A 51,289-nucleotide genomic window follows, 5' to 3' on the forward strand; every position below is an offset into this window, starting at 1 on the left:
TAAAAGTTTTGTTTCTATCTAGTAGAAACTTATTTTAGAATTAACGTTGACGTGTTGTCTTGTTTAGTTTTCAAAGAACAATTTAATTGGAGCGGGTGAAGAGAATCGAACTCTCATCATCAGCTTGGAAGGCTGAGGTTTTACCACTAAACTACACCCGCATATTATATAAACTGGAGAATGGTCGGGAAGACAGGATTTGAACCTGCGACCCCTTGGTCCCAAACCAAGTGCTCTACCAAGCTGAGCTACTCCCCGGTTTTTGTTTTATAAATATAATGGCGCGCCCGAAAGGAGTCGAACCCATAACCTTCTGATCCGTAGTCAGACGCTCTATCCAATTGAGCTACGGGCGCATGTTGTTTTTTTCTAAGATGTCATTTGGTGCGGCCGAGAGGACTTGAACCTCCACAGGGTTTCCCCCACTAGGCCCTCAACCTAGCGCGTCTGCCATTCCGCCACGACCGCAAAGTCGTAAGTGACAAAACTTATTATACCAGCATAACTTTTCAGTGTCAACTGTTTTTTTATTTTTTCTTGAGTGCGGGTGAAGGGACTTGAACCCCCACGCCGTAAGGCGCCAGATCCTAAGTCTGGTGCGTCTGCCAATTCCGCCACACCCGCGAATAAAAAATGGTGAGCCATGAAGGATTCGAACCTTCGACCCTCTGATTAAAAGTCAGATGCTCTACCGACTGAGCTAATGGCTCTCTAGATGGCTGGGCTAGAAGGATTCGAACCTTCGCATGACGGAATCAAAATCCGTTGCCTTACCGCTTGGCTATAGCCCATCATTTAAATGTTATATCAGTATAGCTTCGAAGAATAAAACTTAACCTCTTCCAGAAGCAACTCATTTATACTACCATATACCAATCTGCAAAAGCAAGCTTTTTTTGAAAAAGTTTTTTTAGCTGATTTCAATATATGTGATAAGTTAGAGAATGGGAAGCGACCAATCGCCTCCCATTCTCTATAGTGATGACCCGTACGGGATTCGAACCCGTGTTACCGCCGTGAAAGGGCGGTGTCTTAACCGCTTGACCAACGGGCCATATTGTCTGGCGGAGAAGGAGGGATTTGAACCCTCGCGCCGGTTACCCGACCTACACCCTTAGCAGGGGCGCCTCTTCAGCCTCTTGAGTACTTCCCCAAGACATAAAAATGGCTCCGCAGGTAGGATTCGAACCTACGACCGCTCGGTTAACAGCCGAGTGCTCTACCACTGAGCTACTGCGGAACAATAGATAAAGTTGTAAATACATTTGTAATTGTTTATTAGTTAATTACCGTATCGACTCTTCAAATTATAATTACATTTCTTCCTAATGTCAACAAGTTAGTTAAAAAAATTATATTTCCTATTTAAATCTCTTTCATCCCCTTTTGTTTAAGGGCTCCTCTGCATTTTCCGCATACATATTTAGTAAGATTTATATTTCTTTTTCTTATATATTGGGTACAACACGAAGTACATTGGAAGTAATAAATTCTCTTACTACTTCTTTTCTTCTTCTTTGATGGTAGCGGTGTACAGAATCTTGGCGCTCCTACTTTTTTTAATAGTTGCTTGAAATCAGTATCTTGATGTTTATATCCTCTGTTTTCAAGATGAAGATGGTAATGACACAATTCATGTTTAATAATTCCTACTAACTCATCTAAACCGTATTGTTCATAATAGGTATAATTGATTTCAATATTGTGGCTCCCAAGCATGTATCGTCCGCCAGTTGTACGAAGACGCTTATTAAAAAACGCTATATGCTGGAATGGCTTATGAAAGTATTTTAATGACAATTCTTCCGTCAGCCTTTGCAATTGTTCATCATTCACATCAATCCACCTCTTTCTATGAAACATGACAAACCATTATAACATACAATGATAAACACCTATGAATTTCAGGAGGTAATAGAATGCCTAGATGGTTACAAAAACAACTCCAAAAAGCTTTCTTAACTAAAGACTCCTATCAAGTACACTTACTCAATCAATGCTGGTACTTCTACAGAAAGACTAATAAGAATCTATAATCAAAAAAGGCGTCAGAGAATTGATAGTAAATCACTTCTCTGACAGCCCCTTTCTTCCATTCTATTTATTCGGTGGTAACATCGTTAAGGCTACTCGCTGTTTCTTTGCATCTACAGAGTCCACCCAAACAGTGACAACATCACCAACTGAAACGATATCTAATGGATGCTTTACAAAGTTCTTGCTCAATTTAGATATATGAACTAAGCCATCTTGCTTCACACCAATATCAACAAATGCACCAAAATCGACAACATTACGAACCGTTCCTTGCAACTCCATACCCTCTGATAAGTCTTCCATCTTCAAAACATCTTGTTTCAATAACGGTGCAGCTAACTCATCACGAGGATCTCTTCCCGGTTTCATTAATGAATCTACAATATCCTTTAATGTAATTTCACCAATATTCAATTCACTAGCTAATGTTGGATAATCAATTTTCTCTAGCTCTTCCTGCAAAGGTTTAGTTCCAATATCTTTTGTACTAAATCCTAATTTCGTCAGTAAACTTAATACATCTTCATAATTTTCCGGATGTATTGCAGTGCTGTCCAATGGTTCTGTTCCATTTGGAATACGTAAGAAACCAATACACTGTTCATATGTTTTTGCACCAAGACGTGGAATTTTCTTTAGTTGTTTTCTTGTTAGGAATGCTCCCTCTTCTTCTCTTTTCTTCACAATATTATTTGCTACAGATTTAGATAAGCCTGCAACATATTGTAATAAAGAAGAGGATGCTGTATTCACATTCACCCCTACTTGGTTAACAGCTGTTTCCACAACAAACGCTAAAGACTCATTTAATTTTTTCTGAGAAACATCATGCTGATACTGCCCAACACCTACTGACTTCGGATCAATCTTCACTAGTTCAGCTAGTGGATCTTGCAATCTTCTAGCAATAGATACAGCACTTCTTTCTTCAACGTGAAGATCAGGAAATTCCTCTCTCGCTAAATCAGAAGCAGAATATACACTCGCTCCCGCTTCATTAACGATAATATACGAAATATTCCCTTTCGTTTCTTTCAATAAATCAGCAATGAACTGTTCTGTTTCACGAGAAGCTGTTCCGTTCCCAATCGCAACTAATTCTACTTTATAGCTATCAATTATAGAAAGAACTTTCTTCTTCGCTTCCTCCTTCTTAGCCGCTGGAGGATGAGGATAGATTACAGCAATTTGCTCCATCTTTCCTGTTTCATCTACTACCGCAAGCTTACAACCAGTTCGATACGCAGGATCGACACCTAACACAACTTTACCTTTTAGCGGTGGTTGCAGGAGCAAATTCTTTAAGTTCTCTGCAAAAATATGAATTGCTCGATCTTCCGCCTTCTCCGTTAATTCATTGCGAATTTCTCTTTCTATTGATGGCTGAATAAGTCGCTTATAAGCATCTTCGATTGCTTCTTTCACAATGTTTTCAACAGCTGAGTGAGCTACCTTAATTACTTGACGCTCCATATATGTATGAATTTTTTCAGAATCAACTTTAACTGAAACGCGAAGAATCTCTTCTTTCTCACCACGATTAACAGCTAACACTCGATGCGGAACGATTTTCTGAATCGGTTCTTCATAATCATAATAGTTCTCAAAAACATTTTTCTCGTCTTTTTCTTCATCTTTACTGACAGAATGGATTGTTCCCATTTTAAATGTTGTTGTTCGAATCCATTGTCTTAAAGCGGCATCATCCGAAATACTTTCAGCTATGATATCCTTAGCACCATTAATCGCCTCTTCTACAGAAGTAACTTCCTTCTCTTCATCTATAAATGTCGCAGCCTTTTCTTCCACTGAAACATTTTTAAGGAAAGTCAGAATCCATTCCGCTAATGGCTCTAATCCTTTTTCTTTTGCAACAGTTGCTTTCGTGCGTCGTTTTTGCTTAAATGGACGGTATAAATCTTCCACTGTTTGCAACTTATCTGCCTTAGTAATAGCAGCTTGTAATTCTTCTGTTAGCTTTCCTTGCTCTTCAATAATACGAAGCACTTCTTCTTTTCTTTTATGTAAATTCTCAAGATAATTCCAACGATTCATTACATCTCGAATTTGTACTTCATCCATGCTTCCTGTCATTTCTTTACGATATCTCGCGATAAACGGCACAGTATTTCCTTCTTCTAGAAGCTGGATTACTTGTTGAACTGATTTAACGCCGACTTGTAATTCTCGAGCTATCACTGCACTTACATCCACTTTTTTCATTTCTGTAATAGTCAATGTTAATCCTCCAAATAGATAGTCTACTTTTATTTTACCAAACTGATTTATACTCTCCTAATCTCTATAACAATTTCGTTTATATACATATAAATCCCTTTATATTTTTTAAGAACATACGAGATGTTTTAATAGAAAAAAGCCTACCTCTATTGAAGTAAGCTTCCCATAATTAAAGTAACGTCATCTGATTTAGCACCATTCTGATTCCATATTTCTTCTATAATTAAAGAAAGAGCTACTTCTTTCTTCATATAAGATGTCGTTCCCTTTAACTCTAAACCATCTGAAAAAAACATAAATCTCGATAAAGGTTCGTACGAGTAAGTATGTTTATGAAATTTGTTCAGTCTCCCGCAAAGATAACCATTAGTTGGTAGTGGATAAATCAGTTTCTGGGAAATGGGTTTATACAGAAAAAAACGAATATTCCCAACGGATATGTATTGAAATTGACGTTCTTTAAAAATCACTTTAAAAATAGCAACAGCTGCTCCTCTTTTCTTAACTAGCGCCTCATTACACTTCGCTAATAAGTCTTCAATAGCAAGTTGATGATTCGATTCCACGATTTCTGTGATAGCAGTAGAAGATTCATATGCAAATTCTCCACTACCAAGCCCATCAGCTAATACGCAAATGAAATATTCTTCTGTAGTGGTATAGAAATATGCGTCACCACAATAATGATTATTTCCTTTTGCTATTTGTTTCACGATCAACTCCACTTTATCGTTCATCATTTCACAACGCATTAAACAAACTCCGATGTACTTTCAGCATGAATGGCTTCTCGCAACTTCTTAATGGCTCTTCTTTGTAATCTAGAGACATGCATTTGAGAAATATTTAACAATTCGCCAGCTTCTTTCTGACTTAAATTATCAAGATATGTATACTTAATAATCATTTTTTCTCGATCTGTTAATACATGCAGTACTTTTTCTAAAACAAGGCGTTGATTTACCTTCTCGTATCCATCGTCAACATTTCCGAAAATATCTAATAATGTAACCGTTCCGCCATCTGAATCTGCTTCTATCGTATGATCAACGGATAAAGCTTGGTAGCTTTTCCCCATCTCCATCGCTTCAAGCACTTCTTCTTCAGATACAGAAATGTAAGTAGCTATTTCATCAACACGAGGTGAGCGCCCAAGGTCTGTCGTTAACTCTTCCACAGCTTTTTTAATTTTCGGGCCTAATTCCTTTATTCTACGAGGAACATGTACACTCCATGTTTTGTCTCGTAAGAATCGTTTAATTTCTCCGATAATCGTAGGTACAGCGAAAGCTTCAAAACTTTTACCATACGTTTCATCATAACGACGTATTGCTCCTAACAAACCAATCATTCCTACTTGATATATATCTTCCTGAAACGATCTCCCTTTAGCATACTTTCGGGCTATAGTTTGGACTAAGCCTTTATAATGCATAACTAAATGCTTTTGAGCTTCCTCATCTTGGTGTAACTGATAAGCCTTAATCCAAGCATTTATTTGATTTCTCATTTCTTGATTAGGTTGAGATTGTTTCTGCATCATCCTCCACCTGCTCTCTCTCTAGAAACTTAGTCATAAATACAGTTACGCCCTGATTCTGATGAATACTAACCTTATCCATTAAAGTTTCAATCAAATATAGACCTAATCCACCCTCTCTTAAAAATTCCACTTCATGATGCTCTTCGTAAGGGCCTAGATCTTGCCTTATTTGCTCCAAATCACAACTATTCCCATGATCTGCAACCATCATTTCCAAACGGTCATGATACAAACCAAATCCAATTAGAACTTCTCCTCTGTCTGAATCAGTATAAGCATGTTGAACCGAATTTGTACAAGCTTCACTAACTGCAACCTTTAAGTCTTCAATATCCTCATACAAAAATCCCATCCTACTAGCAATTCCAGAAAGCGTTAATCGTACAATTCCAATATATTCAGGCTTAGCAGGTACTTTCATTTCAACATAATCATAGCCTTGCTTCATAATATTCCACCCTTTGTATCGCTTGTAATATCAATGATTTCAGTAAGCCCAGTTATATCAAATAAACGTTTTAATCTTGCAGATAAACCAACTAGTTTGAACTTCCCATTATTTGCACGAACTTGTTTAAAGATTCCCACAAACAATCCAAGCCCAGTGCTATCCATATAAGATACATCTGATAAATCCACTAAAATAGATACTTGTTGTCGACCCGCTACTTGTTCTAATGTTTCTTTCAGCTCTGGTGCTGTATAAGCATCAATCTCACCCTTAATGAACACTTCTACATTTTGCTTCATATCATTTACATCGATTTTAAAATTCATTCCCTAATCCACCTCATTAAATAACCTTCCTTTACCCAAACCTAAATATTGTAAACATCATAGCTATAGTAAAAAGACTGGTTATTGTACTTTTTTCAAAATTATCAAGGTAAAATCATCTCTCAATTTAAAATGCTGCAACTTTTCTAGATGTTTGTAGACATTCAGGACAATCTCATTTGGATGAAAATGAATATTTTGCTGGATTAAATTAATTAAATATTCTTTTTCAATAAAACCATTCTCATTTCGACATTCCGTTACACCATCTGACATAAGAATAATCATATCCCCAATATTCACTTGTTGTTCGTACTGCTTATATGTTGTATCCTTATTAACTCCTAAAAGCAATCCTTTCGCATAAAGCTCTTCAAAACTGTTCGTGTCCGCATGGTAGTACAATCCTGGTTCATGACCAGCCGAAGCGTAAGAGAAAATCGACGTCTTCGGATTGTACATTCCATAAAACATCGTAATAAACATGCTTGTATCCACATTTCGCTCCACAACCATATTAAGTGCTTGAAGAACATGGCTTGGTAGATGCTTTTGATCAGGAATACTATCCATGGCATATTTAATCATACTCATACATAAGGCCGCCGGTATACCTTTCCCAATTACATCCGCAATCGCAACACCAATATTACCTGTTTCATCTTGAAGAAATTGATAGAAATCACCATTCATATGTTTAGCTGGTATACTAATTGATCCAATTTCTAATTCTTCTAGCTCTGGTATCTTCGTTTCAAGTAACGTACTTTGTACATTTGCTGCAATTTCCATCTCTGAATTCAATTCTTGTTGGATATGACGTAAACTTTGTGTTTCTCGATAAGCAATTCCATATCCCATCATTACTTCTAACAAGAAATCCAGTGAATCTAATATCTCTGGCCGTGTCTCAGGAAATATATCGAGTAATGCTTTTTTATGCCAACTAATGATTTCTTCCGGAGAAATATTATGCTCAATGGTTTTTCTACTTAACAACTGCCCTTGATATAACTGCTGTTCCGTCTGTTCTTGAACATATTTCATCAATGCTTTTTTATAACCATTTTCTATTTGGCTAGAGTCATTCTCAATCATTTATTTCCCCTCCTTAGCGGAGCCATTTAGTTGCGCTAATGCTTGTACCTTTACCAGGTATAGAGTCAATATCAAAAGAATCCATTAACCTTTTAACACCCGGAAGCCCTGCTCCTAATCCCCCTGAAGTTGAATATCCATCTTCCATCACTTTTCGTATATCAAGAATACCTGGACCTTCATCACTCGCTTTTATTAATATCCCGATTTCACCATGTTCCTGTACTTTATCGATACAAATCATTCCTTGACCAGCATATAAATATATATTACGAGCAAGCTCACTGATTGCAGTTGTAATTCGAGCTTGATCTACAATTCCAAAACCCAATTCTTTAGCTACATTACGCCCTAATTGCCTGGCCGCTACAATATCCCATTCATTCATTATTTTGATATAGGATTGATCCATATATTCAATCCCCCAGTTCCAGTTGTAGTTTCTCTAAACCTTTTTCTAAATCTAATGCTGTGAATACATCATTTAATGTAATTCCTAATTCGATTAGCGTAATAGCAACAGCAGGCTGAATTCCTGTTAGTACTACTTTCGCCCCCATTAATTTAGACATACTAACAACATCTCCAAGTATTTTGGCAATAAATGAATCTATATAATCAATCGAAGTTAAATCAATTACTACACCACTTGCACTTGTTTCATGAATCTTCTTCAATAAATCTTCTTGAAACTGAAGAGCTGTTCCATCATCAAGCTCCCATTGTATAGATACTAAAAGGTAATCGTATAATTTTAATATTGGTATTCTCATACAATTCCCTCCGCATCTATATTTTCGATTTTGCGATTTGTTAGAACTAAAGCCTCTTCAATACCCCTTTTCAAGGTGTTTTTCGTAATGACTTCATTTAAATTTATTCCTAAATTAACAATCGTTTGTGCAATTTCTGGTCGAATCCCACAGAGTATACATGTTGCTCCTACTAGCCTTACTGCTTCTGCAGCTTGAATAATATGATGAGCGACCATTGTATCCACTAACGGAACACCTGTAATATCAATCAACACTACTTCTGACCGATGCTCTACAACACCATTCAACAAATTCTCCATGATTTGTCTAGCTCTTTCCGTATCAATCGTTCCAACAAGTGGCATTACAGTTATACCTTCTAACACAGGAATTAATGGAGCTGATAACTCTTGGAGTGCGATTTTTTGTAATAAAACCGTTTGTTCCCAAGATTGGGTATATGTATTAATGATTTCCGTTCCCATCGGACTCGACCATTTGTGGAAATTGTACAGAATTTCAGTTTGATTATTCTCACTAATAGCACCATCATGAATCATGCTATCAATGATAATAATATTAAATTTAGTCAAACCATCACTAACAAAGGAAAGTGGCCAACCGATTTGAATGGCTTTTTCTGTGAAACTATTTAGTTTCACCTTAAAACCTTCAGTTGTTTCTTTTTCTTTAGCGATAATCAAATCAAGAAATTCAGTACTCGTTTCCTTAAAAACTTGCTCAGAATAAAGATTTATTGATTGGAAATCTAAATCTTCACGAGCCAAATTCATCCATTTTACTAATATTTCGTCTTTATTTTCAATAATATACGTTACTACTAATTGATTCATAATACCCTCCTATTTTAACACACTTATAATTTCAAAATTATTCTGTCAAAAATTTGTTGTCGTTTTGTAACCACTAGAACATAATTTGATGTTTAAAACACATAACTTAACGATATTTAGTGGAAAATTGATGATATTGCACTAAAACTTTAGTACCTATGGTTTATTTATTGTAAAACAAAGAATTTTTCATGAACAAAATCGAAACTCTTTAATATTCCTAATCTTTTCATCAAATATGTTGCAACTACTCATCGTTTGCACACATATTCTTTTTTATTTTAGCAGAAACTTCACTATTTTTTTATTCCATAAAACGGCATTCTTGATGTTTTGCACACCTTTAAAAAAGGCATAAAAAAAAGACCTCTTCCTTAAGAAGAGACCTTTATAGTAAATATATAAGATTCAAAACTCTATTAGTCCCGTACTGATTTGCAAAGCATTATCTACTTTCTTCATCATATGCTCATCTAAATGAGTGATCTTATCAGTTAAGCGCTGCTTATCAATGGTCCGTATTTGTTCCATTAGAATGACAGAGTCTCGTTCGAATCCATACTTCTTGGCATCGATTTCGACATGCGTTGGAAGCTTAGCTTTTTGTATTTGAGCAGTAATGGCCGCTACAATCACAGTAGGGCTAAAGCGATTACCGATATCATTCTGAATAATCAACACAGGGCGGGTTCCACCTTGCTCGGAGCCTACCACAGGGGACAAGTCTGCATAGTATACGTCACCGCGCTTAACAACGATCACAGGATTACCCCCCGCTTACTAATCGTTCGACGCAGTGCTCAGCCTCGTACTCTGCTTGAAAGGCTTCAGAGGCAATGCTCAAATTAATCGTAGCCATTTCAATATAGCCACGTTTCATTTCATCACGAAGTTTTCTCTTTTTTCTTTCGTGAAGATACATTTTAGTTGCTCGATATAGAAGTTCGTTGCGATTAACGTTGTCCTCTTGCACACATCCATCGAGCTCAGTTAAGAGATTCTGTGGTAACTGAATTAATATTTCTCTAGTTACGCTGGGTTCAGACACAAGAATACACCTCCACCATCACTACACACCTAATACTATTTCACCCTTCATATTACCATTAATAAGGAAATTTGCAAAGGAATTATTGGCTTTTCCATAATATTATTATAGGCGCTACCACATCTTTTTTATGCGTGTTCACAAATATTTTTTATATTAAATCATTATGGACAGAACAGACTTGCCCAGCTTTCATGTATTTACGTGGGATTCTTCGCCCAAGAATACAAATCACTTCATAATTAATAGTTTCTAATTTTGCTGCTATTTCATCTACAGAAATGAGTTCTGTACCATCTACGCCTATAAGCGTTACTTCTGTTCCAACAGGATAAAATGAAGGCAATTTCACCATACATTGATCCATACATACACGCCCAACAATCGGCATTCGCTTACCATCAATTAACACTTCTTGCCCCTGCAACTTACGCAACCAACCATCTGCATAACCAATCGGTATTGTCGCAATCCATTCTTCTTCCTGAGCTTTATACGTCGCACCATAGCTGACTGTTTCATTCTTTTCAATTTGTTTAACATGTGAAATCTTTGTGTGTAAAGACAGAGCTTCCTTTAAAGGAAAAGGTAAGCATTCCTTTATTTCCATGGAAGGGCTTAGCCCATACATGGATATACCAAATCTAACAGCATTAAACCATGTATCTTCAAAGCGCAACGAAGCTGCACTATTCCCACTATGCACAAGTGATGGTCTTTCAGATAATGCACTAACCATCTCTGTAAACCTAGCGTATTGCTTTTGAAATAACGTATTATCCAATTCATCAGCCGTTGCAAAGTGCGTGAAAATTCCCGTTAAAGATAGTACACCTGAATTTTTAATGATTTCTTCCGCTTTTTTTACTTGCTCTGCGTTTCTAAATCCAAGTCTCCCCATTCCGGTATCACACTTAATATGGACGGATAGCTTTGCTCCTTCAGGTAGATGATTAATCGCACTCTCTAACCACTCATGTTGAAAAACCGTTACAGATATATTATGTTGTGCCGCAACCGCAGCATCAGATGATCGCACCACTCCAAGTACAAGAATCGGCGATTGGAACCCTGCTTGTCTTAACTGAATCGCTTCATCAAGTATTGCTACTACTAGAAAATCTGCACCAGCTTTCAATGCTGTTTCGGCCACCTCAATAACTCCATGACCATATCCATTCGCCTTTACAACAGCACCTAACTTAACATCATCGCGCAAGTATTGTCTCATACTATGCACATTATCATATATAGCATCGAGATTAATTTCTATCCAAGTATCTCTGTAAAATGCTGAAATCACTTATATAAACCTTCCTTCTTATCCGCATTCAAATCTATGTTCATTATTATATAGGAAAGTAGACTCTTTTTGTTTAATTAACAATGGAAAGATGAAGCAGGCCAAAATATGACCTGCTTACTTCCAAACTATTTCACTGGCGTTACTTGAACAGATTGTGCAATATCGATTAAATCTTCTTGAGATAAATTTTGAGAAGCAATTGTATAGTCCACACCTTCATATGTCCAAGAAATGCTCTTATCCGTTAAAGCACCAACTGTATAGCCTAAATCAACAGGGTTTCCAAGTATGCTTGTGGGTACAGTAGATGATTCGACCACTTCCGCTTTCTCCGCAATCAGCGTAAAGCTCTTATCACCTTCATATGTTAGAACATAACGCTTTCCATTCTCAGTGGCTACTTCCTTTTCATCAACAAGTTTAATACTTTCCGTATCAGCTGGATACTTCAGGCTAAACTCTTTACTCTTGGCATCTGCCATTACCGGAACCTCAAGCTGGGCACCTGTCATGTTCTTCTTCATATCGAAATCATCCTTATCAAAGGAAGGATTAAACGAAACCTTTGTGAATTGAACTGTTACTAATACATTTCGATCCGGATCCATCACCTTAACACTAACTGGCGCTAGATTTTTTTTGTCCAAAGTAATTTCTTGTGATGGTAACATTTTGCTGTTTTGATATCTTGTTTTCGTTTCAAACACATACTCTTTTTCATTCGCTTTAAAGCTTGAGTCTTTATCTTCTACAATATCTTTTACAATACTTTCATATAAATACGCTTGGCTGCTGTTTTTTGGCCATTCACTTTGAAAGTGAAAGCTTTTATTCAATGCAGGTGTTAAAACAAATACACCTTCTTTATTACGCAAAATCATTTGACTTTGCTCTTTCTTCTCATTTTTCAATTTCACACGATAAAAATCAGGGTTCTTATACCAAATTTCCACATCATATACCTGCGGTTCATCACCCATTTTAAGCGTCATTTTTGCATTTGCACTATAACTCTTCATCTGCTCCATTTTTTTATTTAATGATTGAACAACATCATCCTTCGACTTCTGTCCACAAGCAGATAAAGCTAGTAACAACATAATTCCCACCATGATTAGCAATAATTTTCTCATCTTTTCAACCCCTTCTTTTATTTACACAAAAAAGGGAGACAAAGAGGCTTAAATTAGGCATGGATTTATTCATATCAATATGCATTGTATAAATGTAATATAAGAACGATAAAAGTATATATTCAACAAGTAACCTTTTCCTCCAAGTTCCCTTTACCGGACCTTGTCTCACCTATAGCACTACAAGTATATGTAAGGTATCCCTTGAATATGTCCAAGTCATGACAAGCTTTTTTTGGCTAAGAGGGAGCAAAAGAATTTACGCTTCTATAATAACTTGGGCCGCAGCGAAGGCTTGGCTATGAGTAATAGATACATGTACACCTTCTGAAATCGGCTTAGTTATACAAGGTTTTCCCTTATCATCATAAGACGTTTCGATATCTAGAAAACTCAACCCTTCTCCTATACCAGTACCAACCGCTTTCGAAAACGCTTCTTTTACTGCAAAGCGACCAGCAAGGTATTCAATACGACGTCCACTTTTCAATGATTCATATCGTTTTTGTTCATCATCCGTCAAAATCCGTTTTACGAACTTTGGTTGCTTTTCTACTAATTGACGCACTCGATCTATTTCAATAATATCTAAACCAATTCCCTTAATCATGCTTTCCACCTTCTAAAAAAACTTTTTTTGAATATACTGTTAATATCATAACTGAATTGTTAATGGAGTTGAAATTATGTTCGCCCGAAGAGAAACCTTTAATCAATTTATTCAAATGTATCCTGTTATTTCTATCATCATTGCCATTAACACCCTACTTTTTTTAGCTATTCATATACCTTTCTTTCCACAGAACACAATCATAAACCAATTAATCGGTTTCAATCTATACATAAAAGAAGGACAACTATGGAGACTCGTTACACCGATTTTCCTCCATAGTGCCCTTACTCACTTTATATTTAACAATTTTGCTCTACTTATATTTGGTCCTGCTATCGAAAGTATGCTACGGCCATTCCGCTTTATCCTTTTCTATTTACTTTGTGGAATTGGCGCTAACATTGTTACGTATCTTATTAAACCGCTTAATTATTCACATCTTGGCGCAAGTGGCGTTATCTTTGGATTATTAGGTTTTTATCTTTACATCGTTTTCTTCAAAACACAGTTACTAACAAAACAAGATTCACAAATGATTAAAGCAATCTCAGCAATTGCCATAATCATGTCTTTCTTACAACCTAATGTAAATATAATCGCTCATTTCAGTGGCTGTTTAATTGGTTTCATTTTAGCGAAATTCTTCATCAAAAAAACCTATTATACTTTCCTTTGAAACCAATTTCGAATATGCAGTAAATCTTCTTCAGATATATCTAATACCCTACCTCTGCTAGGACCTAACCCAGTTTTACTGTAAACAGATAATGTTCCTAGCTTTCTTCTTTTTTGGAATAGGCTTTGTCGAGTTTTCATCGATTGTATTCTCTTCTTACGCACAATATAAGTTTGTTTTGAAAACGCTCTGTACGTTAATGTTAATTGCTGATTCTTTAAATTCCAACCAGCCTCTCTATATGATAAATAACCCCAAAGCAAACCAACAATTAGCAATACCATTGAGCCAAAACCCAAAGGTCTGAAGAAATATATAAGGATTGCTATAATTGGCACCCACCAATAACATTCTCGAATCATGTATCTTCTCAATGCTCTTTTTGGTACAGCCTTCATAGTAACATCTACGGCATAATCATCCGTGACCTTTTCTAGAAATGAAGCTAAGTGACGTTTCTTAATAAGCGGAAACAACATTACTTTAGCATTTTCACTATCAGACACTGAACCTGATGCAGTTTCAACATAGACCGTTGCATAGCCTAACGGCTGGCGTATCAGATTTTCCACCACTCGAATAGCTTGTATTTTATTAGACGAAATCGTAAATTGTCGTCGTTCAAGCAAGCCTCTTGTAATGACAATTTCATTACTTGATTTCTTTACTGTAAAGTAAGCGTATTTCAGTATAATACCAATTGTAGCGATAAGGTAAGCTAACGATAATACAATAATAACAATTAGCACAATAAATAACCACGACGCTACTGTTACCATTGCCTCAAGCTTCGAATACACTTTATCAAATTCGATAAATTGTACAAACTGACTGAACAATGCCAATGCACCCGAGAACACAATCCCCACACCACCAGATGTCGCTCCCATAACGAACAGTTCTTTAAATGACATTTGGAATAATATTTTTTCTTCTTTTACAATAGGAGTCGACTCGTCAGTTGTCACATCTGCATCTTGATTACTAACTTCTATTTTCCCTCTCTTTGCTTCATCTAATATAGACTGAAACAACTCCGCTTCATGCTTAGGTATAGCTGTTAATACCGCTTCAGCTTGTTGCTTTGCTGAACCAGCAGTATCAATTGTTACTTTCACTAAAGAAAAAAGCCTTTGCAATATCCCTTCCGTTACATCAATACTTTGTATTCTTTCTAGTCGAATATAACGTTTCTTTTTAATAAAAATACCTTGATCAATTCGAATTTCACCATCTTCAATCCGATAAGTAAACTTAAACCAAGCAAGTGTACCGTACACAATACTCCCTACTAAATAAATACCTAAAAATATCAATTCGTAGTAATCCGATGATCTGCTACCTTGAAATAATAAAACAGCTATTAAAGGTAGTATTGTATCTTTGACAATTTTTAAAGCGTTTAAAACAATAGCGATAGGATGTAAGCGTTTTGCCTCAAACATCATCTTTCACCGTTCGAATCATTTCTACGATAAATGCCCGTAGACGTTCCGCCTCATCATAATCTAAAGCTGGAATTTCATGAACTGTCGCCGCTGTTGAAATTTCTACCGAAGCCAAATTATTTTTACGCATTAACGGACCCTGCTGGGTATCAACATGCTGAACACGAACCATCGGTACTAACGTTCGCGTAATAATAAATAAGCCTTTTTGAATTTCAATCTCTTCATCTCGTACTTCATATCGCCACCATTTCCATCGTAAAGATGGAATCAAGAATACTAATAACAAGAATAGAATAACGAACATACCCCATGAACCGTACACAAGCCATAACGGTCCATCAAAAATGTAACGAATAATAGTAACAGCTATAGCGATAATAAGCATACAAGCTGATACAATTAACCCTGTTTGCCTCCATACTTTCAACGCCCTAAGTGAAATCCTATTTTGAAGTTCCATATCCTCTCTACCTTTCTCCCCACCAATATGTTTAATCTTCTATTTTATACGGATATACAAGGAAAAAGTTTCTATTCATTTTTCAACATAGCTCAAAGCTCGCTTCATTTAACCACCTAACATTCTTAGACAAGCGAATATCCTTCATAAGCTGAAACAAGGCTTCGTCTTTTAATTTTGCCTCAATCATGACGTCTATTTGAGGAACTGTCCCTTGAACAGCACTCACAAACTCCCAAAACATGTCTAAATCAATTAAATCTGCATGAGCACGAAATTCCTTGTTGCTTTTTGGAGATGAGATATGCATTTTCAATGGCAGTTTACTTTGCTGCCAAGTAGCAATAGTTCGTTGCCAATTCACTTGAAAATCATTACCTTCTTCTCGATTAGCCAAATGATGGTGATAGTCAAAGACTAATGGAATCCCTAATTTTTCACACACATATAAAGTATCGCTCCATGTAAAAGTGGTATCGTCATTTTCAAGCATAACCATCCTTTGAATATGATGTGGGACAAGTGCCCAATTATGAATAAACTGCTCTAAAGCTAATTCTTTATCTTGATAACTTCCTCCTACATGCATAACGCAACGGTGATCGATTGCAATCCCCATTCCCTTCAATAACATATAATGCATTTGCAGTGTTTTTATCGAAACCGAAAATACATCCTTATCTTTCGTGTTCAATAAGACGAAATGATCCGGATGAAAATCAATTCGCAAATCTGGATAAGTCTTTATAAACTCTTTCAACTCTGCTAAAGATGTACGAAGTGGCTTGATATAGTCCCAATCCAATAACTCTGGATGGTTCGCTAAGGGAATCAACTTAGAGCTCAATCGAAAAAAGCTAATGTGATGCGCAACGTTATGACGCAAAAGCCGCAAACAATTATGTAGATTATTTTGAGCAATCCGCTCAAGCTTTCTTATGGCAGCTTCTCTATCAGCTAACTTCGAGAACTGAGTATAGGTCATCGTTTTTGATGGAGATGCATTTTTCACATGAACACTCATTGCCACATATCCAAATCGAAATACAGTCATAAATACGACCTCCTTTTACCCCTATTGTTCTCTAACTTAACCCTTTACACACAATAAAAAAAGGTTGCCCTATTATTAGAGCAACCTTTCTTCAACCGTATATTAGTTAGAACGCTCAGAACGTTCTCTTCTTCCATTACCACCATTGCTACGACGATCGCCGTTATAGCTACGGTTACGGTCACGATCATTACGACGTTTTCCACCTTGATCTTTACGGTTATAAGCACGTCCATTACGTTGTTTAGAACCACTGTTAAATTTACGATCTTTCTTAGATGCAACCGGTGCTTCACCAGTTAATTTAATTGGTGTATTATCGGGCTCTTTCGTCATTAGTTTTAACGCTGTTGCAACTAAGCTTTGTGCATCATGCTTTTCTAATAACTCAGCAGCTGTTGATAAATAAATTGTTAAATCTTCATTTTCAAGTGTATTAACAATTTTCTCTGTTACTGCTTTTTGTTGTCCTTCAATAGCTTGTGTGATTGTTGGAACTTGAAGACGATCCATACGTTTCTTCGTTGTTTTTTCAATTAAATATAATTGATTTCTTTCTCTGTAAGTTACGAATGAAATCGCAACACCTGTTTTTCCAGCACGACCTGTACGTCCAATACGGTGAACATAGCTTTCAGGGTCTTGTGGAATATCGAAGTTGTAAACATGTGTTACACCAGAAATATCTAATCCACGAGCTGCTACGTCTGTTGCAACTAGTACATCAATACTTCCATCTTTAAATTTCTTCAATACAGAAAGACGCTTCGCTTGGCTTAAATCACCATGAATTCCTTCTGCTGTGTAACCACGTAGGTTTAAAGCAGTTGATAATTCATCAACACGACGCTTCGTACGACCGAATACAATCGCTAATTCTGGTGTTTGAATATCAAGTAAACGAGTAAGTGCATCGAACTTTTCGTTTTCTTTCAATTCAACATAATATTGTTGAATACGATCAACTGTCATTTCTTTTGCTTTTACTTTAACGTGGTGTGGATCTTCCATGAAACGTTCAGCAATTTTGCGGATTGGTTCTGGCATTGTAGCAGAGAATAGTAATGTTTGGTGTTCTTCAGGAACAGTTGAAAGAATAGACTCGATATCTTCAATAAAGCCCATGTTTAACATTTCATCCGCTTCATCAAGAACAACTGTTTCAACGTTACCTAATTTAAGAGTCTTACGGTTGATGTGGTCTAATAAACGACCTGGTGTACCTACGATGATATGTGGCTTCTTCTTAAGTGCACGAATTTGACGTTCAATATCTTGCCCGCCATATACAGCTAGTACGCGTACACGTTTACCATAACCTAATTTAAATAGTTCTTCAGATACTTGAATCGCTAACTCACGAGTTGGTGCGATTACGATACCTTGAACATGCTCAGCGCTTGTATCGATTTTTTCCATTAAAGGAATACCGAAAGCAGCTGTTTTACCAGTACCTGTTTGTGCTTGACCGATAATATCTTTACCTTCAAGTGCTACAGGAATTGTTTGTGCTTGAATTGGCGTTGCCTCTTCAAACCCCATTTTTTCTACAGAACGCATTGTGGACTTTTGCAGTCCTAATTCACTAAACAAAGTCAATTTTTCCTAACTCCTTTTTATCGAGAAATAACTTAATATATCTCAAGAAAAACCGTCACCAGTCTCACGTTCATTAAGAAAACGAAGAAAACACGCAATTAAGCGGTATGCTGAAGTGTCTTAACACTAGCACCCACAGCATAAGACGATTCTCAAGGAACTGTTAGTCCAGCAGAGAAATGACTTATATCCTTAGCGTGTTAGGTGAAAAATTAGACATAGAATATACTGGTTTTTACGCATTAACACTTAACAAAGTAATTTTTTTCGTAACTATTAAAAAAACCAAAATTGGCCTAAAATTTTCTCAAAATATACCTAAGTTTAAAACTTATTCATTATACAGTAACATAATCATTTTTATGTTAAATAATAATTATACTACTTTTATCAAAAGATGTCCTACAGAACATAATAACACCTATTGACTTTTTATGCAATGAAGCTACCATATCAACTCTAAACTATTTTTCCTTGAGTAAAAACTGTTGGATAATATGGAATAGCGTTTCATTATGAGGGCTGTGACATATTAAATGCTTCGCTTCCTCATCAATGTATACAACTTTGTAATCTGAAGCTAGTTTCCTGTAAAGAAACCCTGCCGTTTTCGGAGGCACAATACCGTCTCTTCTCCCTTGAGCAATGAATACTGGAATTGTAATATCTTTAAACACTTTAGCATTTGCTGCTACCAATGTACGAAATTGTCCTGTAGCATGAAGCGGCGTCTGCTTTATTTTCGTGGTGTATCGTTTATACAACTCATTATCTTTTATGTTTCCACGAAACGAGTCTTTTATTACATCCTTAATATCTAATGAAAGTTGCTTTGCACTGATATATTTTGCTGCTGCACTCAATAATACTAATTTTTTTACAGGGTATTTCTTTGCCAAATTACAAGCTATGATTCCCCCCATCGAAAATCCAACAACAAAGATTTCTTCACAACGTTCGAATAGCTGTTGCAATGCATCTTCCGCACACGCGATCCACTCCATATATTGGATAGAAGATAAGTCACCATTCTCTCCATGACCAGGTAATGTCGGAACAACAATTTCCCAATTAGTATGAAATCGAAAATACTCCGCTAAAGGTTCTACCTCAAAAGGTGCTCCGGTAAAACCATGTATACATAAACAACCTATCTTCTTCATATCTGATCACCGCATAATAAGAATTTGGATAAGGCGAAGCTTTGATTGGTAACTACACACCCTACCATTCATTGTACACTTTCTTAAATGATTTATTGTACTAATCAAAACTCAAAACCCAAATCAAAAAAGCCTAGAATAATTCATTCCAGGCTTACAACACGCTTTATATAATACTTATAGCTGAAAAATGTTCAATCTCACATATCTTTAAGATGGATTCTACGTGTTCATTTAAACCCATCATTTCTACTGAATATTTCTGTGATAAAGGGTGGAGCCAATTAAGTAAAGACACGACACCCGTACTATCTATAAATCGGACCTTTGATAAATCCAAACATATTCTCACCACATTAAATGGTGGTTTAAAATCTTGTAAATCGCATTCTAATTCTGGTAAGTGTTCAAAATGGATATCATTTTCTACTGTAATGAACAAAGTTGAATCTTTCAACGTTACTTGAAGCATATGTGCGTGGCTCCCTTCAAATGATTGATTGATTGATTGTATAACTTTATCAATTGCCTCCAACTTCAGCAAAATTATTCATACGAATTTATAACAGAGCCTTTATATAAAGTCGGAAAAAAAACCTTTTTAAGAAGGTTTTTATTTTGAATATCATGCGATTCTTATAATGATTTTTGTTTTTGAACTTCACTTCTTATATGCCCTTTGATTTTCTCTAAAAATGGATGTTTAAACTGACATTGGTGTTCTAAGCGGTATAACTGACTCCAAATTGAATTAAAAATTGGACGTACTTCTGTAGAAACACTTTGTGACAGTGTTCTTTGAAGATGCATTAATCGAAATTTAATATAATTTCTTTCCCCTTGAGAGTTAGAAAATTCTCCCATATCAATTCCAACTACCCTTTCATTCGCCTCATTCAAAAGAATTTCAGCCATATCAACTTCACTAATAAATTCCTGCCCCTCGTACTTCAACATTTGATTCATAGTACACCTCAGTTTACTATTATATATTTTGTTTCTAGCTTTAAGACCGCATAGTATACCTCTAGATCAAATAATAGTGAACGATAAGAATTCTAAAATGCTGATAAATGGTACTCTTTTCCGAAAATCAAGAACAACTTCTTCTAAAGGATTTATGATTTAAATTTATCCGTCAATTCATTATTAAAGAAACTTAATTGCTCTGCCATTTCAGAAATTCCATAAGAAGCTTTAGTAATCTCCTCAAAAGTTTTCTTAAAGTCATGTACGGCATTACTAAAGTTACTAATTCGTTCATCACTTGTTTTTACACTATCTACTGAATTATCCAGAATATCAATGATGTTATGGTTTATATCACGAAACTGACTTGTTTCATCCACAATGGTTTGAAAGCTTTTCTCAAATTGATCTATTGTATACTGAACAGCCGTTATTTGACTTTGAATATGGTCAAGCGCATTCTCTGTCTGATGAGCAAGTTTCCTAACTTCTTGTGCAACAATCGAGAAACCTCTTCCGTGTTCTCCTGCTCTTGCGGCTTCAATCGCTGCATTTAACGATAGGATATTCGTTTGATTGGATATTCCTCTTATCGTTTTAACCACTTGACCTATTTGAGTAGAGCTATCACTTAGCTCTTTAGTAAGCCCTTTTGTAGAATGGATTAAATCAACTACCTCATCCATCTTTGTCAAAGATGCAGCTACATTTTTCTTTCCTGATTCAACCCGTTTAATCATCTCTCTTGAGTTATCTTTAATAGATCCAATTTCCTCTAACATATGCAACACTTGAGTTTCTTTATCTGCAATAGAGGATGTCGTTTGTTGGGAAGTGGCAGCAAGTGCAGATGCTGAATCATTTAATTTGAATTGTAATTCTTCAATTTCATTAAATTTCATCATGGAAGAAGTAAAGGAGTCAATATAAGTTGAGATTGCAATTTGCATATCAAATGCACATAGTTTTCGAAATGATGTATAGGTTCTACTAACATCTTCCCAGTTTCCTAACTCTTTTGCTAAAATCTTTAATACTTCATTCTGTATAATGGTATACGCACCAATATACCATTCTGGAAAGAGGCCGATGCGGTTGTGCACATTCCCAATAATCTTTCTTCGCACAACGTACTCTTCTCCGACTTCTCCAGAAACCATATCTAATAAATATTGCGAAAGTGTTTGCTTCAGCCTTTCAACAGTGGAATGTTCCTGTATAATTTCTGTTAGCTTCGGTATTTCCAGCAACTGACTATAGAAGCTTTCTACAATATGATTAATATTTCGTGCTAAGATGGACTTAATTTGGGTCAAAGTTTGAATATCTACTTCAGTTAAATTCACAAACTTAATTAATAACTTTTGTTTACCTTGCATTAACTGCCTGAAATGCTTGCCAATTTCTTGCTGATTCTCTCCATTCTCTTTTAATACATTTGTATCTTGTATAGAAGTCTTACGAAAAAGATCGACAGCCCCTTTTTGGTTCTGAAACAGACTTCTAAATGGACAACCACTCATCCCTTATCCCCCCAACGCATTATAAAAAGCTTCGCTACTCTTATATAATGTCTTTAAACCTATAAAAAACGGACTGTTTTTCTTTCAGTATATACGAAAATAGTCTATTATTGTTTGTATTTTCTGACATTTTTATGAAAATAATAGTAAATTTTTCTTATATTTCCACAATCAAAAAAGCCTGAAAGGAGATTCTTTCAGGACTTTATATCGAATTATTATTTTTGTAGCTCTTGAACTACTTCTTCTAATTTCATACCTCTAGATGCCTTAACAAGCACTAAATCATTTTTCTGTGTACGTTGTTTCAACTCTTGAATTAATGCCTGTTTATCAAGAAAAGCGTGTACACAATCTTCTCCTAAAACCGTCTTAGCCCCCTCAGCTATATACTTAGCAAGAGTCCCAAATGTAAATAGCTGATCAATTGTACCTTGTTTCAATGATTCACCAATTGTTCGGTGGAATTGAATTTCATCTGGACCAAGCTCAAGCATATCACCTAAAACAAGATATTTTTGGCCGAAACCTTTTAATTCCACAACAAGATCAATAGCTGCTTTCATAGATGTTGGGCTAGCATTATATGCATCATTAATGATTTTCTCACCTTGCTTGCCATCCACCATTTCCATTCGCATATTAGTGACCTTTAAATCTACTAACCCTTTAGCAATAGCTGAAGAATCAACCTCTAACTCTCTCGCAACAAGGATTGCAGCTAACGCATTTAATACATTATGGTTTCCGAGTACCGGTAGAACAAAAGCTTCGTTATACAGATTCGTTGAAAAAGTTGTTTGATCTTGGCCAGATTCAATAGTTAACGGATAAATTGTATTACTTTGTTCTCGACCAAACGAACATGTTTTCCACTGACTTTGTGATAATTTACTATGAAGTAATGGTTCATCACCATGATAAATCATAACGCCATTTTCTTTCAGCCCGGTTGTAATTTCTAATTTGGCCTCAGCGATACCTTCTCTTGACCCTAAGTCTAATAAATGAGCTTCACCAATATTCGTAATGACAGCAATATCAGGTTTTGCCAACTTAGACAATAATTCAATTTCTCCTCTACCACTCATACCCATTTCAAGAACAGCTACTTCTGTTTCTTCAGTCATTCCTAAAATCGTTAAAGGAAGACCTAAATGATTATTATAATTACCCTCTGTTTTATGAACGCTATATTTTTGTGAAAGAAGAGAAGCAATCATGTCTTTTGTCGTTGTTTTTCCGTTACTTCCTGTTACCCCGACAACCTTTGGAGAAACTTGCTGTAAATAACTCTCTGCAAGCTTCTGTAAAGCTTCTAAAGTATCATCAACTAATAGAATCGGTAAATCGGCAGGAGGATTAGGTACATCTTTCTGCCATAGTGCAGCACCAGCTCCATTTGCAATCGCACTTGCAACATACGCATGACCATCTGTATTTTCACCTTGAAAAGGTACAAATAAGTTCCCCTTCTTAACCTTCCTTGAGTCAATGGCTACACCTGAGATGAGTTCTGTTCGTTGCTTCATGCTGTCTAATCCAATCATAGATGCAATTTGTTCGAGTGTTCGCTTGATCATTTTCTTCCTCCAATACGTAAAGGTTCTATTGATTTTCTTATCATGTGTAAGAGCTATATATATGATTCTAATGTAGACATACGAAAGAAGCAGAATCAATTCACTTGTTTCTGCTTGCTTCCTTACATTAAATCCTCTATTTACTTAGAACGTATGTTTAATTTGTTGTTTCTCTTCATAACGTTCTAAAGCAAGGTTTATTAGTTTTTCAATTAGTTTTGGATATTCCAATCCTGTTTCTCTCCACATTAGTGGGAACATACTAACAGGCGTAAAGCCAGGCATCGTGTTTACTTCGTTAATGATAAATCTTCCGTCTTCTGTTAGGAAGAAGTCCGCACGCACAAGACCCGCACAATCTAATGATTGAAACGCTGTTACAGCAAGTTGTTTCATCTCTTCATACTTTTCCTTCGAAATATCCGCCGGAATAACAAGCCCTGTATTCCCATCTTCATATTTCGCTTGATAATCGTAGAATGCCACATCTTTAGGAATGATTTCTCCAGCTACTGAACATTGTGGATCTTCATTACCAAGTACACCAATTTCAATTTCACGAGCAGTCACGCCTTCTTCAATAATGATTCGACGATCAAATTGGAAAGCTTCTTCAAAAGCAGCTTTTAATTCTTCTTGATTAGAACATTTATTAATACCAACACTAGAACCTAAGTTTGCTGGCTTCACAAAGCAAGGATAGCCAAGCTCTTGTTCTACTTGTTCATATGTTTTCGTTTCATTTTGTTCCCATTGTTTACGAGTACACCAAACATAATTTACTTGTGGTAAACCAGCTTGAGCAAAGACGTTCTTCATTACTACTTTATCCATTCCCGCTGAAGATGCTAATACTCCATTACCCACATACGGAATATTTAACAATTCAAGCATTCCTTGAACTGTTCCATCTTCTCCATTCGGCCCATGAAGTAACGGAAAAATGACATCAAACGGCTTATCAATAGCATTGTTAGCTAAGCCTACAATGAACTCATCGCCTTTTGGAGTAAGTGTTAACTCTTCCACATTTTTTGCAGGGGCAGTTAATTGATCCCCAGTTATCCAATTTCCTTCTACTGTAATATAAACCGGATATATATCAAATTTAGTAAAATCTAATGCCTTTGATACTGCAAGTGCAGTTTGTAAAGATACTTTATGCTCTGCAGATTTACCACCATAAAGTAATCCTAATTTCATCTTCATTACGATACCTCCATTACTTTTTCAGCCATTCTATTGTACCACTTTATTTTTCTATCAAGGAAATAATATCATGTTTGTTTATCAAAAAATTACGACTGCCTAAATCACCTTATTATTTTATGCCCAGATTCGTAAAGTGTACGTTATTCAAATAAAATCAACCACAATAATTATATCAAAATAATTTTCTGAAAAGTTTTATTTTTTATTCACCTCTTAACTTCTTTCAAAAATCAAGGTATAATCCATGTATAAAATACACTTGTTCGTTTAAGGAGGACATTATGAAACGATTCGGTTTACTTCCACGCATTATACTAGCAATTGCTCTTGGGATTACGATTGGTCTTGTAGCTCCTAAGGAAATTATTCGCATTTTCGCTACTTTCAATGGGATTTTCGGTAACTTTCTAGGCTTTATTATTCCACTAATTATTATTGGCTTTATCGCACCTGGAATCGGCACAATGGGTAAAGGTTCAGGTAAAATGCTTGGAATTACAACAGGATTCGCATATGCCTCAACAATTTTTGCTGGTTTATTAGCTTTCGTAGCAGCGAAAACACTTTATCCTTTTATCTTAAATAATCAAGCTCAAGCAAGTTTTAATAATCCAGAAGAAGCATTGCTTGAACCTTTTTTCAAAGTAGATATGCCACCAGCAATGGGTGTAATGACTGCGCTACTTATCGCTTTCACAATCGGACTTGGCTTAACAGCTATTAAAGGAAATGCTCTACAACATGTAATGAATGATTTTAAAGAGATTATTGAAAAAGTAATTAATGCCATTATTATTCCACTATTACCATTTCATATCTTTGGAATTTTCGCTAACATGACACAGGGTGGACAAATCACTATGATTATGAGCGTATTTGCAAAAGTATTCATTATGATTATTGCTTTACATGTAACAATGCTACTAATTCAATATAGTATTGCAGGAACAGTCTCTAAACAAAATCCACTTAAAATGTTAAAAGAAATGATGCCAGCTTACTTTACAGCACTGGGCACACAATCATCTGCTTCTTCAATCCCAGTTACAATGCGTCATACGAAGAATCTTGGGGTGAAGAAACGTGTTGCTAATTTCTCTGTTCCATTATTAGCGACAATCCATTTATCAGGAAGCACGATTACATTAGTTAGCTGTGCTATGGCTGTTATGTTATTACAAGGACAAGTAGCAACATTCTCTACTATGCTCCCATTTATTCTGATGTTAGGAATTACAATGATTGCAGCACCAGGCGTTCCTGGAGGAGCTGTTATGGCCGCTCTTGGCTTATTAGGATCTATGCTAGGATTTACAGAAACAATGCTTTCACTTATGATTGCTTTATATTTAGCACAAGATAGCTTTGGAACAGCATGTAATGTAACAGGTGACGGGGCTATTACAGTTCTTTCAAATACATTCGCTTCTGACGATAAGGAAGAAGAACAAGTCGAACAAGTAGCGTCTTAATCAAAAAAGAGCTGTTTGAAAAGTGATTACAATCACCTTTCGAACAGCTCTTTTCATTTTCAATATTACTATATTTTATTTCAACACAAGTGCCCATTCTTTCGTCTTGCGAATAAAGATTAACTTTGCATCTGGTTCTGTTTGATTCAGCTCTTTATAGCTATCAGCCACTTCATCAATATCATTATAATCACCAATAACCCAAATAGGTACCTCAAGACGATTTCTCGATTGTTCAATTTGTTCAAAGGATATGACAATCCCTTCAGCCATGAAAGAGGATAATCTAATAAAAGTCTCGATTGGAATTCCTGGATAGTCCGCTCTTTTTCGAATACCTAGCCATGTTTTTTCTACTTTTAAGCTTTCCATTTTATGTGGAATGAACAATCCTAATTGCTGAAAGAATTGATCTAATGATCGGTAATAAATTTTATTAAACCAATCATCATGATGCGATAAATATACAAATTCATTATTTAACATTCGATAAAATGGTGGGCGTAAATGATTCTTACAGTGGGCTAAATACAGTAATTCTGCTAACTGCTGCCCATCTAGAGCATCTAACCCCGATTCATCCTCAAAATCAATCCAACAAAAATCCCCTATACGGTCTGGATTTGTCTTAACCAACTTTTGTATATCCTCTTGATATACAAACTCAAGTAAAGTATTTCGATTATATTCTCCATCTTCATAGCGATGTTTCAGCAAAAGTATATTTTGAAGAGGCTTTGAAAGCGTACGATAAAAATCTTCAAATGTAAGACCACTTGATAACACGAAACGGTCAGAAGCATGTAGATGTATGTATAATAATTCTTTTGTATCATTTCTCATTATTAAAGCCTCCCAAAACAAACCCCAAACGCTGACATCGTTATTCTTATTCTGTAATAGCTCTTTCTCTTCATCACACTTAATGAATTAATTTTGCTATTTAAAATTATAGTTCGTTTTTTCTAAAATTTCTGTCTTTATCCCATTGATACTATACTTTTATACAACGCTTACTTCCTTTATTCCTGTAAAGTAAGACTTTTCATCAAGTATAACAAAAATTTCAAGTGAACTAAAGTCATTATGCTATAACGTAATATAATCGTAATCAAGTAAGCTTATCCTGTATATTTAAGAAAATTACATATTTACAGAATTGTAAGTATACGGTTGAAATGTTAGCATTATACATAATCTTATTAATGTAGAAAGGTGTTACCTATGAAAAAACGTCAAACGTTTTCAGAACGATTCGACTGGACACTTTGTCTAATAATATTTTTGTTTCTCCTGGTCAGTTGTCTCGCTATTTATAGTGCTCAGGCAACCGGTCAATACGGCACAACGAATTTCGTATTCAAACAAATTCAATGGTATGTAATTGGCTCAGTAATTGTTGCGATTATTATGTACTTCGATCCCGATCAAATAAGAAGATTATCCTGGTATCTATACGGTTTTGGTATTTTACTTCTAATCTTAATTATCATCTCACCCGAAAGTCTTGTACCTAAAATCAATGGGGCTCGCAGTTGGTTTAAGCTCCCCGTTGGAGGAATCGCTATACAACCATCCGAATTCATGAAGACTTTCCTCATTCTGATTCTTAGTCGAATTGCCATTTCGCATCAACAAACAACAGAGATTAAAACTATTAAAACAGATTTAGTTTTACTTGGAAAATTAGGAGTTGTAACCCTGCTCCCTCTAGCACTTATTATGAAACAGCCTGATTTAGGTACATCTCTTGTAATCATTTCGATTTTTCTCGGAATTGTACTTGTTTCAGGAATCAATTGGAAAATACTCCTTCCAGCTATCGGTGGCGGTATTAGTATTGGTAGTTTACTCATTTATCTCGTTTTATATTTTCCGGAATTACTACAAAAATATTTAGGCGTGGAATCCTACCAATTTAAACGAATTTATGCTTGGCTTAGACCAGAAGAATATGCAGGAAAAGAGGCTTTTCACTTAGAACAATCGTTAGATGCCATTGGCTCAGGCATGATGACTGGGAAAGGATTTACAAAAGCCGTAGTCTATATACCAGAAAGCCATTCTGATTTTATTTTTAGTGTCATTGGAGAAGAATTTGGCTTTGTAGGCGGGAGTATCGTGATAGGCTTGTATTTTATTTTAATTTATCATCTGATTAAAATCGCTCTTTCTGCTGCAGATGGTTTTATATCTTATGTGTGTGCCGGCATTATTAGCATGCTTACCTTCCATGTGTTTCAAAATATCGGTATGACCATTCAAGTTCTTCCGATTACAGGTATTCCTTTACCATTCATAAGCTATGGTGGTAGTTCATTAATGGGAACAATGATGGCTATGGGAGTTATCTTTAGTATTCAGTATTATTCAAGAGCATCCATGTTTTCCACCCCAACTAAAACTTCTTCATCACCAATGAAGAGAAAACGCTCCCATACAATACGTGGATAGTTCAAAAAATATCCGATAGTAAATCAATACTATTGGTTATTTTTTACAAAAAACACAAAAACAATCTCCCCAGATTACGGAGGAGATTGTTTTATTTAAAGCTTAATTTTTTGAAGACGTAATGCGTTCAACACGACACTTACAGAACTAAATGCCATCGCGGCCCCCGCTACCCAAGGAGCAAGAAATCCTAATGCCGCAATCGGGATACCTAGTGTATTATAGCCAAGTGCCCAAAATAAGTTTTGCTTTATGTTTCGAACAGTAGATTTACTCATCATAATCGCATCCGCAATGGAATTTAAATCGCCTCTCATTAACGTAATATCAGCCGCTTCCATTGCTACATCTGTCCCTGTTCCAATTGCCATTCCAATATCCGCAACCGCTAAAGCTGGAGCATCATTAATTCCGTCTCCTACCATTGCAACATGCTTTCCGTTCTCTTGAAGTTTCTTCACTTCATTTGCCTTTTGCTCCGGTAAAACTTCTGCAATTACATGTTGAATGCCTGCTTCTTGAGCAATAGCTTTTGCAGTTCGCTCATTGTCTCCTGTAATCATCCAAACATCAATACCCATATTAATCAAACGATTGATTGCTTGTTTTGATGAATCTTTAATGGTATCTGCTACAGCTACAATACCTGCGTAAGATCCATCAACAGCAACAAGCATAGCCGTTTTTCCTTCTTCTTCAAATCCGTTCATTGCTTGATGACCAAGTTCATCAATGGTTACTAAATGTTTTTCCATCAACCTGCGAGTACCAATCAGCAATATACGATTGTTTACTTTCGCTTCAATCCCAAAGCCTGGTACCGCATCAAATGACTCTACTTGTGTTAAGGCAACTCCTTTTTCCTGTACACCTTTTACAATTGCCTCTGCTAACGGATGCTCAGATTGTTTCTCAGCTGAAGCTACTAAACCGAGTAACTCTTTTTCATTCCAATTAGGAGCCAAAACTACATCTGTTAAAACAGGTTTTCCGTTTGTAACTGTTCCTGTTTTATCAAGCAACACTGTGTCAATCTTATGTGTTTGCTCTAAATGTTCGCCACCTTTAAACAAAATCCCAAATTCAGCAGCTCGACCAGAACCCGCCATAATAGAAGTTGGTGTAGCCAAGCCAAGCGCACATGGACATGCAATGACTAACACTGCAATCATTTTCTCTAATGCTTCTGGGAAGTTACCTGGATCAGCTATAAAGTACCAAATCAAGAAGGTAACTGCCGCAATCCCAACAACGATTGGAACGAATATACCAGAAATCTTATCTGCTAATCGTTGGATAGGAGCTTTTGAGCCTTGGGCTTGCTCTACTACTTTCACGATTTGTGCAAGAGCTGTATCACTACCCACTTTAGTAGCTCGAATTTTCAAGAAGCCGTTTTTATTAATGGTTGCCCCTATTACAGCATCACCTACAACTTTATCAACAGGTACACTTTCACCTGTAATCATTGATTCATCAAGAGCTGATCGTCCTTCTACAATTTCGCCGTCAACAGGTACTTTTTCACCCGGTTTTACGAACACTATGTCACCAGTGGTTACTTCTTCTAATGGTACTTCTATTTCTTCACCATCTCTTTCCACAATTGCTGTTTTAGCTTGTAAACCCATTAACTTCTTAATCGCTTCTGAAGAGCGACCTTTTGCTTTCGCTTCAAATAATTTACCTAATAATATCAATGTAATCAGTACAGCACTAGTTTCGTAATACAGACTCAACTCATGCGCATGGGCACCAATTGATTGAATGCTTTGATATAAACTATAGAAATAGGCCGCTGAAGTTCCTAAAACAACAAGTACATCCATGTTGGCACTACCGTTTCTGAGTGCTTTAAAAGCTCCAATATAAAACTGGCTACCAATAATAAATTGCACAGGTGTTGCTAATGCGAACTGAAACCATGGATTCATTAAGAAATCAGGCATATAAATCCACGATGTAAAGGAGAAATGTCCAACCATTGTATATAGTAATGGCAATGATAAAATCGCAGAGATGATGAATTTCCATTTTTGCTTTTCAATTGCTCTTTGACGATGATCAATTTGTTCACCCTGTTTATCTTGCTTTCTTTCCGCACCATAGCCTAACTTTTCGACTTTGGCAATAATATCACTCGGTGAAACTGCTTCAGGATTGTATGTTACAGTCGCAGTTTCAAGTGTTAAATTTACATTAGCACTTGTAACGCCATCCATTTTGTTCAGCCCTTTTTCAACTCTTGTTGAACAAGCTGCGCACGTCATGCCTGTTATATTAAACTCCGCTACATCCATTGAAACACCGTAGCCAAGCTTCTCTATTTTTTGTTGAAGTTCCTCTGGTTTCACTTTTTTTGGATCGTACGTAATGGTCGATTTCTCTAGAGCTAAGTTAACATTGGCTTGCTCTACACCTTCCATTTTATTCAATCCTTTTTCTATTCTTGCCGAACAGGCAGCACATGTCATACCTGTTATATTAAACGTTGTTTCTTTTGATTGTTCACTCACTGAACTCACCTCTTTATACCCTTATGGGGTATATATTATTTCTAGAAAAACTCGGTTACTTGAACCGAGCTCCCCCTTACTTTATAAGACCTATAAATAACTCCGCTTTTCGTTATTGAACATCGTATCCTTGATCATCGATTGTTTCTTTAATGGTCTCTAATGTTACGACAGATGCATCGTATTCTACATCAACTTTACTATCACTTAAGTTTACTGCAACGCTCTTAACACCTTCCAGTTCACCAACGCTTCCTTCTACAGCCTTTACACAGTGACCACATGACATACCTTTTACGATTAAAGTAGATTTTTCCATGATTCATCTCTCCTTATTTCTTCATTAATTTTTGTATAGTAACTAAAACTTCATCTAATACATCCATATCACCTTGTTGAATACGCTCAAGAACACAGCTTTTCATATGCCCTTCAAGTAGCAATTTAGCCACACTATTCAGAGCCGATTGTGTTGCAGCAAGTTGTGTAATAATGTCGTCACAGTACACATCTTTTTCAATCATCCCTTTAATGCCGCGAACTTGCCCCTCCACGCGATTCAAGCGAGTAATAAGATTTTTCTTTACATTATCTGAATGGTGGCTTTTACGATCGGAATGTTGAAGACAACAAGAGTCTTCAGATACAAATTCGTTCGAGTCATTATTCATAATCTTATTCCCTCCCCACGACTATAATATACTATACCCCCCTACCCTATGTAAAGCCCAAAGTTTTATTTCCACAATTTGTACTAATACCTTGTATTACAGTTATTCTTTTATTGATGTACAATTTACTTATTATCAAGACCATTTAACAAAGAAGGAGATTTCATAGAATGCTTACTATTTATTTTACGCGTCATGGTCAGACCGAGTGGAATGTCGAACATCGTATGCAAGGTTGGGGGAACGGAGAATTAACCGAGCTAGGTCGTTCTGACGCCTACAATTTAGCTGTACGTTTAAATAATACCCATCTCGATAAAATCTATTCTAGTACTAGTAAAAGAGCCTCCGAAACGGCAGAGATTGTGGCAAACGGTAGAAATATCCCTCTAATCAAAAACGACCTGTTCCGTGAAATGTATTTTGGTGAATGGGATGGCATGTTACGAGATGATGTCATCGCCAAGTATCCAGATGATCATAAATGCTTCTGGGAAACACCACATTTATTCACTGGCAAAGGCGGAGAAACCTTTCATGACGTACAAGACCGTGCTAAGCAAGCTCTTCAATTAATTCTAGATGAAAATAAAGAAGGTACGGTTCTCGTTGTAGCGCATTCCATCTTCTTACGTGTCGTGTTTGCTACATTAAAGAACTTACCAATTGCGAAAGTATTCGAACAAGACCCTCCTGGCAACACAAGCTTAACGAAAGTTATATATGATGGAAAGAATCTAACAATCGAGTATGAAGGCGATATGTCTCACGCGAAATAAGAAAAGCGCAAGCGTCCGTTTAGCGACGTATAGATTGGAGCACTTCGACTGAGATAAAGTCAACACGAAGAGGCGGTAGCCTTTTTCATGTTGACTTATCGTAGGGAGATGGGCGAAATCTACTAGTCGCTGGGCGCTGGAGCTAGACACCATTCAAAATTATATACATTCTTATCCTTCAAAAAAGACTCTAATCCAAATGATTGAATTAGAGCCATCTACTTTAATTCTCGAAAACACCCATTAACAAATATTTTGCCATTTGTTTTTTCGATAATTGTTTTAAATTATATTTTTGAATTGTTGTTGTTGTCATTGGTGTAATGAAGGCTGAATTATTGGCGTGTATTAATTTCGGCTTAACCACAATAAGGCTTCCTTCTTTAACTCCATTGGTTACTTCTTGTTTTCCTGCAAAAGAAAGACCTGGAGTAATTTTTGTTTTTTTAACAAAACCTTTTTCATTAAGCTGATACACATTCATCTTCTTGCCTGTTTTGAAAGTTGACTTCGTTGCAACAACTGGTACATCCTTAACCTCATTTACAATAACCTGCATACTAAGCTTTGCACCTGGTAGCAATTGCTCATCAGCGTCATTTAGTCTCACCATAAACGGATATTTCGTTTCTTTATCTACACTTGGATTGCCTTTAGGATATGAAACGATTTGTTGAACATTGCCCTCATAGTCTTGATCATGAAGAGTAGAATGCATTTTCACTTGCTGCTCAACAGCTACTTTTTTCATTTGCGATTCAGTTAATTCACCTTCAACCGCTAATGTCTTTGATGCTATCGTAATAATTGGGTTTTGCATATCTTTATTAATAGCTACGACTTGACCTTCCACTTCACTGTTGACGGTTGTTTGACTAATTTTATCTGAAATACGACTTAACTTACTTTCATATTTCTCTAGTTTTGCTTTTAATTTACTAGCTTCAGTTTCTGCTGCTAGAATTGCTTTTTCAACATCAGTCTTTACACCGCTAGTAACATCAACATTAACTTCTACTTTTAGATCTTTATTTCCAGAAGTTGAAGAAGTTCCACTTGTAGATGATGGTGTTGTTAATTTCTTTAATTCAGCTATTTCTTCATTTACACCATCCAACTCACCTTGGATTTGAGTGATTTCCGCATCCACTTCAGCTTTCTCATCTTCCAAATCTTTAGAGCCGTATGTAAATAAGCCTGTACCTGCTGAAACGACATCTCCTTCTTTAACTAAAAATGAAGAAAATGGTCCTTGTTGCTCATCATAGTAGACTCCATGCTTAGTTTCAGGCTGCACAACACCTTTTGTTTGGAACGTCTCTTTAACATCGTCTTTTTGAACTCTAGTCCACTCTTTTATATACGATACTCGATCTGCTTTACTGCTTTCTTTAAATAAGAGAAAAAGATTGCCTCCAATAAAAGCAACGGTAAGTAAAGAGATGAGTGTTATTTTCCACTTTTTTTTCACGTTCCTCTTTCCCCCTTAAAAAAAGACACCTATTTTTATATAAGAAAACAGACTAGAAATTGCCCAATAAAATACAAACAGCAAAATTACAATTGAAATTACTTGTTTCTTCGTTAACTCTGTTAATTTACGTAAATAGTAAACTACTACAAACATCATACCAATCTGGAAGATTGTTATTTGACTAAAGAAGTGAATAATAATCTCCTTGTTTGTTAAATATTGCGCAGCAATTCCTAATGATAAAGGATTAGATGTTGCATCGATATGTAGTAAAACAAACATTGGTATCTGAATGATTTGCTCTAACAAATAAATACAAAAAACAGTCATTTGCATAATGACATATTTCTTAAAAGAACCATTTGAAAAACACCAATAATACAGTGAACTTAAAAACAAAAATACACATGGAACAAGTAGTCCTAGTAATAGTCTACCAACAAAAAATAACTGCTTACGAACTTCCAATTCACCGTTAGTCCAATTAGTTATTTCTTTGGATAATGATTCAGTTCCTATTCCAAATCCTGCACTAACCCCATATGTACATAAGCTCACAAAAAAGAGAAGCGCGATCATTCGCTTGTATCCTCTAAAGGCCTCTGCTTCCTTCAATTGATAGCTATACTTCTCCGGTCTAAAGATTCCAAGCAATGGGTGTATCCGGAAAGTCATTTTACATCCCCCAATTAAATTTTCCTAATTATCGTCTTACAAAAAAAGACTACCTTTTTCATTTTAAACTAAAATCTCTGAAATGTTTACAAATTAATAGCAATTTTACAATAAAAAGTGATAATTTTGTAGAAAATACGCAGAGCCGTTGCCAGTCCATTTTAATTTAGGATATTTCTTGTTGTTTTACTCCAAATCAAAAAATGTCACTTTACACAAAAAGCATAAAGTGACATAAAAAATGATGAGTTTCTTCTATAGTATTAGATAACACCGATAATATTTAAAAATACAACAACAATTACAATCGGAATAATATATCTCATAATGAAAAACCAAATATTAAACGCAGTTGTACCGAATCTCGAATGTGAAAGTAATTCTGTTTGCAAGATATTCTTCTTAATTTTCCAAGATACAAAGATAGAGATTAGCAGTACGCCTAGTGGCATTAAGATATTACTTACTAAATAATCTGCTGCATCAAAGATACTTTTCGAAAATATAGTTACATCACTTAATACACTATATGATAACGCAGATGGAACACCAACAACGAAAATCAGCAAACCAATAATAACTGCGAATTTTTTTCGCTTATTTTCGTTCCCTTTTACAACAGCTGCTACAATGATTTCTAGCATAGAAAATGCAGAAGTTAACGTAGCAAATAAGAATAATGCTAAGAAACAAACAAGGAATACTTCACCAAAGAAAATTTGATCAAAAACAGAAGGTAACACCACGAACAATAATCCAGGTCCTTCAGCTGGTTCCAATCCTAATGAGAAAACAGCTGGGAAAATTGCTAGACCCGCCAATAAAGCGATAGTTAAGTTCATTGATACAATAGAAATCGCTGGTTGAATCAAGCTTTCCTTCTTCGATAAATAAGAACTATACGTAACCATAACAGATACACCAACACTTAAACTGAAGAAAGCTTGTCCCATTGCAAACAGAATACTCTCTGAAGTGATATGTGAAAAGTCAGGAGCTAAGAAGAACTTCACACCTTCAATTGCATTGTCTAATGTAAGTGAACGAATGATTAAGATCAGAAATAAAACGAATAGTGCAGGCATTAAGATTTTACTAGCTCGCTCGATCCCATTTTGAATGCCTTTCGCTACTACTAAAATTGTAATTCCTAAAAACGCACCTTGTGCAATAACTGTTAATAAAGGATTACCAATTGTTTGATTGAAAAGTTCTCCATAATGAGCACCTTCACTAATAATTCCTCCGTATAACCCTTTTACAAGATAAATAACGATCCAACCGCCAATTACACTATAAAAAGATAACAACAGAAAACATGTAAACACGCCGAGCTTACCAATCAAATTCCAATTCGTATTTGGAGCAAGCAGCTTATATGCACTAATTGCTTCTTTCTGCGTGCTTCTCCCGATAATAAACTCCGCTAATAGTAATGGGAATCCAATTAATAAGGAAAATAATATGAATAGAAGAAAGAAGGCTCCTCCTCCACTAACACCTGTAACATACGGTAACTTCCAAATCGCACCTATACCAATAGCCGATCCGGCAGCAGCTAATATAAAGCCTATCTTCGATGACCATTGCTCGGTCTTCTCCATAAGAATCCATCCAATCTAGTTGATTTTATTTATTTAACGCAATAAGTACACACTTTATTTTCGGAATGTTCGAAATAAAGAGATAAGTTCAATAATTGCAAAATACTTCCATTTACAATTCCAAACAAAAAAGCCACGTCTCTATCTAAAAGATAGGGACGTGGCTTATCACGCGGTACCACCCTAATTGGAAACAAATTTTGCTTCCCACTTCATAAAATAACGGTTTAATCCGTCTTTATATTACATGGCCTAGGATGCAATATAAAGAGAGCTCCAAGAGTGAAATTCACCTAATCTTTGTATCAGTTTGCACCAACCACTGATTCTCTATTAACAGGGAGACCGGCTTAATTAGTTCTTTTCCTCGCTCAATACGATATTTTTTTAATAATACTCGAAATTATATTATGATAACAGAAAAAGGTCAAGCTTACTATTTTAGAATTTTTTATAAATATCTGACACCCTCATAACCCTTCTATACTCCACATAGGTTCACGAGATCTAACTATTTACCCAACAATATTTTTACATAATAAACCACTTGATTTTATAAACTTCACATTTTATCCTCAGTTTCTTCGCAATGAAAACTAAATTGAAAACGCTTGTATTTACATTTTTTTGATGTTAATCCATAATCTTATTTCACAATATGGACATAATAAATATTAACTAATCGGTCTATACCACTAATTATCTTGATATAATAAAAACGCACAAAAGATATGTTTGTACTACTGAAAATTTTTATAAATTTTTTAGTAATCAAACATAACTTATAGCAATTCTTATGTTGTACATTCATATGGCTTGCAAGAAATTATAAAATTTATTTTGCACGAATCTATAACATGATGTGAATTGCTTGTAGCAACTTTTCAAGGAGGAAATTCCATTATGATCATGAAGTATTTACAAAAACTTGGTCGTTCACTGATGTTACCGGTAGCAGTATTACCAGCAGCTGCTATTCTAATGGGTATCGGTTATTGGATTGACCCATCTGGTTGGGGTGCAGATAGCCCAATTGCAGCTTTCTTAATCAAATCTGGTGGTTCACTTATCGATAATTTACCTATTCTATTCGCTGTTGGGGTAGCTTTAGGTATGTCGAAAGACAAAGATGGCTCATCCGCACTTAGTGGTTTAGTTGCTTATCTAGTTGTTACTACTCTACTTAGCACAGATGTAGTAGCGATGTTACAAAGTATTGAACCTGATGCTGTAGATCCAGCATTTGCAAAAATCGGTAATGCTTTCGTTGGTATTATCTCAGGTCTTGTAGCAGCATCTATGTACAACCGATTTAGTCAAACGAAATTACCAGATGCTTTAGCATTCTTTAGTGGTAAACGTCTAGTACCTATTATGACAGCGGTTTCAATGTTAGTTGTTTCTGCTATCCTTTTCTTCGTTTGGCCACTAGTATTCACTGGTCTTGTTAATTTCGGGGAAGCAATCAGTAAGTTAGGCGCTGCAGGTGCTGGTATTTATGGTTTCTTCAACCGTTTATTAATCCCTACAGGTTTACACCACGCATTAAACTCTGTATTCTGGTTTGACGTTGCAGGTATCAATGATATCGGTAACTTCTGGGCAAGCACAGGTGAAAAAGGTGTAACTGGTATGTATCAAGCTGGTTTCTTCCCAGTTATGATGTTTGGTTTACCAGCAGCTGGTTTAGCAATGTACCACACTGCTAAATCATCTAGAAAGAAACAAGCAGCATCATTATTTATCGCAGCTGGTTTCGCTGCATTCTTCACAGGTGTTACTGAGCCACTTGAATTCGCATTCATGTTCGCTGCTCCAGCACTTTACGTAGTACACGCTGTATTAACAGGTATTTCATTAGCAGTAGCTGCCCTATTCCACTGGACTGCAGGATTTGGTTTCAGTGCAGGTCTTGTCGACTTTGTATTAAGTTCAAGATTACCACTTGCTAACCAACCATATATGTTATTAGTTCAAGGTCTTGTATTTGGTTTAATCTACTACTTCTTATTCCGTTTCTTAATTGTTAAATTCAACCTTAAGACTCCTGGTAGAGAAGATGGAGATCCAGAAGACGATAACACTGATGAAGTTGCTGGCGGACAAGCAACTGGTAACGAAAAATTTGCTAAGATGGCTGCAGTAATTTATGAAGGTTTAGGCGGAGACGCTAACGTTGTTTCTGTTGATAACTGTATTACTCGCCTTCGTTTAGAAGTAAAAGATATGAACAAAGTAGATCAAAACAAAATCAAATCTACTGGCGTACCAGGAATTAAGGTTGTTGGTGAAACTAGCATCCAAGTAATCGTTGGTACTCAAGTTCAATTCGTTGCGGATGAAATCGCAAAAATCCGCAAATAATGAAGTAGAACTACTTTAATAAAAAGGCTAAATCGTTCATGATACGATTTAGCCTTTTTTTGCACAATAAAATACCTTTTTATTATTCTAAAATAAGAATATACTACAACTGGTGGTGATGATAGCCATGGATTCGTCTTGGCTAATTGACTTTTTAATCGTTCTTTTATTAATCCTTTTTAATGGTGTATTTGCCATGACAGAACTCGCGCTCATTTCTTCAAATCCATCCAAATTACAATATGAAGCGAACCGAGGTAAACGAAGTGCCAAATTAGCGTTGCAATATACCAAAGATCCTACCAATCTTCTCTCAACTGTTCAAGTTGGCATTACGTTAATTGGTATTATTAATGGAGCATTCGGAGGTGCTCGCTTATCCACTCCACTCGCTGACATATTAAGCGGATTCGGGCTAAATAGTGAATATGCGTATTCCATTAGTTATATTATTGTCGTTACAGTTATTACATATCTGTCTCTCATTATTGGAGAGCTCGTACCAAAACGAATTGCAATCGTTGCTCCTGAGCGTGTTTCTATGACTGTTATCTCAAGCATGGATACCTTTTCAAAGCTAATGAGACCTTTTATTTGGATTCTATCTAAATCAACCTTATTTTTATTTAGCTTCCTTGGATTGAAACAGGAACGTTCCACAGAGGAAACAGAATTTGAAATTAGACAATTACTATCAAAAGGTGCTCAAGAAGGTGCATTTGAACATGACGAAGTGCAACAAGTAGAACGCGTTTTCGCCTTTCACGACCAACGAGCTTATGAATTGATGCAACCACGTACGACATTAGAATGGATTGACTTAGAAGATTCAGTTGATGAAATAACAGAAATGATTATAAATAGTAAACATAATAAGCTTCCAGTAGGGCGTGCCAGTTTAGATGACTTCGTTGGTTATATTGAGGTTCGCGACTTATTAACAGAACTACCATTAGAGAATATGCAAGCTTTAATGAAGAAATTAAAACAACCACTCGTTGTTCCAAGAGCAATGGATGATGCTAGTATTGTTCTTCAATTGATGCAAAAGAACGGAAGTGAGATAGCTTTCATACTAGATGAGTACGGAGGATTTCTCGGATTACTAACATTATTCGATATTCTTGAAGCGATTGTTGGTGAGATTCCTGTTGAAGAGGAGCAGCCAGAATTAGTCGTACGTCATGATGGAACTTTCTTAGCAGATGGACTCTTGCATATCGATGATTTGAAACGAGCTCTTCATTTAACTCAACCATTACCCGATGAGGATCGCTCCTCTTACCATACTGTGGCTGGTCTACTCATTTACTTACTAGGAGACTTGCCGGAAAGAGGAAGTAGAGTAACCTGCCAAGGCTACTCGTTCGAAGTAGTTGACTTAGATGGGAAACGAATTGATCAGATTTTAATTGAACCTATCAAAGAATTCCAAGAAACATCTATAGATGAGATAAAAAAATAAAAAGAGGACATTTCGTCCTCTTTACTCTTTTACCAGCCGCGGCTTGCACCACCACCCCCAGAAGATCCACCGCCTCCTCCTCTTGGCCCATCTCCACCTCTTCCACCACCGCCTCCACGAGAAATAATCATAAGTAGTAAATGCGTGAGTGTTCCTCCAAAGAACTTCATATCTAGAAATATGAGAATAACCAGACCTATAACACCTAATATGACAACTATAGGATTCATCCCATCATCAGTTGTATCCTTATATGGGATGGCTTTGGCTGTCTCTCCATCCCAGTTATATTCAGCGGCTGTTTCATTATATAAAACCTTATATGTCTGAATGACAGCTTGATCTGGCTCATTATTCTTCAAATAAGGTACGGCGAATTGGTCCATAATTCTACCTACTTTTCCATCTGGTAACGCTCCTTCAAGACCATAACCTACTTCAATACGAATCTTATGGTCATCCATTGCAAGCACAAGCAATACGCCATTATTCTCTTTCTTACTACCAATACCGTATTGTCTAAATGCTTTATTCGCATACTCCTCTATTGATTCTCCCTCTAAGGAATCGATAATCAAAGTTGAAATTTGGGCTGAAGTACCATTCTCTAGATTTCTACCTAGTTGATTTAATTCAGCTTTTTGTTCACTAGAAAGAACCCCTACAAAGTCCTGAACGTATATGTCTCCCCTAGGAGCTGGTACATCTGCTGCAAGTCCATCGTTCAGAAAGTAACCAAAGAAAAGACTAAAAGCTGCTACCAGTATGAAAGCAGCTCGCTTAATCATTCTCCATTCCCCTCAAAGTCAACAGTTGGTGCTTTTTCAGCCCCTTCTTGCGCTTTAAAATATTCCTTCTCATCAAAGCCAAACATACCTGCCATTAGAGACCCTGGGAATCGTTTGACACTTCGATTAAAAGTTGAAACTTGGTCATTATAGTCTTTACGTGCTACCGTTAAACGATTTTCTGTCCCTGATAATTCATCCATTAATTGACGATAATTTGCATCTGACTTCAACTCTGGATAATTTTCAACCACTACAAGCAATCGATTCAAAGCATTTGTTAATTCACCATCCGCAGTTGCTTGATCAGCTGGTGTGTTGGCTCCAGCTAATTTTGCTCTAGCGTTTGTCACACTATTGATAACATCTTTCTCTTGCTTAGCAAAACCTTTCACTGTATTCACCAAATTAGGTATTAAATCAACTCTACGTTGTAATTGATTCTCTACTTGTGAATAAGCCTGATTCACATCTTCTTCTTTATTCACAAGCCCGTTATAGCTAGAAACTAACGTAACTGCTAATACTACAATAATGATCCCTACAATTAAAATTGGTCCAAATCTCTTCACATAATCACCTCAGAAAAAAATCTCTTTATTATTCTACTCATATACCTCAATATTTAAGATAGAAACTTTAAATTTTTTCCAAACAAATTCCCATTTCAACAAAAAAGCTTCAATGAATATTTCATCCATTGAAGCTTTTGATTATTTACTATGCATTTTAAACTCTAAGAACAACTCATTATAATAAGCTAAGTTACGCTTACCTAAGTTCCTATATACCTCTAATTTTTCCGTTAGTTCAGGGCTAGGATAGAAGCGCTCATCTTCTGATACTTCCTTACCTAAATACTTTAATGCCCCAACGTTTGGTGTAGAGTATCCAACATAATCCGTGTTTTCAGCAGCGTTTTTTGGATCAAGCATGAAATTAATAAACGCATGCGCACCTTCTAAATTCTTCGCTGTTTTCGGAATAACAATATTATCAAACCATAAGTTAGAGCCTTCTTTTGGTACAACATAATCTAGCTTTTCATTTTCGTACATAATTTCAGAAGCATCACCAGACCATACAACACCTACTGCCGCTTCTTCATTGGCCATTAACATTTTAATTTCATCACCAACAATTGCTTTTACATTTGGTGTTAATGTATCTAGTTTTTCTTTCGCTTCTCTTAAATGCTTCTTGTCTACATCATTTAAAGAATACCCTAAACTATTTAGACCGAAGCCCATTACTTCACGAGCTCCATCAACTAGCAAGATATCATTGCGTAAGTTTTTATCCCACAGATCATTCCAACTTGTAATCTTTCCATCGACCTTATCAGGGTTATAAACAATACCTACTGTTCCCCAGAAATATGGAATCGAATACTTATTCTTCGGATCAAATGGTAAGTCTAGAAAACGCTTATCAATATACTTCAAATTCGGAAGCTTACTATGATCGATTGGAAGCAATAAATTCTCTTCCTTCATTTTTGAAATTGCATATTCTGAAGGAACAGCAATATCAAAAGTTGTTCCACCTTGCTCAATCTTTGTTAGCATTGCTTCATTTGAATCAAACGTTTGATAAATGACTTTATAGCCTGTTTCTTTTTCAAACTTCTTAATCAGTTTTGGTTCGATATAATCTCCCCAGTTATATACCGTAATTGTATTGCCACCAGAATATCCTTCTGAGGCATTTAAGCGGCCTATCCAAAATAGAAGGCCAAATGAAACGGCAAAAACGAGAATAAATACTTTTGTTAATGAATTCATTTTCTTACTCCCGCTCCTTTCGCTCGGCTATTGCGTTGATTAATGAAGTAATAACCGATTACTAATACGATAGTGAATAAGAAAATAAGTGTTGATAAGGCATTGATTTGGAGCGAAATACCTCTTCTTGCTAACGAGTAAATTTCAACAGACAGCGTTGAGAATCCGTTCCCCGTTACGAAGAATGTAACCGCAAAATCATCTAAAGAATATGTTAATGCCATAAAGAATCCAGCAAAAATCCCTGGTGTAATAAATGGAATAACAACTTTCGATAAAACATCCCACTTATTTGCTCCTAAATCAAGCGCCGCATCAATTAACGTCGGGCTCATTTCTTGTAGCTTTGGCAGCACCATGATTACAACAATCGGAATACTGAAAGCGATATGTGAAAGCAATACAGATGTAAAACCAAGCTTAATGCCAATCATTGTGAAAAGAATTAGGAATGAAGCTCCGATAATAACGTCTGGACTAACAATTAAGACGTTATTTAGTGATAACATCGTATTCTTCATTTTGATATTCTTTAAATACATAATTGAGAGCGCCCCTAGCACTCCAATAATCGTTGAAATTGCCGCTGATAAAAGCGCAATAACTAATGTATTCAATACGATGATTAACAGTCTAGTATCTTGTAGTACTTCTTTATAATAATCAAGTGTAAATCCTTCAAAGCCTGACATACTGCCACCGCTGTTAAAGGAATAAAACATTAGATAGAAAATCGGCGCGTATAAAATGATAAATACAATTGCCAAATAAATAGTAGAGATCTTACTATTTCTTTTCAATTTTCATCCCTCGCTTCCGATTACCTGTAAGAATCATAATAGCAAACATAATAATTATTAAGAATACAGCGATTGTCGCACCCATTCCCCAGTCTTGCGTTACAAGGAAATGTTGTTCAATAGCTGTACCAAGTGTAATGACACGATTACCTGCAATCAATCTTGTAATCATGAATAGCGATAGCGCTGGGATGAATACAGCTTGGCAACCTGCTTTTACTCCATCAAGCGTTAATGGAAAGACTACTCGTTTGAAAGTCGTCCAGCCAGAAGCACCCAAATCAAGCGATGCATAGACAAGCGAAGGATTTAATTTCTCTAACGCATTGAAAATCGGTAAAATCATAAACGGAATAAAGATGTATACAGAAACAAATACAAAACTAAAGTCCGTAAACAAAATTTGTGTATTTCCAATTCCGATGACCTCTAGAAAAGCATTAATCGGTCCGTACGTTCCGAAAATACCCATGAAAGCATATGCCTTTAATAAAAGATTAATCCATGATGGCAAAATAATAAGCAGCAACCACAATTGTTTATGCTTTGTTTTCGTTAATAAGTACGCTGTTGGATAGGATACTAATAATGCGAATCCTGTAATTAAAAAAGCATACCAAAACGAACTAAACGTCATTTTCAAATAAACAGGTGTGAAGAATTTCTGATAATTAGCTAATGTAAAGCCGCCTTCGATATCAATAAAAGAAAAATACAGTACTAAAACAATCGGCGCAATAACAAACAACAACATCCATGCGTAATATGGAATCGCATATAAAATTCGATTACTCTTCATGGTCTGCCTCTTCGTATGCCTCAATACGCGCATCGAATTCTTCTTCTGTTTCACCTGGAGCCATTACGTGAATAGCTTCTGGATCAAAATATAAGCCGATTTCTTCACCTACTGTTGCTTTCTTCGTTGAATGAACAAGCCACTCATTACCATCACTGTCATAACAAGAAATTTCATAATGTACACCACGGAATAATTGAGTGTCTACTTTCACTTGAATCTTACCTTGTTCAGGTGTTGTAATCTCTAAGTCTTCAGGACGAATCACGATTTCAATTGCTTTATTCGGACTTAATCCCCCATCGACGCATTCAAAACGCTTTCCAGTAAACTCTACTAAATAGTCTTCAATCATACGTCCTTCAACAATATTAGATTCACCGATGAAATCCGCAACAAAACGGTTAATAGGTTCGTCATAAATATCTAATGGCGTTCCACTTTGTTCAATGTTTCCACCATTAAGAACGAAGATTTCATCACTCATTGCTAGCGCCTCTTCTTGGTCATGCGTAACAAAAATAAAGGTAATACCTAGTCGACGCTGTAATTCACGAAGCTCATATTGCATTTCCGTACGAAGCTTCAGGTCTAGGGCAGATAGTGGTTCATCTAATAAAATAACTTCCGGTTCATTGACAATCGCTCTCGCAATTGCAACACGTTGGCGTTGTCCACCAGACATCTCACTAATTTCTCGATTTTCATAACCAGCTAAGTTTACGAAACGAAGAGCTTCTTTAACCTTTTGGTCAATTTGGCTGTTGTTCATTTTCTTAATACGTAAGCCAAATGCAACATTTTCATACACATTTAAATGAGGAAATAATGCATAGTCTTGAAATACCGTATTTACTTGGCGCTTATTAGCTGGAATATTGTTTACCAACTTACCATTAATATAAATGTCACCTTGTGATGGACTTGTAAATCCTGCAATCAAACGTAAAATCGTGGTTTTACCACAACCAGATGGTCCAAGTAATGTATAGAATTTCCCTCTTTCAATTTCAAAGCTTACGCTATTTAAAACGGGAGGGTCATTGTCATATTGCTTTGTAACTCCTTCAAAGCGAATGATAGTTTGTTCTGTCATGTCGGTCTCCTTTATTCTTATTCCCCATTGGTGCAGGTATTTCTATAGATAAGAATCTGTTGCTACAAGTACCATTTGCGATTTCCCCGCAAAATCGTTTACAATTTGGTGCTCATCTGAAGCCCCAAAGTAAATCGCTTCTCCTGCCTTAGCATAGTATTCTCTTTTTCCTAAACGAACTTTTATTTTTCCTTCTAACACATAACCGAATGTTTCAGAAAGAGATGGCTCAAACACTTTGAACTCACCCTTCTCTTCAAAAGTAAGAATAATCGGCTCCATTTCTTTCTCATTGGACTCTGGCACAAGCCATTGAATATGATAGCCACGCTCTTCATCTTCATAATTTGTCTGATCCTCTTCACCATAAACTACTTTTTGAACATGATCTTCCTCATTAAAGAACTCTTTCGGTGAACAGCCTAAAACTTCAATTATATTGAAAAACGTTTCTATAGAAGGTGAGCTTAAATCACGCTCTAACTGTGAAATATAACCTTTACTTAAATCTGTACGCTCTCCTAATTCTTCTTGCGTAAGACCTTTTTTCAATCGTAAATTTTTAATTTTCCTGCCAATTTGCATGATTGTATAACCTCAATCGTGTTTAAAGTTAGTAAACTTGGAGTAACTATTGTTTAGTAATACATTACTCAGAGTTTACTTTTACCACTAGATATTATACAAGATTCATCAAAAACTGCAATAGAAAAGTATTAATTTTTTTGGACTTTTTATTACAATAATATTTCTTATTATGTGAGGACTTCTTTGAAAATATAAAGATGTTTTATGTTTGTGAAAAATGAATGGATGTGATAGTATTAAACACAACATTTAGTATTAAAACAAAAGCAACAAACTATATATTGTGTTTAACTGTGGTGTCCTTTGTTAGGACTTAATAGGGAATTCGGTGAAAATCCGGAGCTGTTCCCGCAACTGTAATTGCAGACGAAAGAATGAAACCACTATATAACGAAGATGCTAATTCATCTTCTTATATGGGAAGGCATTCACGTAGGATGAAGCATAGCCAGGAGACCTGCCACCTTTAATTATTAGTTTCTTTCTTCGGGGATTGAGAGTTGAAACGACTTATTAAAAAGGACATTTCCTTTTATTTTCGTATGTCGTTTTAAATCCGCTCCTATAAGTAGCGGATTTTTTTATGCTCTCCTTTTTACTAAAGATTGAATAGAAAAGGAGCTCAATTAACATGATTGAATTAGAAAAAAATGAAACATACAAAACCATTTACAATGAACTACAGCAACTCCGTATAGCATTCCCTAAACTTCCGATGCATCTACTTGAAGAAAAGCTGGAGCATTTAGTTAACCATTATAATGACGAGCACAACATCTACCAACAAGTTATTTTAGAGTGCCTATCCTTCGTTTCGGTAGAAGAACCTGAATGGAGCTACGCTGCCGCACGTTTGTACATGCAAACGTTATACAAAGAAGCAAGTAGCAATCGAAACTATAACATAGAACAACGGTATGGCTCTCTATATGAGCTTATTACCATACTAACAGAAAAAAATATTTATCATAAAAACCTTTTAGAAAGCTATACCCAACAAGAGATAGAGACCATTGGTTCCTTCATCAAGCCGGAACAAGATAATTTATTCAATTATATCGGTATTAAAATGCTAGCCGACCGCTATTTAGCAAGAAGTCATCAAGGTCACCTTTTTGAATTACCTCAGGAAAGATTTATGATTATTGCAATGACGCTAATGAAAGATGAGACAAAAGAAAAACGTTTGCATTTTATACAAGAAGCATATTGGGCAATGAGTAATCTGTACATGACAACTGCTACACCAACACTATCAAATGCCGGCAAAACATGGGGACAGCTTTCTAGTTGCTTTATCGAAACAGTAGACGATAGCTTAGAATCAATCTACGACAGTAATACAGATATTGCTACCCTTTCGAAAAACGGTGGTGGTATAGGCGTTTATTTAGGTAAAATCCGTTGCCATGGAAGTGATATTAAAGGATTTAAAGGCGCTTCTTCAGGTGTCATTCCTTGGATGAAGCAATTAAACAATACAGCTGTGAGTGTCGATCAGCTCGGACAACGTCAAGGAGCCATTAGCGCTTATTTAGACATATGGCACAAAGACATCTTCGCTTTTCTAGATGCCAAGCTTAATAACGGTGATGAGCGTATGCGTACGCATGATTTATTTACTGGCGTATGTATTCCTGACTATTTCATGGAACAAGTAGATGCACGAGGCGACTGGTATTTATTCGATCCACATGAAGTACGTCAAGTAATGGGATACTCTCTTGAAGATTTTTACGATGAGGAAAAAGGAAAAGGTGCATTTCGTAGTAAATATGAAGAATGTGTTAACCAACCATTCCTTTCAAAAGAAAAAGTAGCTGCCATTGATATTATGAAAAGCATCATGCGAAGCCAATTAGAAACTGGTACGCCATTTATGTTTTATAGAGATGAAGTAAACCGTAAAAATCCAAACTCTCATCTAGGCATGATTTATTGTAGTAACTTATGTACGGAAATTACACAGAATCAAAGTGCTACCCTTCGCATTGAAGAATATATAAAAGACGGACGTATCGTAACAGAAAAAGTACCTGGAGATTTTGTTGTATGCAACCTATCCTCGATTAATCTCGCTAAAGCTATAAGTGATGATGTATTAGAAAGATTGATTGCTATTCAACTACGTATGCTTGATAACGTCATTGATTTAAATACTATTCCCGTTCTTCAAGGAGCTACAACTAACAAGAAATATAGATCAGTAGGACTTGGTACATTCGGATGGCATCACCTTCTCGCCTTACAACAAATCAAGTGGGAAAGCGACGAAGCAGTAAACTATGCCGATCAAGTATATGAAAAAATTGCTTACTATACGATTAGTGAAAGTATGAATCTTGCTAAAGAAAAAGGACATTATCCAGGCTTTATTGGCTCTGAATGGCAAACAGGTGCTTATTTTGAGAAAAGAGAATACAACAATTCTAACTCTGAGCTTGATTGGTCATCGTTACAAGCAGAAGTAGCTAATTACGGGATTAGAAACGGCTATTTACTAGCGGTTGCACCAAATGCTTCGACTGCTCTTATTGCAGGAAGCACGCCTAGTATCGACCCAATCTATAAAAAACAATACTCGGAGGAAAAGAAAGATTATCGTATTCCAGTAACAGCACCAGATTTAAACGCCAAAACGACTTGGTTCTACAAAGCTGCCAATACAATTGATCAATCTTGGAGTATTAAACAAAATGCCAAACGACAAAAGCACGTTGACCAAGCCATTTCATTTAATTTATATATTCAAAACACAATTAAAGCTATCGAACTATTAAACTACCACTTAGAAGCATGGGAAAGTGGCTTAAAAACGACCTATTATGTCCGTTCAACCTCGTCTGAAATAGAAGAATGTGAGTCTTGTTCAAGCTAATAAGAACAACATTAAGCAAACTATTAAATAATAAAGGAGACTTAACTATGACAATCCCTGTGTCACCAAGAACCATAATGAACAAAACAGCACCAAATCGAGCAACAGCCATCGTAAACGGCACTTGTTCCAACATACTTAACTGGGATGATGTACGATTCAAATGGGCTTACCCAAAATACAAAAAAATGCTCGGCAACTTCTGGACACCTTTTGAAATTAATATGTCTCAAGATAAAAAGCAGTTTCCTGAACTGACTAAAACGGAGCAGGAAGCCTTCCTAAAAATTATTGGCTTATTGGCTCTACTAGATAGTATTCAAACCGATTATGCAGGCAAAGTTGCTGATTATTTAACAGATTCAAGTCTTTCTGCTCTGATGATTATACTTGCTCAACAAGAGGTTATTCATAACCATTCATATTCTTATGTTCTATCAAGTCTTGTACAAAAAGAAAAACAAGATGAAGTATTTGAATTTTGGCGTACTGAACCAATTCTCGAAGTACGTAATGACTTTATTACAAACGGTTATCGTGACTTTACTGAAAAACCAACAGTTGAAAACTTATTAAAGAGTATTGTATATGACGTCATTCTCGAAGGCTTATTCTTCTACTCTGGTTTCGCTTTCTTCTATTATCTGGCACGTAATCAAAAGATGGTTGCGACTAGCACAATGATTAACTATATCAATCGCGATGAGCAAATTCATGTAGACTTATTCGTTAAGATTTTCAAAGAGGTATTAAATGAAAATCCCGAAGCTAATACACAAGAACTAGCTGACTTCGTTCAACAAACATTTGTAAAAGCTGCTGAACTTGAAATTGACTGGGCACGCTATATTATCGGTGATAAAGTAGACGGCATTTTAATCAGTGATCTTGAAGCATATATCAAATTCTATGCAAATGTACGCTGCAATCAACTTGGCTTTGAAAGACCTTTTGAAGGCTATCGTACTAATCCGCTACGCTGGATTAAAGCCTATGAGGAAGTTGACCTCGGTAAATCTGATTTCTTCGAACAAAAATCACGACAATATACGAAAGTAAATACAATTGATAACGGTTTTGATGAATTATAATAAATTGAAGAGCCAAACAATTTAACAAATAATCGTTTGGCTTTTTTTATTCATTAAACATTCATAATCAAATGTTTCGTAAGCATTATATATGTCTATTACGTATAGTAACAAAACAAATAGAAAGAGGTTCGCAAACCATGAGTACCTTAATAGTCTATTCAACAAAGAATGGAACGACCGAAAAATGCGCGAATATGCTTGCTGAAAAACTGCATACAACTAATGTTGTAAATGTTGCATCCCAATCTATTGATATTGATGATTATGAAACAATTGTCATCGGAAGTTGTATTCGCTTTGGAAAAATACTAAAGCCTATGGAAAATTTCCTATCAGAAAATCTTCATTTATTGTTACATAAACAAATCGCTCTTTTCATTTGCTGTGGATTTCAAAATCAGGCTGAACAACATTTTATAGCTAACTTTCCTGAAGACTTACTATACCACGCTGTAACTAAGCAATGCTTCGGTGGCGAATTAGACCCGAATAACTTAAAGGGCTTTGATCGTTTCGTAACAAAGATAGTTATGAAGTCAACTGTGGCACAAGAAAATCCAAAGCCTCACCTATTATTAAACAACATTGATGAACTAGCGAAATATATACATTAACTTAAGAAAAGTGCAAGCACCCGTTTTGCGACGTATAGATTGGAGCACTTCGACTGAGATAAAGTCAACACGAAGAGGGGATAGCCTTTTTCGTGTTGACTTATCGTAGGGAGATGGGCGAAATCTACTAGTCGCTGGGCGCCAATAAGAAAAACCCGTTACCGGTCTTTTTTGATTAATGTTTATGCTCCTTGATTTACTCCCAATCAAAACAGATTGGCTTACTTCCAAGAATAGCAGGTGTAAGGTTAGACATCATAAGAAAAACCCATCAGCTTA

Annotated in this window: 49 protein-coding genes, 10 tRNA genes, 1 pseudogene, 1 riboswitch and 1 other annotated feature; of the genes and pseudogenes, 10 read left to right on the plus strand and 50 right to left on the minus strand. The window is 36.0% G+C overall.

The features are described 5' to 3' along the window. Positions 1 to 87: 87 nt before the first annotated feature. The 11 genes from TX86_RS22815 to TX86_RS22865 all read right to left on the minus strand — a co-directional run bounded on the left by TX86_RS22815 (position 88) and on the right by TX86_RS22865 (position 1,836). Positions 88 to 161 (minus strand) — tRNA-Gly (locus TX86_RS22815). Positions 162 to 181: 20 nt separating this feature from the next. Then, positions 182 to 258: transfer RNA gene (locus TX86_RS22820), tRNA-Pro, on the minus strand. A 21-nt stretch (positions 259 to 279) separates the two neighbouring features. Beyond that, a tRNA-Arg gene (locus TX86_RS22825) sits at positions 280 to 356 on the minus strand. Positions 357 to 382: 26 nt separating this feature from the next. Continuing rightward, positions 383 to 468, minus strand: a tRNA-Leu gene (locus TX86_RS22830). Between the two features lie 74 nt (positions 469 to 542). Continuing rightward, positions 543 to 624, minus strand: a tRNA-Leu gene (locus TX86_RS22835). Positions 625 to 634: 10 nt separating this feature from the next. After that, positions 635 to 710: transfer RNA gene (locus TX86_RS22840), tRNA-Lys, on the minus strand. A gap of 6 nt (positions 711 to 716) precedes the next feature. Then, a tRNA-Gln gene (locus tag TX86_RS22845) sits at positions 717 to 791 on the minus strand. Between the two features lie 191 nt (positions 792 to 982). Next, positions 983 to 1,054 (minus strand) — tRNA-Glu (locus tag TX86_RS22850). 8 nt (positions 1,055 to 1,062) lie between these two features. Beyond that, positions 1,063 to 1,153, minus strand: a tRNA-Ser gene (locus TX86_RS22855). A gap of 12 nt (positions 1,154 to 1,165) precedes the next feature. Then, positions 1,166 to 1,240: transfer RNA gene (locus TX86_RS22860), tRNA-Asn, on the minus strand. Between the two features lie 125 nt (positions 1,241 to 1,365). Next, the gene (locus tag TX86_RS22865; protein WP_042352487.1) at positions 1,366 to 1,836 is read right to left on the minus strand and encodes a SprT family protein; all 471 of its coding nucleotides are present in this window, start codon (positions 1,834 to 1,836) and stop codon (positions 1,366 to 1,368) included. Positions 1,837 to 1,919: 83 nt separating this feature from the next. On the opposite strand from TX86_RS22865, the gene cmpA reads away from it, so the two are divergent. Next, positions 1,920 to 2,036: a cortex morphogenetic protein CmpA gene (cmpA, locus tag TX86_RS26900; RefSeq protein WP_154663219.1), complete on the plus strand. Its 117-nt coding sequence runs from the start codon at positions 1,920 to 1,922 to the stop codon at positions 2,034 to 2,036. A gap of 61 nt (positions 2,037 to 2,097) precedes the next feature. Here cmpA and TX86_RS22870 read toward each other — a convergent pair whose 3' ends face one another. The 14 genes from TX86_RS22870 to acpS all read right to left on the minus strand — a co-directional run bounded on the left by TX86_RS22870 (position 2,098) and on the right by acpS (position 13,402). Next, a complete protein-coding gene (locus tag TX86_RS22870; protein ID WP_042352688.1) occupies positions 2,098 to 4,260 on the minus strand; it encodes a Tex family protein in 2,163 nt (720 codons plus the stop codon). Positions 4,261 to 4,424: 164 nt separating this feature from the next. Next, entirely contained in the window at positions 4,425 to 5,030 is a 606-nt protein-coding gene (locus TX86_RS22875; RefSeq protein ID WP_052343859.1) for a SpoIIE family protein phosphatase, read from the minus strand. Next, positions 5,030 to 5,818 carry an RNA polymerase sigma factor SigB gene (sigB, locus tag TX86_RS22880; protein ID WP_042352489.1) on the minus strand — a complete coding sequence of 263 codons (789 nt, stop codon included), beginning with the start codon at positions 5,816 to 5,818 and terminating at the stop codon, positions 5,030 to 5,032. The genes TX86_RS22875 and sigB overlap by 1 nt, the downstream gene beginning before the upstream one ends. Next, on the minus strand, positions 5,796 to 6,269 hold the full coding sequence (gene rsbW / locus TX86_RS22885; protein WP_042352490.1) for an anti-sigma B factor RsbW: 474 nt from the start codon (positions 6,267 to 6,269) through the stop codon (positions 5,796 to 5,798). The genes sigB and rsbW overlap by 23 nt, the downstream gene beginning before the upstream one ends. Next, on the minus strand, positions 6,266 to 6,598 hold the full coding sequence (locus TX86_RS22890) for an anti-sigma factor antagonist (protein ID WP_042352491.1): 333 nt from the start codon (positions 6,596 to 6,598) through the stop codon (positions 6,266 to 6,268). The genes rsbW and TX86_RS22890 overlap by 4 nt, the downstream gene beginning before the upstream one ends. Positions 6,599 to 6,679: 81 nt before the next feature. Beyond that, positions 6,680 to 7,696 (minus strand): PP2C family protein-serine/threonine phosphatase, encoded by a 1,017-nt coding sequence (locus TX86_RS22895; RefSeq protein WP_042352493.1) that lies wholly within the window; start codon positions 7,694 to 7,696, stop codon positions 6,680 to 6,682. Between the two features lie 13 nt (positions 7,697 to 7,709). Beyond that, positions 7,710 to 8,108 (minus strand): anti-sigma regulatory factor, encoded by a 399-nt coding sequence (locus TX86_RS22900; protein WP_042352494.1) that lies wholly within the window; start codon positions 8,106 to 8,108, stop codon positions 7,710 to 7,712. A gap of 4 nt (positions 8,109 to 8,112) precedes the next feature. After that, entirely contained in the window at positions 8,113 to 8,469 is a 357-nt protein-coding gene (locus tag TX86_RS22905) for an STAS domain-containing protein (RefSeq protein ID WP_042352495.1), read from the minus strand. Then, positions 8,466 to 9,305 (minus strand): RsbT co-antagonist protein RsbRA, encoded by an 840-nt coding sequence (gene rsbRA, locus TX86_RS22910; RefSeq protein WP_042352497.1) that lies wholly within the window; start codon positions 9,303 to 9,305, stop codon positions 8,466 to 8,468. The genes TX86_RS22905 and rsbRA overlap by 4 nt, the downstream gene beginning before the upstream one ends. Before the next feature lie 408 nt (positions 9,306 to 9,713). After that, positions 9,714 to 10,064: a type II toxin-antitoxin system PemK/MazF family toxin gene (locus TX86_RS22915; protein WP_042352691.1), complete on the minus strand. Its 351-nt coding sequence runs from the start codon at positions 10,062 to 10,064 to the stop codon at positions 9,714 to 9,716. 7 nt (positions 10,065 to 10,071) lie between these two features. Continuing rightward, positions 10,072 to 10,353, minus strand: coding sequence for a CopG family ribbon-helix-helix protein (locus TX86_RS22920; protein WP_042352498.1), 282 nt, complete (start codon positions 10,351 to 10,353; stop codon positions 10,072 to 10,074). A 151-nt stretch (positions 10,354 to 10,504) separates the two neighbouring features. Further along, a complete protein-coding gene (alr, locus tag TX86_RS22925) occupies positions 10,505 to 11,656 on the minus strand; it encodes an alanine racemase (protein WP_042352499.1) in 1,152 nt (383 codons plus the stop codon). Between the two features lie 128 nt (positions 11,657 to 11,784). After that, positions 11,785 to 12,792, minus strand: coding sequence for a LolA family protein (locus TX86_RS22930; protein WP_042352501.1), 1,008 nt, complete (start codon positions 12,790 to 12,792; stop codon positions 11,785 to 11,787). Between the two features lie 259 nt (positions 12,793 to 13,051). Next, complete coding sequence (gene acpS, locus TX86_RS22935; protein ID WP_042352502.1) at positions 13,052 to 13,402, minus strand: holo-ACP synthase; 351 nt, start codon at positions 13,400 to 13,402, stop codon at positions 13,052 to 13,054. A gap of 76 nt (positions 13,403 to 13,478) precedes the next feature. Here acpS and TX86_RS22940 point away from each other — a divergent pair, with 76 nt between their 5' ends. Continuing rightward, positions 13,479 to 14,081 carry a rhomboid family intramembrane serine protease gene (locus tag TX86_RS22940; protein ID WP_042352503.1) on the plus strand — a complete coding sequence of 201 codons (603 nt, stop codon included), beginning with the start codon at positions 13,479 to 13,481 and terminating at the stop codon, positions 14,079 to 14,081. Here the strand turns inward: TX86_RS22940 and TX86_RS22945 are convergent. The 11 genes and pseudogenes from TX86_RS22945 to TX86_RS22990 all read right to left on the minus strand — a co-directional run bounded on the left by TX86_RS22945 (position 14,066) and on the right by TX86_RS22990 (position 25,092). Next, entirely contained in the window at positions 14,066 to 15,529 is a 1,464-nt protein-coding gene (locus TX86_RS22945) for a PH domain-containing protein (protein ID WP_081707813.1), read from the minus strand. The genes TX86_RS22940 and TX86_RS22945 overlap by 16 nt on opposite strands. After that, positions 15,519 to 15,992, minus strand: a complete 474-nt coding sequence (locus tag TX86_RS22950; RefSeq protein WP_042352506.1) for a PH domain-containing protein — start codon at positions 15,990 to 15,992, stop codon at positions 15,519 to 15,521. The genes TX86_RS22945 and TX86_RS22950 overlap by 11 nt, the downstream gene beginning before the upstream one ends. A gap of 82 nt (positions 15,993 to 16,074) precedes the next feature. Then, the gene (uvsE, locus tag TX86_RS22955) at positions 16,075 to 17,046 is read right to left on the minus strand and encodes a UV DNA damage repair endonuclease UvsE (protein WP_042352507.1); all 972 of its coding nucleotides are present in this window, start codon (positions 17,044 to 17,046) and stop codon (positions 16,075 to 16,077) included. Between the two features lie 102 nt (positions 17,047 to 17,148). Continuing rightward, positions 17,149 to 18,645 carry a degradosome RNA helicase CshA gene (gene cshA / locus TX86_RS22960; RefSeq protein ID WP_042352509.1) on the minus strand — a complete coding sequence of 499 codons (1,497 nt, stop codon included), beginning with the start codon at positions 18,643 to 18,645 and terminating at the stop codon, positions 17,149 to 17,151. Positions 18,646 to 19,109: 464 nt separating this feature from the next. Beyond that, a complete protein-coding gene (locus tag TX86_RS22965; RefSeq protein ID WP_042352510.1) occupies positions 19,110 to 19,808 on the minus strand; it encodes an alpha/beta hydrolase in 699 nt (232 codons plus the stop codon). Positions 19,809 to 19,974: 166 nt separating this feature from the next. Beyond that, the gene (locus tag TX86_RS22970; RefSeq protein WP_042352511.1) at positions 19,975 to 20,280 is read right to left on the minus strand and encodes an STAS domain-containing protein; all 306 of its coding nucleotides are present in this window, start codon (positions 20,278 to 20,280) and stop codon (positions 19,975 to 19,977) included. Between the two features lie 164 nt (positions 20,281 to 20,444). Further along, positions 20,445 to 20,774, minus strand: coding sequence for a hypothetical protein (locus TX86_RS22975; protein ID WP_042352513.1), 330 nt, complete (start codon positions 20,772 to 20,774; stop codon positions 20,445 to 20,447). Between the two features lie 152 nt (positions 20,775 to 20,926). Next, positions 20,927 to 21,727: a methyl-accepting chemotaxis protein gene (locus TX86_RS27885; protein WP_439096888.1), complete on the minus strand. Its 801-nt coding sequence runs from the start codon at positions 21,725 to 21,727 to the stop codon at positions 20,927 to 20,929. Beyond that, positions 21,707 to 22,300 (minus strand): annotated as a pseudogene (locus TX86_RS27890) (protoglobin domain-containing protein); the annotation flags it as partial. The pseudogene TX86_RS27890 and the gene TX86_RS27885, both read right to left, overlap by 21 nt. A 218-nt stretch (positions 22,301 to 22,518) precedes the next feature. Continuing rightward, on the minus strand, positions 22,519 to 23,883 hold the full coding sequence (locus TX86_RS22985; protein ID WP_042352515.1) for a UDP-N-acetylmuramoyl-tripeptide--D-alanyl-D-alanine ligase: 1,365 nt from the start codon (positions 23,881 to 23,883) through the stop codon (positions 22,519 to 22,521). Positions 23,884 to 24,027: 144 nt separating this feature from the next. Next, positions 24,028 to 25,092: a D-alanine--D-alanine ligase gene (locus TX86_RS22990; RefSeq protein WP_042352516.1), complete on the minus strand. Its 1,065-nt coding sequence runs from the start codon at positions 25,090 to 25,092 to the stop codon at positions 24,028 to 24,030. Between the two features lie 284 nt (positions 25,093 to 25,376). On the opposite strand from TX86_RS22990, the gene TX86_RS22995 reads away from it, so the two are divergent. Further along, the gene (locus TX86_RS22995) at positions 25,377 to 26,567 is read left to right on the plus strand and encodes a dicarboxylate/amino acid:cation symporter (protein WP_042352519.1); all 1,191 of its coding nucleotides are present in this window, start codon (positions 25,377 to 25,379) and stop codon (positions 26,565 to 26,567) included. Between the two features lie 75 nt (positions 26,568 to 26,642). Here the strand turns inward: TX86_RS22995 and TX86_RS23000 are convergent, their stop codons facing one another. Next, a complete protein-coding gene (locus TX86_RS23000) occupies positions 26,643 to 27,410 on the minus strand; it encodes a hypothetical protein (protein WP_042352520.1) in 768 nt (255 codons plus the stop codon). Between the two features lie 381 nt (positions 27,411 to 27,791). Here TX86_RS23000 and TX86_RS23005 point away from each other — a divergent pair, with 381 nt between their 5' ends. Then, positions 27,792 to 29,021 carry an FtsW/RodA/SpoVE family cell cycle protein gene (locus TX86_RS23005; RefSeq protein ID WP_042352521.1) on the plus strand — a complete coding sequence of 410 codons (1,230 nt, stop codon included), beginning with the start codon at positions 27,792 to 27,794 and terminating at the stop codon, positions 29,019 to 29,021. A 95-nt stretch (positions 29,022 to 29,116) separates the two neighbouring features. Here TX86_RS23005 and TX86_RS23010 read toward each other — a convergent pair whose 3' ends face one another. The 3 genes from TX86_RS23010 to TX86_RS23020 form a co-directional block, all read right to left on the minus strand. Next, positions 29,117 to 31,537, minus strand: a complete 2,421-nt coding sequence (locus TX86_RS23010; protein WP_042352522.1) for a heavy metal translocating P-type ATPase — start codon at positions 31,535 to 31,537, stop codon at positions 29,117 to 29,119. A gap of 112 nt (positions 31,538 to 31,649) precedes the next feature. Next, entirely contained in the window at positions 31,650 to 31,856 is a 207-nt protein-coding gene (gene copZ, locus TX86_RS23015) for a copper chaperone CopZ (protein ID WP_042352523.1), read from the minus strand. 13 nt (positions 31,857 to 31,869) lie between these two features. Continuing rightward, positions 31,870 to 32,208, minus strand: coding sequence for a metal-sensitive transcriptional regulator (locus TX86_RS23020; protein WP_042352524.1), 339 nt, complete (start codon positions 32,206 to 32,208; stop codon positions 31,870 to 31,872). Between the two features lie 170 nt (positions 32,209 to 32,378). On the opposite strand from TX86_RS23020, the gene TX86_RS23025 reads away from it, so the two are divergent. Continuing rightward, positions 32,379 to 32,987, plus strand: a complete 609-nt coding sequence (locus TX86_RS23025; protein ID WP_042352525.1) for a histidine phosphatase family protein — start codon at positions 32,379 to 32,381, stop codon at positions 32,985 to 32,987. A gap of 223 nt (positions 32,988 to 33,210) precedes the next feature. On the opposite strand, the gene TX86_RS23030 is transcribed toward TX86_RS23025, so the two are convergent. From TX86_RS23030 to TX86_RS23040, 3 genes are all read right to left on the minus strand, one after another. Continuing rightward, on the minus strand, positions 33,211 to 34,458 hold the full coding sequence (locus tag TX86_RS23030; RefSeq protein ID WP_042352526.1) for an efflux RND transporter periplasmic adaptor subunit: 1,248 nt from the start codon (positions 34,456 to 34,458) through the stop codon (positions 33,211 to 33,213). 15 nt (positions 34,459 to 34,473) lie between these two features. Beyond that, positions 34,474 to 35,136 carry a hypothetical protein gene (locus tag TX86_RS23035; RefSeq protein ID WP_042352528.1) on the minus strand — a complete coding sequence of 221 codons (663 nt, stop codon included), beginning with the start codon at positions 35,134 to 35,136 and terminating at the stop codon, positions 34,474 to 34,476. Positions 35,137 to 35,399: 263 nt separating this feature from the next. Further along, positions 35,400 to 36,740 carry a sodium-dependent transporter gene (locus tag TX86_RS23040; RefSeq protein WP_042352530.1) on the minus strand — a complete coding sequence of 447 codons (1,341 nt, stop codon included), beginning with the start codon at positions 36,738 to 36,740 and terminating at the stop codon, positions 35,400 to 35,402. Positions 36,741 to 36,891: 151 nt separating this feature from the next. Further along, positions 36,892 to 37,117, minus strand: a binding site (T-box leader). 529 nt (positions 37,118 to 37,646) lie between these two features. Here TX86_RS23040 and nagE point away from each other — a divergent pair. Together nagE and TX86_RS23050 are read left to right on the plus strand one after the other, a co-directional pair. After that, a complete protein-coding gene (gene nagE, locus TX86_RS23045) occupies positions 37,647 to 39,104 on the plus strand; it encodes an N-acetylglucosamine-specific PTS transporter subunit IIBC (RefSeq protein WP_042352693.1) in 1,458 nt (485 codons plus the stop codon). Positions 39,105 to 39,231: 127 nt separating this feature from the next. Continuing rightward, entirely contained in the window at positions 39,232 to 40,569 is a 1,338-nt protein-coding gene (locus TX86_RS23050) for a hemolysin family protein (RefSeq protein WP_042352532.1), read from the plus strand. A gap of 29 nt (positions 40,570 to 40,598) precedes the next feature. Here the strand turns inward: TX86_RS23050 and TX86_RS23055 are convergent, their stop codons facing one another. From TX86_RS23055 to TX86_RS23085, 7 genes are all read right to left on the minus strand, one after another. Further along, positions 40,599 to 41,357: a TPM domain-containing protein gene (locus TX86_RS23055; RefSeq protein ID WP_052343862.1), complete on the minus strand. Its 759-nt coding sequence runs from the start codon at positions 41,355 to 41,357 to the stop codon at positions 40,599 to 40,601. Beyond that, the gene (locus TX86_RS23060; protein WP_042352533.1) at positions 41,354 to 41,929 is read right to left on the minus strand and encodes a LemA family protein; all 576 of its coding nucleotides are present in this window, start codon (positions 41,927 to 41,929) and stop codon (positions 41,354 to 41,356) included. Before TX86_RS23060 ends, TX86_RS23055 begins: the two co-directional genes overlap by 4 nt. A 141-nt stretch (positions 41,930 to 42,070) precedes the next feature. Beyond that, positions 42,071 to 43,141: an ABC transporter substrate-binding protein gene (locus tag TX86_RS23065; protein WP_042352534.1), complete on the minus strand. Its 1,071-nt coding sequence runs from the start codon at positions 43,139 to 43,141 to the stop codon at positions 42,071 to 42,073. After that, positions 43,138 to 43,941, minus strand: coding sequence for an ABC transporter permease (locus TX86_RS23070; protein WP_042352536.1), 804 nt, complete (start codon positions 43,939 to 43,941; stop codon positions 43,138 to 43,140). Before TX86_RS23070 ends, TX86_RS23065 begins: the two co-directional genes overlap by 4 nt. Continuing rightward, entirely contained in the window at positions 43,928 to 44,740 is an 813-nt protein-coding gene (locus tag TX86_RS23075; RefSeq protein WP_042352538.1) for an ABC transporter permease, read from the minus strand. Before TX86_RS23075 ends, TX86_RS23070 begins: the two co-directional genes overlap by 14 nt. After that, positions 44,730 to 45,836, minus strand: a complete 1,107-nt coding sequence (locus tag TX86_RS23080) for an ABC transporter ATP-binding protein (RefSeq protein WP_042352539.1) — start codon at positions 45,834 to 45,836, stop codon at positions 44,730 to 44,732. Before TX86_RS23080 ends, TX86_RS23075 begins: the two co-directional genes overlap by 11 nt. Positions 45,837 to 45,878: 42 nt before the next feature. After that, positions 45,879 to 46,421 (minus strand): helix-turn-helix domain-containing protein, encoded by a 543-nt coding sequence (locus tag TX86_RS23085; RefSeq protein ID WP_042352540.1) that lies wholly within the window; start codon positions 46,419 to 46,421, stop codon positions 45,879 to 45,881. Between the two features lie 280 nt (positions 46,422 to 46,701). Continuing rightward, positions 46,702 to 46,903: riboswitch (cobalamin riboswitch) on the plus strand. Positions 46,904 to 47,055: 152 nt separating this feature from the next. On the opposite strand from TX86_RS23085, the gene TX86_RS23090 reads away from it, so the two are divergent. From TX86_RS23090 to TX86_RS23100, 3 genes are all read left to right on the plus strand, one after another. Then, a complete protein-coding gene (locus TX86_RS23090; protein WP_042352542.1) occupies positions 47,056 to 49,302 on the plus strand; it encodes a ribonucleoside-diphosphate reductase subunit alpha in 2,247 nt (748 codons plus the stop codon). Between the two features lie 47 nt (positions 49,303 to 49,349). Beyond that, positions 49,350 to 50,393 (plus strand): ribonucleotide-diphosphate reductase subunit beta, encoded by a 1,044-nt coding sequence (locus tag TX86_RS23095; protein ID WP_042352544.1) that lies wholly within the window; start codon positions 49,350 to 49,352, stop codon positions 50,391 to 50,393. A gap of 140 nt (positions 50,394 to 50,533) precedes the next feature. Continuing rightward, the gene (locus tag TX86_RS23100) at positions 50,534 to 51,010 is read left to right on the plus strand and encodes a flavodoxin domain-containing protein (RefSeq protein ID WP_042352545.1); all 477 of its coding nucleotides are present in this window, start codon (positions 50,534 to 50,536) and stop codon (positions 51,008 to 51,010) included. The last annotated feature ends 279 nt before the right edge of the window (positions 51,011 to 51,289 follow it).

This window comes from Bacillus massiliigorillae, assembly GCF_000380245.2.
Taxonomy (GTDB): domain Bacteria; phylum Bacillota; class Bacilli; order Bacillales; family DSM-1321; genus Bacillus_AD; species Bacillus_AD massiliigorillae.

Excerpts from the sequence above, each read along its gene's own strand:
- cmpA (WP_154663219.1), top strand. The coding sequence starts at position 1,920 with ATGCCTAGATGGTTACAAAAACAACTCCAAAAAGCTTTCTTAACTAAA.
- TX86_RS22870 (WP_042352688.1), bottom strand. The coding sequence starts at position 4,260 with ATGAAAAAAGTGGATGTAAGTGCAGTGATAGCTCGAGAATTACAAGTC.
- TX86_RS22875 (WP_052343859.1), bottom strand. The coding sequence starts at position 5,030 with ATGCGTTGTGAAATGATGAACGATAAAGTGGAGTTGATCGTGAAACAA.
- sigB (WP_042352489.1), bottom strand. The coding sequence starts at position 5,818 with ATGCAGAAACAATCTCAACCTAATCAAGAAATGAGAAATCAAATAAAT.
- rsbW (WP_042352490.1), bottom strand. The coding sequence starts at position 6,269 with ATGAAGCAAGGCTATGATTATGTTGAAATGAAAGTACCTGCTAAGCCT.
- TX86_RS22890 (WP_042352491.1), bottom strand. The coding sequence starts at position 6,598 with ATGAATTTTAAAATCGATGTAAATGATATGAAGCAAAATGTAGAAGTG.
- TX86_RS22895 (WP_042352493.1), bottom strand. The coding sequence starts at position 7,696 with ATGATTGAGAATGACTCTAGCCAAATAGAAAATGGTTATAAAAAAGCA.
- TX86_RS22900 (WP_042352494.1), bottom strand. The coding sequence starts at position 8,108 with ATGGATCAATCCTATATCAAAATAATGAATGAATGGGATATTGTAGCG.
- TX86_RS22905 (WP_042352495.1), bottom strand. The coding sequence starts at position 8,469 with ATGAGAATACCAATATTAAAATTATACGATTACCTTTTAGTATCTATA.
- rsbRA (WP_042352497.1), bottom strand. The coding sequence starts at position 9,305 with ATGAATCAATTAGTAGTAACGTATATTATTGAAAATAAAGACGAAATA.
- TX86_RS22930 (WP_042352501.1), bottom strand. The coding sequence starts at position 12,792 with ATGAGAAAATTATTGCTAATCATGGTGGGAATTATGTTGTTACTAGCT.
- acpS (WP_042352502.1), bottom strand. The coding sequence starts at position 13,402 with ATGATTAAGGGAATTGGTTTAGATATTATTGAAATAGATCGAGTGCGT.
- TX86_RS22940 (WP_042352503.1), top strand. The coding sequence starts at position 13,479 with ATGTTCGCCCGAAGAGAAACCTTTAATCAATTTATTCAAATGTATCCT.
- TX86_RS22945 (WP_081707813.1), bottom strand. The coding sequence starts at position 15,529 with ATGATGTTTGAGGCAAAACGCTTACATCCTATCGCTATTGTTTTAAAC.
- TX86_RS22950 (WP_042352506.1), bottom strand. The coding sequence starts at position 15,992 with ATGGAACTTCAAAATAGGATTTCACTTAGGGCGTTGAAAGTATGGAGG.
- uvsE (WP_042352507.1), bottom strand. The coding sequence starts at position 17,046 with ATGACTGTATTTCGATTTGGATATGTGGCAATGAGTGTTCATGTGAAA.
- TX86_RS22965 (WP_042352510.1), bottom strand. The coding sequence starts at position 19,808 with ATGAAGAAGATAGGTTGTTTATGTATACATGGTTTTACCGGAGCACCT.
- TX86_RS22970 (WP_042352511.1), bottom strand. The coding sequence starts at position 20,280 with ATGCTTCAAGTAACGTTGAAAGATTCAACTTTGTTCATTACAGTAGAA.
- TX86_RS22975 (WP_042352513.1), bottom strand. The coding sequence starts at position 20,774 with ATGAATCAAATGTTGAAGTACGAGGGGCAGGAATTTATTAGTGAAGTT.
- TX86_RS27885 (WP_439096888.1), bottom strand. The coding sequence starts at position 21,727 with ATGCAAATTGCAATCTCAACTTATATTGACTCCTTTACTTCTTCCATG.
- TX86_RS22985 (WP_042352515.1), bottom strand. The coding sequence starts at position 23,883 with ATGATCAAGCGAACACTCGAACAAATTGCATCTATGATTGGATTAGAC.
- TX86_RS22990 (WP_042352516.1), bottom strand. The coding sequence starts at position 25,092 with ATGAAGATGAAATTAGGATTACTTTATGGTGGTAAATCTGCAGAGCAT.
- TX86_RS22995 (WP_042352519.1), top strand. The coding sequence starts at position 25,377 with ATGAAACGATTCGGTTTACTTCCACGCATTATACTAGCAATTGCTCTT.
- TX86_RS23000 (WP_042352520.1), bottom strand. The coding sequence starts at position 27,410 with ATGAGAAATGATACAAAAGAATTATTATACATACATCTACATGCTTCT.
- TX86_RS23005 (WP_042352521.1), top strand. The coding sequence starts at position 27,792 with ATGAAAAAACGTCAAACGTTTTCAGAACGATTCGACTGGACACTTTGT.
- copZ (WP_042352523.1), bottom strand. The coding sequence starts at position 31,856 with ATGGAAAAATCTACTTTAATCGTAAAAGGTATGTCATGTGGTCACTGT.
- TX86_RS23020 (WP_042352524.1), bottom strand. The coding sequence starts at position 32,208 with ATGAATAATGACTCGAACGAATTTGTATCTGAAGACTCTTGTTGTCTT.
- TX86_RS23025 (WP_042352525.1), top strand. The coding sequence starts at position 32,379 with ATGCTTACTATTTATTTTACGCGTCATGGTCAGACCGAGTGGAATGTC.
- TX86_RS23035 (WP_042352528.1), bottom strand. The coding sequence starts at position 35,136 with ATGACTTTCCGGATACACCCATTGCTTGGAATCTTTAGACCGGAGAAG.
- TX86_RS23040 (WP_042352530.1), bottom strand. The coding sequence starts at position 36,740 with ATGGAGAAGACCGAGCAATGGTCATCGAAGATAGGCTTTATATTAGCT.
- TX86_RS23050 (WP_042352532.1), top strand. The coding sequence starts at position 39,232 with ATGGATTCGTCTTGGCTAATTGACTTTTTAATCGTTCTTTTATTAATC.
- TX86_RS23055 (WP_052343862.1), bottom strand. The coding sequence starts at position 41,357 with ATGATTAAGCGAGCTGCTTTCATACTGGTAGCAGCTTTTAGTCTTTTC.
- TX86_RS23065 (WP_042352534.1), bottom strand. The coding sequence starts at position 43,141 with ATGAATTCATTAACAAAAGTATTTATTCTCGTTTTTGCCGTTTCATTT.
- TX86_RS23075 (WP_042352538.1), bottom strand. The coding sequence starts at position 44,740 with ATGAAGAGTAATCGAATTTTATATGCGATTCCATATTACGCATGGATG.
- TX86_RS23080 (WP_042352539.1), bottom strand. The coding sequence starts at position 45,836 with ATGACAGAACAAACTATCATTCGCTTTGAAGGAGTTACAAAGCAATAT.
- TX86_RS23085 (WP_042352540.1), bottom strand. The coding sequence starts at position 46,421 with ATGCAAATTGGCAGGAAAATTAAAAATTTACGATTGAAAAAAGGTCTT.
- TX86_RS23090 (WP_042352542.1), top strand. The coding sequence starts at position 47,056 with ATGATTGAATTAGAAAAAAATGAAACATACAAAACCATTTACAATGAA.
- TX86_RS23095 (WP_042352544.1), top strand. The coding sequence starts at position 49,350 with ATGACAATCCCTGTGTCACCAAGAACCATAATGAACAAAACAGCACCA.
- TX86_RS23100 (WP_042352545.1), top strand. The coding sequence starts at position 50,534 with ATGAGTACCTTAATAGTCTATTCAACAAAGAATGGAACGACCGAAAAA.